Genomic DNA, 57,671 nt, shown 5'->3' with positions numbered 1-57,671 from the left:
GGTGCTGCGGATTCGGGATCCGCAGCAGGTGTTTGGGCGGTATGACGCGGTTGGAAGATTCCTGTTTTCGGCTTGGCAGCTGTATGCCTTGCTGCATGGGGCCAGTTCGCTGTTAGTGGTTTTCCTGGTCTTTGAATTGGCTTGGGGCGTGGTTCAGGTGTTGCCAGTTCGGCAGCCATCGCTGGCAAGCCATGCTCCTACGGGCGCAGCGCCAAACCTGTAGGCGCCGAGCTTGCTCGCGAAGGGGCCGGCCGATTCAATCCTAATGCCCACCCTGCCACGGCTGCCCCAACGACACCGGCGCGTACAACCTTGTCCGCACGGCATCCCGCGACAACAACACCAACACCACAATCGTCGCGACATACGGCAGCATCGCCAGCAGGCTCGACGGAATCGCCAGCCCCAGCCCCTGCGCCACCAAATGCAGGATGCTGGCGAGCCCGAACAGGTACGCGCCCAGCAGCAAGCGCCACACTCGCCAACTGGCAAACACCACCAGCGCCAGCGCAATCCAGCCGCGCCCGGCGCTCATGTTCTCCGCCCACATCGGCGTGTACGCCAGGGACAGATACGCCCCGGCCAACCCGGCCATCGCACCGCCAAACAACACCGCCAGCGTGCGCACACCCAACACCGGCAAGCCCATCGCACTGGCGGCGTCCGGGTTTTCCCCAACCGCTTGAATGATCAACCCGACGCGGCTTTTCAAAATCACCCACGCCACCACTGCAAACAGCGCGAATGACAGGTACACCAACAGATCCTGCGCAAACAGCATCCGCCCGATCAGTGGAATCTCGCTCAAGTACGGAATCGCCACCGGCTCAAAACCGGCCAGCGGTTTACCGACCCACGCCGCCCCGACAAACGTCGACAGGCCCACGCCGAAAATCGTCAGCGCCAACCCGGTGGCCACTTGATTGGCGTTGAACACCAGCGCCACCAAGGCAAACAGCGACGACAACAGCATCCCGGCGAGCATCGCCAACAGCACACCGAGCCACAGGTTGCCGCTGCTCAGCGCGACGATAAAACCGATTACTGCACCAAACAGCATCATCCCTTCCTGACCGAGGTTGAGCACGCCGCTCTTCTCGCAGATCAATTCACCCAACGCCACCAACAGCAACGGCGTGCCGCAACGGACCATCGCGTAGAAAAGATTGCTCAGCAGATCGATATCCATCACAGCGCTCCTGCAGGTACGGTGGCTGGTGCGCGACGGGCCCAGCGCACGTTCAAGCGTGGTCGGTAGAGAATCAGCACGTCGCTGGCCAGCAGGAAAAACAGCATCATCCCCTGGAACAATTGGGTGATGGCTTGCGGCAGGTTCATGCTCATCTGCGCGCTCTCGCCGCCGATGTACAGCAGCGCCATCAGCAGGCTGGAAAACAGAATGCCGACGGGATTGAGTCGCCCGAGAAACGCCACCGTGATCGCCGCGTAGCCATAGCCCGGCGAGACCTGCGGCACCAATTGGCCGATCGGCCCGGTCACCTCACACACGCCGGCCAGCCCCGCCAAACCACCGCTGATCAACAGCGCCAGCCAGATCAGACGCTTCTCGCGAAACCCGACGAAACCCGCCGCGCGCTTGTCCAGCCCGAGCACTTTGATCTGGAAACCGATAAAGCTTTTCTGCAACAACACCCACACCGCAACCAACGCCAGCAAGGCGAAATACACCCCGGCGTGAACCCGGCCATCCTCCATCAGCAATGGCAATCGGCTGAAGTCACTGAACATCGCCGACTCCGGAAAATTGAACCCGGCCGGGTCCTTCAACGGCCCATGCACACAAAACAGCAGCAGGTTCAGGGCGATGTAATTGAGCATGATGCTGGTGAGGATTTCGTTGGCGTTGAAGCGCGTGCGCAACCACGCGGTCAGTCCGGCCCACGCCGCGCCGGCCAGGGTGCCGACCAGCAGAATCAACACCAGTGCCCAGCGACTTTGCAGGTCGATGATGTTCACCGCCAAGGCACTGCCGGCCAACGCGCCGAGCAGCAATTGACCTTCCGCGCCGATGTTCCAGATGCGCGCCTGATAGGCCACGGCCAGCCCCAATGCACAGAGCAAAATCGGCAACGCTTTGACCAACAGTTCCGAGACGCCATACCCGTCGCTGATCGGTGCGATCAACAAGGTGTGCAAGGTCAGCAACGGATCGTGGCCTAGCGCGATAAACAGTAATGAGCCACAGCCCAGCGTCAGGGCCGCCGCGAGCAACGGCGAGCACCAGAGCATCAGGCGTGATTGCTGGCCACGGGGTTCGAGAGAAAGCAGCATGGAAAACTCCGTTAAGCCGATGCGGGTGCAGGTGAGTGAGGGGCGTCGAACTGGCCGGCCATCCAGCCGCCGACGTCAATCAAGCGTGTGTCGACGGTCGCTTTCAGTGGCGACAGGCGACCGCCGCACAACGCGCCGAGGCGGTCGCTGATCTGGAACAATTCGTCGAGGTCTTCGGAGATCACCAGGATCGCCGCGCCGGCATCGCGCAAGGCAATCAGCGCACGGTGAATGGTCGCGGCGGCCCCGACGTCCACGCCCCAGGTCGGGTGTGCGGCGATCAGCAGTCTGGGTTGCTGGAGGATTTCCCGGCCGAGGATGAATTTCTGCAAGTTGCCGCCGGACAGGCTGCGGGCCGGTGTCTGGGCATCGGGTGTCTTGACCCCGAAGCGACGGATGATCTCTTCGGCCAACGCGTCGACCTTGCGACGCTGGATCAAGCCGTTGCTGACCAGTCCTTGTTGAAACGCCGTGAGCAACGCGTTGTCGGCGAGGCTCAATTCCGGCACGGCGCCGTGACCCAGTCGTTCCGCGGGGACGAAGGCCTGGCCGAGTTCGCGTCGTGCATCGGGTCGCAGGTGGGCGACCGCTTGCCCGGCGAAACGGATCGTTGCGCCGTTGTTTCGGGTCAGCCGTTCTTCGCCGCTGAGTAGCGCCAGCAATTCATCCTGACCATTACCCGCAACACCGGCGATGCCGACGATTTCACCCCTTTGCACTTCAAGATCTACATCCTTCAGCGAGCAGCCGAACGGATCGGGATTGAGCCAGGACAACTGAGTGACGCTGAGAAACACCCCGCCGCCTACCACCTTCGGATAGTCCGTAATTGTCTCGGCGACTTCGCCGACCATCAGCCGCGCCAGTTGCCGGTCCGAGCACTCGGCGGGTACGCAATGCCCGGCCACTCGACCGCCGCGCAACACGGTGGCGCTGTGGCACAGCGCCCGGACTTCACCGAGCTTGTGGCTGATAAACAGAATGCTGCAGCCCTCGGCCGCGAGTCGGCGCAAGGTGATGAACAGTTCTTCGGCTTCTTGCGGGGTCAGGACCGAGGTCGGTTCATCGAGGATCAACAGGCGGATGTCTTGCATCAGGCACCGAATGATTTCCACCCGTTGCCGCTCGCCAATCGACAGGCTGTGGACAAGTCGCTCGGGCTCCAGCGCCATGCCATAACGGCGGGACACTTCACGAATCTTCGGTTCCAACTGTTTTGGTGTGCCGGCCGCTGCGCCCATCGCCAGGGCAATGTTCTGCGCCACGCTCAATGTCTCAAACAGCGAGAAATGCTGGAACACCATGCCGATCCCAAGACCACGGGCCTGGGAAGGATTGCGTATGTTCACGCGTTGTCCTTGCCAGATCATTTCCCCGGAATCGGCCTGGGTGACGCCGTAGATGATCTTCATTAACGTGCTTTTGCCAGCACCGTTTTCCCCAAGCAAGGCATGGATTTCGCCAGGCGCAATGGTCAGGTCGATGGCGTCGTTGGCCAGGCATCCGGGGTAGCGTTTGCTGATGTGGCGCAATTGCAGGCGGGGTGTTTGATCGGGGATCGGCACGGGGTTGGGCATGACTGACTCGGGTCGATGGGCGTGATGCTTGTGGATAAAGCAATTTCCTGGCCATTGGGTCAGGAAAGCTGAAAATCCGCGCAAGCACAGGCCTCAGGGTCAGTGCATTGCGATCCATCGGCGCCGGGCCAGGCACCACTTGAGGGCGAAGCTGTTGATCAGGCTCCAGTTTTGCTCGCAGGGGATTGGTTAAAAAATGAACAGTAGCCCGCAAGCCATGCCGGACATGGGGCCGCGACGACCATGAACGGGTTATCCACAGATTGCTCCACAGTATTTGTGCGCAAGCTCAAACGTCGGGCATAAGTACCGTGCGGCTATCTTCTAAAGGTGATAACCCGCGCTAACTGTTTGTTTTTACGTGAATTTAACGTTGGTGGTGGGAAATTGGACGAAAAATGAACAAAGCCCGCAAACCCGCATGACAGAAGGGTTACAGGCACATGTGCTCAGGTTATCCACAGCCGGGTGCACAGTAGATGTGGGCAAAATCCCGACGTCGGCGGAATAAGGGTGAACGTTGTTGGTGCGTTCAGTGCTGCAACACAATGCGTCCGCGACTCAAGTCCGCCAGTTGTGTTTGCAGGGCAGGGATCTGTGCTTTTCCCATCGCCAATTGCAGTTCGACGCCGTTAGCGGTGAACGTTTCTTCCACGATCAGCCCGCCCAGTTCCGTCACGCGAAGTTTCACCAGCGCCAATTCACTGAAGGCACAGGCGCAACTGACGGGCACTCGGCTGATCAGCTCAACCTTGGGCGCCGCTTGCAGGCATTTGTTAGCACCGCCGCCATACGCCCGGGCGAGGCCGCCGGTGCCCAATTGAATGCCGCCGTACCAACGAATCACCAACACCGCGACCTGGTCGCAGTCCTGTGCTTCGATCGCCGCCAGAATCGGTCGGCCTGCGGTGCCGCCGGGCTCGCCATCGTCGTTGCTGCGGTACTGGTCGCCGAGTTTCCATGCCCAGCAATTGTGCGAAGCATTAAGGTCGCTGTGCTGTTCGAGGAACGCCTGGGCGTCAGCCGGGCTTGAGATCGGCGCAGCGAAGGTGATGAAGCGGCTTTTGCGAATCTCTTCGCGGTATTCGCAAAAACCGCTGAGGGTAAAAGGCATAGGTATCTTAATTAGACGGGGTCAGGCCGCAGCCTTTGAGAATGATGCGGATCAGGTTATTGCCGGCTTCTTCCATGTCTTGCTTGGTCAGCTTGGTACGCCCAGTGACTCGGCAGATCTGGGTCGCGAAGTCGGCGTAATGCTGAGTGCTGCCCCACAACAGGAAGATCAGGTTGACCGGATCGACCGGGTCCATTTTGCCGGCGTCGATCCACGCCTGGAACACCGCGGCCCGGCCCTGGAACCAGGCGCGGTAGTCCTGGTTGAAATACTCGGTCAGGCATTCGCCGCCGCTGATCACTTCCATGGCGAAGACTCGTGACGCTTGTGGCTGGCGCCGGGAAAATTCCATCTTGGCGCGGATGTAGCGGGTTAATGCCTCGGCCGGATCATCCTCCGCAGTCAATGTGTTGAAGGTGCTGTCCCACAACTCGATGATGTTGCTCAGCACCGCCACGTACAAACCGAGTTTGTTGGTGAAGTAGTAATGCAGGTTCGCCTTGGGCAACCCGGCATTCTGGGCAATGGTGTTCATGCTGGTGCCTTTGAACCCGTGACGGGCGAACTCGTCTTCGGCGGCTTTGATGATGGTCTCTTCGTTCTTCTGACGAATGCGGCTGGCAGGTTTACCGCCGTGAGCTGGGACTTCAAAGGTCATAGGCACTTCCAGACAGACAGGTAGGTGGGTGCAACCAGTGCGTTGATAGCGCACCCACGGGCTTCAGACAAGTCCCGGTTCACAGGATTCTTCGGTTGTTCAGCGCGTCGCAGCGAGGCTTTCCAGGAAACTCTCCAGTACCAGATGCGGGCGACGGCCCTTGCGCGTGACCGATGCAAGGCTCAGGTCATAGAAACGCGCCTTCGGTTTCAGCGCACGCAAGCGACCTTGTTGCACCCAGAGGCTGGCGTAATGATCCGGCAGGTAGCCGATGTAGCGCCCAGTGAGGATCAGGAACGCCATGCCCTCACGGTCCGAAGCACTGGCGGTGCAGTTGAGTGCCTGGTAATGGGCCTGGATCTCCGCTGGCAGTCGGAAGGTCGGCGCGATCGCGTCCTGGCTGTTGAGACGGTCATCGTCGAGTTGTTTGTCGTCGACGTAAAAAAGCGGATGGCCGACTGCGCAATACAGCAGCGAGCGCTCGCTATAGAGCGGCTGATATTCCAGCCCCGACAACGCACTGGCCTGCGGCACGACGCCGACGTGCAAGCGGCCATCGAGCACACCTTGCTCCACTTCATTGGGCGCGATCATGCGGATCTGAATCTGCACGTCCGGGCCGCGTTCCTTCAATTGTGCCAACGCGTGGGTGATGCGCATGTGGGGGAGGGTGACCAGGTTGTCGGTCAGGCCAATGGTCAATTCGCCACGCAAGTGCTGGTGCAGGCCATTGACCTCGGTGCGGAAACTTTCCAGCGCACTTAATAGCTGCAAGGCCGATTGGTACACCTCGCGACCTTCTTCGGTCAGGGAAAATCCGGCGCGACCGCGTTGGCATAACCGCAAGCCCAGGCGTTGTTCCAGATCGCTCATTTGCTGGCTGATGGCCGAGCGACCGATCCCCAGCACGCTTTCCGCCGCCGAGAAGCCGCCGCACTCGACCACGCTGCGAAAGATCCGCAACAAGCGGATATCAAAGTCGCTGACTTGCGCCAGTGGATCGGGACGACGCGTGCTCATAGTTTAGTAGTGGCCTGACTGAACGTTAGAAGAGTTGGATTTCACAGACTTTATCCCCGTGGCAATTTAGCTGCAAGAACGCTTTTGATCTCTATGCCGCTTATTGCCTGCGAGGTTTTGCCCATGAACTTGCCTGAAAACGCCCCGTCTTCCCTGGCCAGCCAGCTCAAGCTTGATGCTCACTGGATGCCCTATACCGCCAACCGTAACTTCCAGCGCGACCCGCGTCTGATCGTGGCGGCGCAAGGCAGCTGGCTGACCGACGACAAGGGCCGCAAAGTCTATGACTCGCTGTCCGGTCTGTGGACCTGCGGCGCCGGGCACACCCGCAAGGAAATCCAGGAAGCGGTCGCCAAGCAATTGGGCACGCTCGACTACTCGCCAGGCTTCCAGTATGGCCATCCGCTATCGTTCCAACTGGCCGAGAAAATCACCGACCTGACCCCGGGCAACCTGAATCACGTGTTTTTCACCGACTCGGGTTCCGAGTGTGCGGATACCGCAGTGAAAATGGTCCGCGCTTACTGGCGTCTGAAAGGTCAGGCGACCAAAACCAAAATGATCGGCCGTGCTCGCGGTTACCACGGCGTGAACATCGCCGGCACCAGCCTCGGCGGTGTGAACGGCAACCGCAAAATGTTCGGTCAGGCGATGATGGACGTCGATCACCTGCCGCACACGCTGCTGGCGAGCAATGCCTACTCCCGTGGCATGCCGGAGCTGGGTGGTATTGCTTTGGCCGATGAGCTGCTGAAGTTGATCGAGCTGCACGACGCGTCAAACATCGCCGCGGTATTCGTTGAGCCGATGGCCGGTTCTGCTGGCGTACTGGTTCCGCCACAGGGTTACCTCAAGCGTCTGCGCGAGATCTGCGATCAGCACAACATCCTGCTGGTGTTCGACGAAGTGATCACCGGTTTCGGCCGTACCGGCAAAATGTTCGGTGCCGATACCTTTGGCGTGACCCCGGACCTGATGTGCATCGCCAAGCAAGTCACAAACGGCGCAATCCCGATGGGCGCGGTGATTGCCAGCTCCGAGATCTACCAGACCTTCATGAACCAGGCGACGCCTGAGTACGCGGTTGAATTCCCGCACGGCTACACCTACTCCGCGCACCCGGTGGCTTGCGCTGCTGGCCTGGCAGCACTCGATCTGCTGCAAAAGGAAAACCTGGTGCAGAGCGTGGCCGAGGTGGCACCGCATTTCGAAAATGCGCTGCACGGTTTGAAAGGTTCGAAGAACATCATCGACATTCGTAACTTCGGCCTGGCCGGTGCGATTCAGATCGCGCCGCGTGATGGCGACGCGATCGTGCGTCCATTCGAAGCGGGTATGGCGCTGTGGAAAGCCGGATTCTATGTGCGCTTCGGCGGCGACACCCTGCAGTTCGGCCCAACCTTCAACAGCAAGCCGCAAGACCTTGATCGTCTGTTCGACGCGGTCGGCGAAGTGCTGAACAAGATCGACTGATTTTCTCTTCTATATAGAGGCGTCCTTATACGGGGCGCCTGTGGACAACTTTTCAGGAGCGTTACATGAGCCTTATCCCGCATTTGATCAATGGCGAACTGGTGACCGAAGACGGTCGCACGGCCGACGTGTTCAACCCGTCTACCGGCCAGGCGATCCACAAGCTGCCATTGGCCAGCCGTGAAACCATTCAAAAAGCCATCGACTCGGCCAAGGCTGCATTCCCGGCCTGGCGCAACACGCCGGCAGCCAAACGTGCCCAGGTGATGTTTCGCTTCAAGCAACTGCTGGAACAGAACGAAGCACGCATTGCTCAGCTGATCAGCGAAGAGCACGGCAAGACCCTGGAAGATGCGGCCGGCGAATTGAAGCGCGGTATCGAGAACGTCGAGTTCGCGTGCGCTGCGCCGGAAATCCTCAAGGGTGAATACAGTCGTAACGTCGGCCCGAACATTGATGCCTGGTCGGACTTCCAGCCGTTGGGCGTGGTGGCTGGTATTACCCCGTTCAACTTCCCGGCGATGGTGCCGCTGTGGATGTATCCGCTGGCCATCGTCTGCGGCAACTGCTTTATCCTCAAGCCGTCCGAGCGCGATCCGAGCTCCACGCTGTTGATCGCTCAACTGTTGCTGGAAGCCGGTCTGCCTAAAGGCGTGCTGAACGTCGTGCACGGTGACAAGGCGGCGGTGGACGCGCTGATCGAAGCGCCGGAAGTCAAAGCGCTGAGTTTTGTCGGTTCGACGCCGATTGCCGAATACATCTACGCCGAAGGCACCAAGCGCGGCAAACGCGTTCAGGCACTGGGCGGCGCGAAGAACCATGCGGTGCTGATGCCGGATGCGGACCTGGATAACGCGGTCAGCGCGTTGATGGGCGCTGCCTACGGTTCTTGCGGCGAGCGTTGCATGGCGATCTCGGTGGCAGTGTGCGTCGGTGACCAGGTGGCGGATGCGCTGGTGGAAAAACTGGTGCCGCAGATCAAGGCGCTGAAAATCGGCGCGGGGACTACGTGTGGTCTGGACATGGGGCCACTGGTCACCGGTCAGGCACGCGACAAGGTCAGCGGTTATGTCGAAGACGGCGTTTCTTCCGGCGCGACCCTGGTGGTCGACGGTCGTGGCTTGAGCGTGGCCGGTCATGAGGAAGGTTTCTTCCTGGGTGGCTGCCTGTTCGATAACGTCACGCCAGAGATGCGCATCTATAAAGAAGAAATCTTCGGGCCAGTGCTGTGCGTCGTTCGGGTCAACAGCCTGGAAGAGGCGATGCAGCTGATCAACGATCACGAGTATGGCAACGGCACCTGCATCTTTACCCGTGATGGTGAAGCGGCGCGGTTGTTCTGCGATGAGATCGAAGTGGGCATGGTCGGCGTTAACGTACCGTTGCCGGTGCCGGTGGCTTACCACAGCTTCGGTGGCTGGAAGCGTTCGCTGTTTGGCGACCTGCATGCTTATGGTCCGGACGGTGTGCGTTTCTACACTCGTCGCAAAGCCATCACCCAGCGCTGGCCGCAACGTGCGAGCCATGAGGCGTCGCAATTTGCGTTCCCTAGCTTGTAAGTAGAAGGGAAGAAGGCCGGCCCCTTGGGGCCGGCCTTTGTGTTTCCGGGCCTTTTTGCCTTATATGACAGAATTGTGAAATTAAAGGTTGACGGCAGATTCTGGATGTCTATAATTCGCCCCACTTCCGGCGCAGTCGAAACGGAAAACTCCTTGGTAAACAAAGAGTTACGCAGTTTTCGGCAGCAAGCGGCTTCAGGTCATCGAAGCGCGAAAGGAGTTGAAAAAGAGGTGTTGACAGCAGCGTGTAACGCTGTAGAATTCGCCTCCCGCTACCGAGTGATCGGAAGCGCAAGTGGTTGAAGTTGTTAGAGATTTCCAAACGAAACTTTGAAAACTTCTGAAAATAACCGCTTGACAGCAACAGAGGCTGCTGTAGAATGCGCGCCTCGGTTGAGACGAAAGATCTTAACCAACCGCTCTTTAACAACTGAATCAAGCAATTCGTGTGGGTGCTTGTGGAGTCAGACTGATAGTCAACAAGATTATCAGCATCACAAGTTACTCCGCGAGAAATCAAAGATGTAACCAACGATTGCTGAGCCAAGTTTAGGGTTTCTTAAAAACCCAAAGATGTTTGAACTGAAGAGTTTGATCATGGCTCAGATTGAACGCTGGCGGCAGGCCTAACACATGCAAGTCGAGCGGTAGAGAGAAGCTTGCTTCTCTTGAGAGCGGCGGACGGGTGAGTAATGCCTAGGAATCTGCCTGGTAGTGGGGGATAACGCTCGGAAACGGACGCTAATACCGCATACGTCCTACGGGAGAAAGCAGGGGACCTTCGGGCCTTGCGCTATCAGATGAGCCTAGGTCGGATTAGCTAGTTGGTGAGGTAATGGCTCACCAAGGCGACGATCCGTAACTGGTCTGAGAGGATGATCAGTCACACTGGAACTGAGACACGGTCCAGACTCCTACGGGAGGCAGCAGTGGGGAATATTGGACAATGGGCGAAAGCCTGATCCAGCCATGCCGCGTGTGTGAAGAAGGTCTTCGGATTGTAAAGCACTTTAAGTTGGGAGGAAGGGTTGTAACCTAATACGTTGCAATCTTGACGTTACCGACAGAATAAGCACCGGCTAACTCTGTGCCAGCAGCCGCGGTAATACAGAGGGTGCAAGCGTTAATCGGAATTACTGGGCGTAAAGCGCGCGTAGGTGGTTCGTTAAGTTGGATGTGAAATCCCCGGGCTCAACCTGGGAACTGCATTCAAAACTGACGAGCTAGAGTATGGTAGAGGGTGGTGGAATTTCCTGTGTAGCGGTGAAATGCGTAGATATAGGAAGGAACACCAGTGGCGAAGGCGACCACCTGGACTGATACTGACACTGAGGTGCGAAAGCGTGGGGAGCAAACAGGATTAGATACCCTGGTAGTCCACGCCGTAAACGATGTCAACTAGCCGTTGGGAGCCTTGAGCTCTTAGTGGCGCAGCTAACGCATTAAGTTGACCGCCTGGGGAGTACGGCCGCAAGGTTAAAACTCAAATGAATTGACGGGGGCCCGCACAAGCGGTGGAGCATGTGGTTTAATTCGAAGCAACGCGAAGAACCTTACCAGGCCTTGACATCCAATGAACTTTCCAGAGATGGATTGGTGCCTTCGGGAACATTGAGACAGGTGCTGCATGGCTGTCGTCAGCTCGTGTCGTGAGATGTTGGGTTAAGTCCCGTAACGAGCGCAACCCTTGTCCTTAGTTACCAGCACGTTATGGTGGGCACTCTAAGGAGACTGCCGGTGACAAACCGGAGGAAGGTGGGGATGACGTCAAGTCATCATGGCCCTTACGGCCTGGGCTACACACGTGCTACAATGGTCGGTACAGAGGGTTGCCAAGCCGCGAGGTGGAGCTAATCCCAGAAAACCGATCGTAGTCCGGATCGCAGTCTGCAACTCGACTGCGTGAAGTCGGAATCGCTAGTAATCGCGAATCAGAATGTCGCGGTGAATACGTTCCCGGGCCTTGTACACACCGCCCGTCACACCATGGGAGTGGGTTGCACCAGAAGTAGCTAGTCTAACCCTCGGGAGGACGGTTACCACGGTGTGATTCATGACTGGGGTGAAGTCGTAACAAGGTAGCCGTAGGGGAACCTGCGGCTGGATCACCTCCTTAATCGACGACATCAGCTGCTCCATAAGTTCCCACACGAATTGCTTGATTCATTGAAGAAGACGAAAGAAGCAGCCCGAAATTGGGTCTGTAGCTCAGTTGGTTAGAGCGCACCCCTGATAAGGGTGAGGTCGGCAGTTCGAATCTGCCCAGACCCACCAATTTTGTGTGGGAAACGCCTGTAGAAATACGGGGCCATAGCTCAGCTGGGAGAGCGCCTGCCTTGCACGCAGGAGGTCAACGGTTCGATCCCGTTTGGCTCCACCACTACTGCTTCTGTTAGTAAGAAAGCTTAGAAATGAGCATTCCATCGTTGAGATGGTGAATGTTGATTTCTAGTCTTTGACTAGTTCGTTCTTTAAAAATTTGGGTATGTGATAGAAAGATAGACTGAACGTTACTTTCACTGGTAACGGATCAGGCTAAGGTAAAATTTGTGAGTTGCTCTTAATTGAGTATTATCGAATTTTCGGCGAATGTCGTCTTCACAGTATAACCAGATTGCTTGGGGTTATATGGTCAAGTGAAGAAGCGCATACGGTGGATGCCTTGGCAGTCAGAGGCGATGAAAGACGTGGTAGCCTGCGAAAAGCTTCGGGGAGTCGGCAAACAGACTTTGATCCGGAGATGTCTGAATGGGGGAACCCAGCCATCATAAGATGGTTATCTTAAGCTGAATACATAGGCTTAAGAGGCGAACCAGGGGAACTGAAACATCTAAGTACCCTGAGGAAAAGAAATCAACCGAGATTCCCTTAGTAGTGGCGAGCGAACGGGGACTAGCCCTTAAGTGGCTTTGAGATTAGCGGAACGCTCTGGAAAGTGCGGCCATAGTGGGTGATAGCCCTGTACGCGAAAATCTCTTAGTCATGAAATCGAGTAGGACGGAGCACGAGAAACTTTGTCTGAATATGGGGGGACCATCCTCCAAGGCTAAATACTACTGACTGACCGATAGTGAACTAGTACCGTGAGGGAAAGGCGAAAAGAACCCCGGAGAGGGGAGTGAAATAGATCCTGAAACCGTATGCGTACAAGCAGTGGGAGCCCACTTGTTGGGTGACTGCGTACCTTTTGTATAATGGGTCAGCGACTTATTTTCAGTGGCGAGCTTAACCGAATAGGGGAGGCGTAGCGAAAGCGAGTCTTAATAGGGCGTCTAGTCGCTGGGAATAGACCCGAAACCGGGCGATCTATCCATGGGCAGGTTGAAGGTTGGGTAACACTAACTGGAGGACCGAACCGACTACCGTTGAAAAGTTAGCGGATGACCTGTGGATCGGAGTGAAAGGCTAATCAAGCTCGGAGATAGCTGGTTCTCCTCGAAAGCTATTTAGGTAGCGCCTCATGTATCACTGTAGGGGGTAGAGCACTGTTTCGGCTAGGGGGTCATCCCGACTTACCAAACCGATGCAAACTCCGAATACCTACAAGTGCCGAGCATGGGAGACACACGGCGGGTGCTAACGTCCGTCGTGAAAAGGGAAACAACCCAGACCGTCAGCTAAGGTCCCAAAGTTATGGTTAAGTGGGAAACGATGTGGGAAGGCTTAGACAGCTAGGAGGTTGGCTTAGAAGCAGCCACCCTTTAAAGAAAGCGTAATAGCTCACTAGTCGAGTCGGCCTGCGCGGAAGATGTAACGGGGCTCAAACCATACACCGAAGCTACGGGTATCACTTAGGTGATGCGGTAGAGGAGCGTTCTGTAAGCCTGTGAAGGTGAGTTGAGAAGCTTGCTGGAGGTATCAGAAGTGCGAATGCTGACATGAGTAACGACAATGGGTGTGAAAAACACCCACGCCGAAAGACCAAGGTTTCCTGCGCAACGTTAATCGACGCAGGGTTAGTCGGTCCCTAAGGCGAGGCTGAAAAGCGTAGTCGATGGAAAACAGGTTAATATTCCTGTACTTCTGGTTATTGCGATGGAGGGACGGAGAAGGCTAGGCCAGCTTGGCGTTGGTTGTCCAAGTTTAAGGTGGTAGGCTGGAATCTTAGGTAAATCCGGGATTCTAAGGCCGAGAGCTGATGACGAGTGTTCTTTTAGAACACGAAGTGGTTGATGCCATGCTTCCAAGAAAAGCTTCTAAGCTTCAGGTAACCAGGAACCGTACCCCAAACCGACACAGGTGGTTGGGTAGAGAATACCAAGGCGCTTGAGAGAACTCGGGTGAAGGAACTAGGCAAAATGGCACCGTAACTTCGGGAGAAGGTGCGCCGGTGAGGGTGAAGCATTTACTGCGTAAGCCCATGCCGGTCGAAGATACCAGGCCGCTGCGACTGTTTATTAAAAACACAGCACTCTGCAAACACGAAAGTGGACGTATAGGGTGTGACGCCTGCCCGGTGCCGGAAGGTTAATTGATGGGGTTAGCTAACGCGAAGCTCTTGATCGAAGCCCCGGTAAACGGCGGCCGTAACTATAACGGTCCTAAGGTAGCGAAATTCCTTGTCGGGTAAGTTCCGACCTGCACGAATGGCGTAACGATGGCGGCGCTGTCTCCACCCGAGACTCAGTGAAATTGAAATCGCTGTGAAGATGCAGTGTATCCGCGGCTAGACGGAAAGACCCCGTGAACCTTTACTATAGCTTTGCACTGGACTTTGAATTTGCTTGTGTAGGATAGGTGGGAGGCTTTGAAGCGTGGACGCCAGTTCGCGTGGAGCCAACCTTGAAATACCACCCTGGCAACTTTGAGGTTCTAACTCAGGTCCGTTATCCGGATCGAGGACAGTGTATGGTGGGTAGTTTGACTGGGGCGGTCTCCTCCTAAAGAGTAACGGAGGAGTACGAAGGTGCGCTCAGACCGGTCGGAAATCGGTCGTAGAGTATAAAGGCAAAAGCGCGCTTGACTGCGAGACAGACACGTCGAGCAGGTACGAAAGTAGGTCTTAGTGATCCGGTGGTTCTGTATGGAAGGGCCATCGCTCAACGGATAAAAGGTACTCCGGGGATAACAGGCTGATACCGCCCAAGAGTTCATATCGACGGCGGTGTTTGGCACCTCGATGTCGGCTCATCACATCCTGGGGCTGAAGCCGGTCCCAAGGGTATGGCTGTTCGCCATTTAAAGTGGTACGCGAGCTGGGTTTAGAACGTCGTGAGACAGTTCGGTCCCTATCTGCCGTGGACGTTTGAGATTTGAGAGGGGCTGCTCCTAGTACGAGAGGACCGGAGTGGACGAACCTCTGGTGTTCCGGTTGTCACGCCAGTGGCATTGCCGGGTAGCTATGTTCGGAATAGATAACCGCTGAAAGCATCTAAGCGGGAAACTAGCCTCAAGATGAGATCTCACTGGGACCTTGAGTCCCCTGAAGGGCCGTCGAAGACTACGACGTTGATAGGTTGGGTGTGTAAGCGCTGTGAGGCGTTGAGCTAACCAATACTAATTGCCCGTGAGGCTTGACCATATAACACCCAAGCAATTTGCGTCGAAAGGCCAGATTGCGGTGTGTGAAGACGATACAAAGTCGAAAATTCGAAACGAAACACACAAATCTATTACATACCCATTCGCTGGAGCGTGAACCGAAAGGTAAACGACCTGGCTACCGAATTTCTTGACGACCATAGAGCATTGGAACCACCTGATCCCATCCCGAACTCAGCAGTGAAACGATGCATCGCCGATGGTAGTGTGGGGTTTCCCCATGTGAGAGTAGGTCATCGTCAAGATTAAATTCCGAAACCCCTATCTGCGTATGCAGGTAGGGGTTTTGTTTTGCCCGCTGGAAAGTTCGTACAGCATTACCGGACAGCTCCCGGCTGTCACAGTCTCCCGACAATGCTAAGGTTCGGCCCTAGCGTTTGTATTTTCCCAAGGAAGCCTTTATGCCGGACGCCACGTCCCTCAATGCTGCTTTTATGGTGGTTCAAAGCAACAGTCTGAATGAACTGCGCAGCCTGGTGATCAGCGTAATGCGGCGTTATCCGCTGGCTCCCCTGGAAAATGAAATCGCCTTGGTACAGAGCAATGGCATCGCGCAGTGGCTCAAGCTGGCCCTTGCCGAAGATCCGGAAGAGGATGACATGGGCGGCTGCGGTATTGCCGCCGCCATCGACGTGCAGTTACCCGGTAGCTTCATGTGGCAGCTTTATCGCATGGTCCTTGGACGGGATGAAATCCCGGTCAAATCGTTGCTCGATAAAGCGCCCCTGACCTGGCGTTTGATGCGTCTGCTCCCGCAACTGATCAACCAGCCGCACTTTGAGCCACTGCAGCGCTTCCTGACCCATGACACCGATTTGCGTAAGCGCTACCAGTTAGCTGAGCGACTCGCCGACTTGTTCGACCAATACCAGGTCTACCGCGCCGACTGGCTCGAAGACTGGGCAGAAGGTCGTCACCAATTGCGCAACGGCAGAGGCGAAGCCAAGCCACTGGCCCCGGCCAACTGCTGGCAGGCCGAATTATGGCGAGCGCTGTTGCTGGATGTGGGTGAGGAAGGCATGGCGCAAAGCCGTGCCGGCGTTCATCAGCGGTTTATCGAACGCATCAACAGCCTCGACGTCGCCCCCAGCGGATTGCCTGCACGGGTGATCGTTTTCGGGATTTCTTCGCTGCCTGCTCAAGCACTCGAAGCACTCGCCGGACTGGCTCGTTTCAGTCAGGTTTTGCTGTGTGTGCATAACCCGTGTCGTTACCATTGGGCCGACATCGTCGCCGATAAAGACCTGCTCCGGCATCAATACAAGCGTCAGTCTCGCAAGAGTGGCATGCCCGTTGTGCTCGACCCGCAAACCCTCCACCAGCATGCTCATCCGCTGCTGGCTGCCTGGGGAAAGCAGGGTCGGGACTACATCAATCTTCTCGACAGCTATGACGATCCCAACAGCTATAGCGCTGCATTTCGTGACGGTCGCATCGACCTGTTCAGCGATAATCAGCCAAAGAACATGCTCAATCAATTGCAGGACGACATTCTCGAATTACGCCCACTGAGCGAAACACGGGAGTGCTGGCCCGCCGTCGATCTTGAGCAGGACGAGTCGATCCGTTTTCACATCGCTCACAGTGCCCAGCGTGAAGTAGAGATCCTTCATGATCAGCTCCTGGCACGCTTCAGCGCTGATCCCGATCTAAGGCCTCGCGACATCATTGTGATGGTCCCGGACATCGACAGTTACGCACCGCATATTCGCGCCGTATTCGGTCAGCTTGAACGTCAGGACCCTCGTTTCATTCCTTTCACGCTCGCGGATCAGGGCCAGCGTGGTCGCGATCCCCTGCTGATCGCGGTCGAACACCTGCTCAAACTTCCCGACAGCCGCTTCCCCGTCAGCGAGATCCTCGACCTGCTGGACGTTCCAGCATTACGAGCCCGCTTCGGCGTCGAGGAGCGTGACCTGCCAACGCTGCACCGGTGGATCGAAGGTGCGGGCATCCGCTGGGGCATGAATGCCGAGCAGCGTGCAGGTCTGGGGTTGCCTGAAGCACTGGAGCAAAACAGTTGGCGATTCGGCCTGCGCCGGATGCTGCTGGGTTATGCCGTGGGCAGTGCCCTTGCGTGCGAAGGCATCGAGCCTTACGACGAAATTGGTGGTCTGGAGGCCGCGCTGATCGGGCCTTTGGTGGCCCTGCTGGATGCGTTGGAAATCGCCCACCAGGAATTGACTCAACCGGCACCGCCCAAAGAGTGGGGCGTGCGCTTGCAAGCATTGGTGCAGCTGTTCTTCCTGGCCAGCAATGAGCACGATGACTACTTGCTCGCCCAGCTCGAAGAGTTGCGCGAAACCTGGCTCGACACCTGTGAGTCCGTAGGTTTACAGGACGATTTGCCGCTGACCGTGGTTCGGGAAGCATGGCTGGCCGGACTGGATCAGGGGCGCCTGTCCCAGCGCTTTCTGGCCGGTGCCGTCAATTTCTGCACCTTGATGCCGATGCGGGCGATCCCGTTTAAACGCGTCTGTCTGCTGGGCATGAACGATGGCGACTACCCTCGTGCGCAACCGCCACTGGATTTCGATCTCATGGGCAGTGACTACCGCCCAGGCGATCGCTCCCGTCGTGAAGATGACCGTTATCTTCTGTTGGAAGCGCTGTTGTCGGCACGAGATCAGCTCTACATCAGCTGGGTGGGCCGAAGCATCCGGGATAACAGCGAACGTCCGGCCTCCGTGCTGATTGGCCAACTGCGAGACCATCTCGCCAGTGGCTGGCGATTGCAGGATGAGGACAAGGACCTGCTGGAGGCCATGACTCAAGAGCACCCATTACAGCCCTTCAGCGCACGTTACTTCCATGAGGGTGACGCACTGTTCAGCTACGCCAATGAGTGGCAGGTACTTCATCAAATCACCCATCAGGTGGCAGAAGGCGAAGTACTTGAAGCTTACGTACAAGAGGAGCCACTAAGTCTCGGTCAACTGCAGGACTTCCTGCGCAATCCCGTGCGACATTTTTTCAGCCAGCGGCTCAAGGTGTTCTTCGAAGCGGCTGAAGTACCCTTGGCCGATGAAGAACCCTTTGTCCTCGATGCGCTGCAACGCTACAACCTCAGTGACAGTTTGCTTGCCGCGGCTATGGGACGCATTGATCACGCCGATCAGGCACTGGATGACCAGGCCAAACGCCTGCAAAACAGTGGGCTGCTGCCCATGGCCGGATTCGGCGAATGCCTCCAGCGTGAATTGATCGAACCGCTTCCGGATCTGCTGCAGCGTTATCAACAGCTCCTGGCGCTATGGCCGACTCCGCTGACCAGCGCTTTGCCTGTGAACCTCGAGTTGGAAGGCCTGCGCCTCGAAGGTTGGCTCAGTGGTTTGCACCAGTGTGCAGACGGTGGCTTGCTGTCGGTCACCACCATCCCCAACAGCATTGGCTCAATCAAAAACCGCAAATGGCACCGATTGACGCGGCCCTGGGTCAATCATCTGGTGGCCTGCGCCAGCGGCATACCGATGACCACCGCACTGGTGGCCAGCGACGATAGCCTGCTGCTGGAGCCGCTGGAGAAGGGTGTCGCACTGAAAACGCTCGGACACCTTCTGGAGGCCTGGCAGGCGGGCATGCGTCAACCCATGCCGGTTGCAGTAAAAACGGCCTTCGCCTGGCTTGGTCAGACCGATCCGCTGAAGGCCGAAGCCGCTGCCCGCAAAGCCTATGAAGGCGATGGCCAGACCACTGACGGAGAGCGCCGCGAAAGCCCCGCACTCACCCGACAATTTGCTGACTACGACGCGCTGCTCGCCGACGAAACGTTCCCCGACTGGTGCAACGCCTTGTACAAACCGATGCTTGAAGCCCTGTGGCGATCACTGACCAGCGAGGGGGCTCGTTCATGACCACAAAAATACCACTGGCGCTGGCCTTCCCCCTGCGCGGCAGCCAACTGATCGAAGCCAGCGCCGGGACCGGCAAGACCTTCACTATTTCCGCACTTTATCTGCGCCTTGTCCTGGGGCACGGCAGTGACGCGAGTGGTTTCGGGCGTGAACTGTTGCCGCCGCAAATCCTCGTTGTGACCTTCACCGATGCCGCCACCAAAGAGCTGCGTGAACGTATCCGTACACGCTTGGCGGAGGCCGCGCGATTCTTCCGTGATGAGACCCCGGCACCGGATGGCCTCATTGCCGAACTGCGTGATCAGTACCTGCCCGAACAATGGTCGGGCTGCGCTAACCGCCTGGACATCGCCGCGCAATGGATGGATGAGGCGGCTGTCTCGACCATCCACAGTTGGTGTCAGCGCATGCTGCGCGAGCACGCCTTCGACAGCGGCAGCCTGTTTACCCAGACCCTGGAAACCGATCACAGCGATTTGCTGGGCGAAGTCCTGCGCGATTACTGGCGGCTGTTTTGTTACCCGATGCAAGGCGATGCACTCAATTGGGTCCGCAGCAATTGGGGCGGTCCGGCGGCGTTGTTGCCGCGCGTGCGCGGTTTGTTTGCCAGTGAACGCGACAGTGTCGAAGGAAAAGAGCCGGCCGAACTGATCAGCGAATGTTTGCAGGAACGACGAAGCGCGTTGCTCGAACTCAAGATGCCTTGGCGCCAATGGGCGGACGAGCTGCTGGTGATTTGTCACCAGGGGGTTGCGAGCAAGAGCGTCGACGGTCGAAAAATGCAGGCACGCTACTTCGAGCCCTGGTTCGAAAAAATCAAAGCCTGGGCCGAAGATGAAGCGCTTGAACAACTGGACATCGGCACCGGTTTTACTCGTCTGACGCCGGACGGCATGGCCGAAGCCTGGAAAGGCGAAGTACCCCGTCATCCCGGATTGGACGCAATGCCCGGCCTCAAGGCCAGCCTCGACGGTCTGCCAACCCCAGACGCGGCCGTTCTGCGACACGCAGCCCACTGGGTGGGCGCGCGGTTCGAAGAAGAAAAGCGTCGCCGCGCGGAGATGGGCTTCGACGACATGCTGCTGCGCCTGGATGCCGCTTTGCAGTCCGAAGGCGGCGAGCGTCTGGCGACCCTGATTCGAGAGCAGTTCCCGGTCGCGTTGATCGACGAATTCCAGGACACCGACCCGGTGCAATACCGGATCTTCGAAAGCATCTATCGCATCGAAGACAACAATCCCGAGTGCGGCCTGTTCCTGATCGGCGACCCGAAGCAGGCGATCTACGCGTTCCGAGGTGCCGACATATACACCTACCTGCGTGCCCGTCAGGCCACGACCGGCCGACTGCATACGCTGGGCACCAACTTCCGCTCCAGCCACGGCATGGTCAATGCGGTTAACCATGTGTTCGAACGCGCCGAGTCTCGTGAGTCGGGGCGCGGCGCGTTTCTGTTTCGGGAAAAAAATGGCGACAACCCGGTGCCGTTTCTGCCCGTGGAGTCCCAAGGACGTAAAGAGGTTCTGCGCGTAGCGGGCCAAGTGGTTCCGTCCCTGAACATCTGGCATTTGTCCGCAGAACAACCCCTGTCCGGGGCGGTGTACCGGCAACAATTGGCCGCCGCCTGCGCCAGTGAAATCACTGCATTGCTTAATGGAGGGCAACAACGTCAGGCGGGTTTCGTCGAGGACGGAAAGGCTTTCAGAGGCCTGCTGCCAGCCGATATCGCGATCCTTGTCCGCGATGGTAAAGAAGCTCAAGCAGTGCGCGGCGAACTCTCGGCCCGAGGTGTGCGCAGCGTCTATCTGTCGGACAAGGATTCGGTGTTCGCCGCACAAGAAGCTCACGACGTGCTGACCTGGCTCAAAGCCTGTGCCGAGCCCGATGTCGAGCGTCCACTGCGGGCGGCGTTGGCCTGCATCACGCTTAATCTGTCGCTGGGTGAACTGGAGCGATTTAATCAGGACGAACTTGCCTGGGAAGCACGGGTCATGCAATTCCGTGGGTATCGCGAGCTCTGGCGCAAGCAGGGCGTGCTGCCGATGCTGCGACGTTTGCTGCATGACTTCCAGCTCCCGCAGGCATTAATCGCACGCAGCGACGGCGAGCGAGTTCTGACTAACCTGCTGCACCTGTCCGAATTGCTGCAGCAGGCAGCGGCCGAACTCGATGGCGAGCAGGCACTGATCCGTCACTTGTCCGAGCATCTGGCGTTGTCAGGCCAGGCGGGCGAAGAACAGATTCTGCGCCTGGAAAGCGATGAACAACTGGTCAAAGTCGTGACCATTCACAAGTCCAAGGGCCTTGAATATCCCCTGGTGTTCCTGCCCTTCATCTGTTCGGCGAAACCAGTGGATGGCAGTCGTTTGCCGCTGCATTACCACGACGAAAACGGTAAGGCTCAGGTGAGTTTGAAGCCGACTGCCGAGTTGATTGCCCTGGCCGACGATGAGCGTCTGGCCGAGGATCTGCGCTTGCTGTATGTCGCCCTGACTCGTGCGCAACATGCGTGCTGGCTCGGCGTGACGGATCTCAAGCGCGGCAATAACAACAGTTCGGTGCTGCACTTGTCGGCGTTGGGTTACTTGTTGGGCGGTGGTTTGCCATTGGCCGAGTCGGCAGGCCTGAAGCGCTGGCTGGAGGACTTGCAGCAGGACTGCCCGGCGCTGACTTACGCTGAAATGCCGCCAGCCACCGCCGAGCTTTACCATCCGCCGCAAAACCAGGCGAGTTTGCTTGCGCTGCGCATCCCGAAACGCAAGGCCAGTGAAAACTGGTGGATCGCTTCGTACAGCGCCTTGCGCATTGGCGACAGTATGAGCGTGGGCAGTGACGAAGCCCCGGAGAGCCCGCAAGCGCAAAAGCTCTTCGACGACGAACGCCTCGACCCGCAAGCACCACGAGAAGTGGCGGCCGGTGGCGGTGATATCCATCGATTCCCCCGAGGCCCCAATCCCGGCACCTTTCTTCATGGTTTGCTGGAGTGGGCCGGCGACGAAGGTTTTGCCGCCACTCCACAAGCGATCGAAGACGCGATCGCCCGGCGCTGCAACCGCCGTGGTTGGGAAGGCTGGATCACCACGCTGAGCGATTGGCTGCAACATTTGCTCAAATCCCCGCTGCACATTGGCGGTGGGCAGGCCCCAGTGATTTTCGAGCAACTGACTCAGTACCGGGTCGAGATGGAGTTCTGGTTCGCCAGCCATAAAGTCGACGTGCTGAAACTGGATGAGCTGGTGCGTCAGCACACCCACAACGGCGTTGCCCGAGTGGCGGCCGAACCGGTCTTGCTCAATGGCATGTTTAAGGGTTTTATCGACCTCACCTTCGAGCATGAGGGGCGTTATTACGTCGCCGATTACAAATCCAACTGGCTAGGCGTTGACGACGCGGCTTACACCGAACAGGCCATGGAACAGTCGATTCTCGATAACCGCTACGACCTGCAATACGTGCTGTACCTGTTGGCCTTGCACCGACAGCTCAAGGCGCGGCTGGTCGACTACGATTACGACCGGCATGTCGGTGGGGCGCTGTACCTGTTCTTGCGGGGTACGCGTGCCGCCTCCCAAGGTGTGTATTTCGCTCGTCCACCCAAAGCACTCATCGAGCGACTGGACCGAATGTTCCAGGGCAAGCCAGAACCCAAGGCCGAACCCGCATGGGAACAAGGAGTACTGCTATGAGCCGCACCTTCGCCGATTTGTTGCCCACACCTTTGGCAGCGGAAAGCCTGGCGGATCTCGAGCCATTGAGCCGTGCCGATGACCTGCTGCTGTTACTGACGCGCTGGGTTGAACGGGGCTGGTTGCGTGCGCTGGACAAGGCCTTCGTCGCCTTCCTCCACGAACTCGCGCCCGGTGATGATCCGTTGGTGCTGCTCGCGGCCGCGTTGACCAGTCACCAGCTGGGCCACGGCCATGTGTGTCTGGACCTGTTCGAGACCCTGAAAGAACCGGATTTCGCCCTGTCGCTGCCCCCTGAAGGTGATGTGCACAGCGGCGCGATGTTATTGCCGTCGCAATTGCTTGAAGCACTGGACGGTGCCCATTGGTGCAAGGTGCTGGCCTCGAGCAGTCTGGTGGCGCTGGCCGCAGACGGGCGTGAAGCGTCGCAATCGCGGCCCTTGGTTTTATCCGGAAAGCGCCTGTACCTGCGCCGCTACTGGGCGTACGAGCGACGCATCGACGATGCCCTGCGCCTGCGCTTGGCAGAACACGAATCGACGCCGGATGATTTATCCCAACGCCTGACCGGTTTGTTCGGTTCCGCCAAAACCGGTGAGGTGATCGACTGGCAAAAACTCGCCTGTGCCTTGGCGACCCGCAGTGCCTTCAGCATCGTCACCGGCGGCCCGGGCACCGGCAAAACCACCACCGTCGTGCGCTTGCTGGCATTGCTCCAGGCGCCCGCGGTGGAAGCTGGCAAACCGCTGCGTATCCGACTGGCCGCACCCACCGGCAAAGCGGCGGCCCGGCTCACGGAGTCGATCAGCCAACAAGTCCGGACCCTGCAAGTCGCCGAATCAGTTCGCGGCCAGATCCCGTCGGACGTCACCACCGTTCACCGCTTGCTGGGCAGTCGACCCGGTACGCGACATTTCCGTCATCACGCTGGTAACCGCTTGCCGCTGGATGTGTTGGTGGTCGACGAAGCGTCGATGATCGACCTGGAAATGATGGCCAATCTGCTGGATGCAATGCCGGCTCACGCTCGATTGGTGTTGTTGGGGGACAAGGATCAACTGGCCTCGGTAGAGGCCGGCGCTGTATTGGGCGACCTGTGCCGGGATGCCGAGGCGGGTTGGTACAACCCGCAGACTCGCCAGTGGCTGGAAGCGGTCAGTGGTGAAAACCTGGAGAACAGTGGTTTGCAGGCCGACACCCAAGGCACTCGTCCGCTGGCCCAACAAGTGGTGATGCTGCGCCACTCGCGGCGGTTCGGCGAGGGCAGCGGCATTGGTCAACTGGCGCGTTGGGTCAATCAGCAACAACCCGAACACGCCCGCCAACTGTTGGCCGCACGAAGTCATGACGACGTGTTTTCCCTGCCGCTCAAGGGGGAACAGGACCGGGCTTTGGAGCGTCTGTTGCTTGAAGGCCATGGCGAAGGACCGCAAGGTTATCGTCACTATTTAAGTCTTCTGCGCAATCAGCGGCCAGCGCTCGACAGCCCGCTCGACGATCCTCGCTGGACCGAATGGGCGCGTCAGGTGTTGCAAGCCTTCGACGCTTTCCAGTTGTTGTGCGCCGTGCGCAAGGGCCCCTGGGGCGTGGAAGGGTTGAACCAGCGAGTGAGCGCCGCGTTGCTCAAGGCCCGATTGATCGACAGCGATCAGCAGTGGTACGAAGGGCGGCCGGTGTTGATGACCCGCAACGACTATGGCCTGGGGTTGATGAACGGTGACATCGGCATTGCGCTCAAGCTGCCGGAGCGTGATGGGCCCGAAGCAGGCAAGCAGGTGCTGCGCGTGGCGTTTCCGCGTAATGATGGTCAGGGCGGCGTGCGGTTTGTGCTGCCGAGCCGGCTCAATGATGTCGAAACTGTCTACGCCATGACCGTGCACAAATCCCAAGGCTCGGAATTTGCCCATACGGCCCTGATTCTGCCGGACGCCCTGAACCCTGTGCTCACCAAGGAACTGATCTACACCGGGATCACCCGGGCCAAGCATTGGTTCACCTTGATCGAACCTCGCACCGGTGTATTTGAAGAGGCTGTTCGGCGCAAGGTCAAGCGCTTGAGCGGGTTGATGTTGGAGCTGGAAGAAGGGGTTACACCGAGCGATTGAGGCGCGAGTTTCCGGCGCCAAAAAACCGTTCAAAGCGCCGCAGTACGCGGCCTCGCGGGTGTTTCATCGCTATGCTATCGTGCGATATTATTTCGCTACGATCGAAGAGAATCACTGCATGAAGGTGGCTGCCTGGACGACAGGACGCGTCATTGGCGGCAAGCAAGTGTTGCTCGCTGGCCTGCTCTGCTGGCTGTCCGGCAGCGTTTTTGCGCAGTCGCAAACGCCGTCGAGCATGGCTGACCAGCGTGCCCAATCGGTCACTCAAGTGGTGCTCGGCATTCTCAGTTATGCCCGCTGGCCCGTTGAGCCTGCGCAACTGCGTTTGTGCGTGGTCGGCCCCACTGAATACACCGACGATCTGCTCAAAGGCAGCACTCAGGCCACTGGCCGGCCTGTCACCGTGCGGCGCCTGCTGGCCGACAACCCGTCGATTGTCGGTGAGTGCGATGCGGTGTACATCGGCAAACTGACCGGTGATGAACGCAGTCGGCTGTTCGCCTCGTTGACGGGACGCCCGGTGCTGAGCATCAGTGAAAGCGACGATCAATGCACCGTCGGCAGCCTGTTCTGCCTGCGGGTCGGCGATGAGCAGGTGTCCTTCGAGGTCAACCTCGATTCCGTCGCCCGCAGTGGCGTGCGCATTCACCCCAGTGTGTTGCAGTTGTCCCGCCGCAAGCCGGCGGCCACATGAGCCTGTTCAAGCCCGGTACTCGCCCGACCTTGCGCTCAGTCATCGGTCGTGGGCATCTGATCGTCGCGCTGGTTGCCGTGGCCATGGCCAGTGTGTCGCTGACCCTGCTGGGCGTTCTCGCGTTGCGGGTCTACGCCGACCACAACCTGCACCTGATTGCTCGCTCGATCAATTACACCGTTGAAGCAGCGGTGGTGTTCAACGACAAAGCCGCCGCCACCGAAGCGCTGGCGATGATCGCGTCCACCGAGGAAGTCGCCGACGCTCAGGTGCTGGACGCCAAAGGGCAGTTACTGGCGCGCTGGCAGCGTTCGGAAAGCGGATTGTTCTCCGATCTCGAATTGCAGATCGCCAAGACCTTTCTGGAAAAACCCATCGACCTGCCGATAGTTCATCAGGGCCGGGAGATCGGCAGCATCCACCTCACCGGACACGGCGGCAGTCTGATGCGCTTTCTGCTCAGTGGTCTGGTCGGCATTATCCTGTGTACGGCAATCAGTGCCTGGGTCGCACTGTATCTGGCGCGGCGCCAACTTCGCGGGATCACCGGCCCGCTGCGAAGCCTCGCCGCTGTGGCTCACGCCGCTCGCAGCGAGCGTGCATTCGACCGTCGCGTGCCGCCCGCCGACATCGCTGAACTGGACAATCTGGGCAACGACTTCAATGCCTTGCTCGATGAACTCGAATCCTGGCAGACCCACCTGCAAAGCGAGAACGAAACCCTGGCGCACCAGGCCAGCCATGACAGCCTCACCGGTTTGCCGAACCGGGCCTTTTTCGAAGGCCGGTTGATTCGCGCATTGCGCAACGCCAACAAGCTCAACGAACGCGTGGCTGTGCTGTTTCTCGACAGCGACCGCTTCAAGGAAATCAACGACAACTTCGGTCACGCGGCCGGTGATGCGGTGCTCGTGGCGGTCGCGACCCGCGTTCGGGCACAACTTCGCGAAGAGGACCTGGTGGCGCGTCTGGGCGGTGACGAGTTTGCCGTGCTGCTGTCACCGCTGCACAAAACCGAAGACGCCGAGCGGATTGCCGACAAGATCCTCGCCAGCATGGAAGCGCCGATCCCGTTGCCGGGCGGTAACCCTGTGTTGACCTCTCTCAGTATCGGCATCGCGGTGTACCCCGATCATGGCGTCACACCAGGCACTTTGCTCCACGCCGCCGACGCTGCCATGTACCAAGCCAAGCGCGTCTCTCGTGGCGCGCAGCGCACGGCAGGATCGGAACATCCTGTCACCCATGCTCAAACCAGGAGCTGATTGTTTTGTTTTCTATGACCCCGCGTTCCCTGCGATTTTTCGCGATCACCCTGTTCATGGCCTTGCTGGCATTGACCGGGTGCCAGACAGCACCGCAAAAGGGCCTGACCCCGGCGCAGATAACCGTGCTTAAACAGCAAGGTTTCGAACTGACCGATGAAGGCTGGGCCTTTGGCCTGTCCGGCAAAGTCCTGTTTGGCAGTGACGACGACAGCCTGAATCCGGCCAGTACCGAAATCGTCGAACGCATCGGCCAATCATTGCTCGGTGTAGGCATCGAGCGTGTGCGGGTCGATGGCCACACCGATGCCTCCGGCAAAGAGGCTTACAACCAACAACTGTCCCTGCGTCGTGCGAAAAGTGTCAGCAAAGTGCTGACCACCGTCGGCATGCAAGAACAGAACATCCAGTTGCGCGGTTTAGGCAGCAGCGAGCCGGTGGCGTCCAACACCACGGCAACGGGTCGTACCGAGAACCGCCGGGTGTCGATCGTCGTGAGCGCCGATTAATCGGCGAACAGCATCTCGCGCGTTTCACCCATTAACAGAGCCTGATTCTGCTCTGTGACCGAGCGGATGTAATCCCACAACAGGGTAATCCGCTTGAGCTTCCTCAAGTCCTCGCGGCAGTACATCCAGAACTGCCGCGTAATGTTGATCTCTTGCGGCAACACCGGCAGCAACCGTGGATCCTGAGCCGCCAGGAAGCACGGCAGAATCGCCAGCGACCGCCCTTGCTGCGCCGCCACGAACTGGGCGATCACGCTGGTGCTGCGCAAATTGGCACTGGCGCCGGGCAATACGTTCGCCAGGTACAACAGCTCTGAGCTGAACGCCAAATCGTCGACATAACTGATGAATGAATGCTTGCTCAGGTCAGCCGGGCGGCGGATCGGTGGGTGTTTGTCCAGATAGTCCTGGGTCGCGTACAGCTGCAAGCGGTAGTCGCAGAGTTTGCAGCACACGTACGGCCCGTGTTCCGGGCGCTCAAGGGCGATGACGATGTCGGCTTCGCGCTTGGACAGGCTGATGAAGTGCGGCAGCGGCAGGATGTCGACGGAGATGGCCGGGTAGGCGTCGACGAAGTGGCTCAGTTGCGGTGTGATGAAAAAGCTGCCGAAGCCTTCGGTGCAGCCCATGCGCACGTGGCCGGACAATGCCACCCCGGACCCCGACACCTGCTCGCAGGCCATGTGCAATGTGCTTTCAATCGACTCGGCATAACCGAGCAATCGCTGACCCTCAGCGGTCAGGACAAAGCCGCTGGTCCGGGATTTCTCGAACAACAAAGTCCCCAATGCCGCTTCCAGCGAACTGATGCGCCGCGACACGGTGGTGTAGTCCACCGCCAGGCGCTTGGCCGCGGTGCTGGCCTTGCGGGTGCGGGCGACTTCGAGGAAAAACTTGAGGTCATCCCAGTTCAGCGAGCCTAACGACGTGATGTTTTTTTGCATGATGGACCGGCTTTTATGTGCGTTCTTATTAGAAGTTTGCACATCTATACTCCAAAAACAGCGTCACAACCAATTCGCGGCACACGCCTCATCGCAAGGCGACTGTCTCGCCTTGGCTCCCAAGATAGCTCTAACTATAAAAAGCAAACATCCGGAGACCCACATGAACGCATCGCTCACGCCCGACCAAACCACTGTCCAAACGGTAAAGCTGTTGATCGACGGCCAATGGGTCGAGTCCAAGTCCACCGAATGGCACGACATCGTCAACCCGGCGACCCAGCAAGTGCTGGCCAAGGTGCCGTTTGCGACCTCCGAAGAAGTCGACGCCGCGATCAGTGCTGCCCATCGCGCCTTCCAGACCTGGAAGCTGACGCCGATCGGCGCGCGGATGCGCATCATGCTCAAGCTCCAGGCGCTGATTCGTGAACACTCCAAACGCATCGCCGTGGTCCTCAGCGCGGAGCAAGGTAAAACCATCGCCGACGCTGAAGGCGACATTTTCCGTGGACTGGAAGTGGTCGAGCACGCGTGCTCCATTGGCAGCCTGCAAATGGGTGAGTTCGCCGAGAACGTCGCGAGCGGTGTCGACACCTACACCCTGCGTCAGCCAATCGGCGTGTGCGCCGGCATCACCCCGTTCAACTTCCCGGCGATGATTCCACTGTGGATGTTCCCGATGGCCATCGCCTGCGGGAACACCTTCGTGCTCAAACCGTCCGAACAGGACCCGATGTCGACCATGCTCCTGGTGGAACTGGCCATCGAAGCTGGCGTTCCGGCGGGCGTGCTTAACGTCGTGCATGGCGGCAAGGATGTGGTGGATGCGCTGTGTACGCACAAAGACATCAAGGCGGTTTCCTTCGTCGGTTCGACCGCCGTCGGTACGCACGTCTACGACCTGGCTGGCAAGCACGGCAAGCGCGTGCAATCGATGATGGGCGCGAAGAACCACGCCGTGGTGCTGCCGGATGCCAATCGCGAGCAAGCGCTGAATGCCCTGGTCGGCGCCGGTTTTGGTGCGGCGGGTCAACGCTGCATGGCCACCTCCGTGGTGGTGTTGGTGGGCGCGGCCAAACAGTGGTTGCCGGACCTGAAAGCGCTGGCGCAGAAACTGACGGTGAATGCCGGCAGCGAGCCAGGCACTGACGTCGGCCCGGTGATCTCGAAAAAAGCCAAACAGCGCATTCTCGATCTGATCGAAAGCGGCATCAAGGAAGGCGCCAAACTGGAACTGGACGGCCGCGAGATCACGGTTCCAGGTTACGAGAAGGGCAACTTTGTCGGCCCGACCCTGTTCTCCGGCGTGACCACCGACATGCAGATCTACACCCAGGAAATCTTCGGCCCGGTGCTGGTGGTACTGGAAGTGAATACGCTCGACGAGGCCATTGCCTTGGTCAATGCCAACCCGTTCGGTAACGGCACAGGCCTGTTCACTCAGAGCGGTGCGGCAGCACGTAAATTCCAGAACGAAATCGACGTCGGCCAGGTCGGTATCAACATCCCGATTCCGGTACCGGTGCCGTTCTTCAGCTTCACCGGTTCGCGCGGTTCCAAGCTGGGCGACCTCGGCCCGTATGGCAAGCAAGTGGTGCAGTTCTACACTCAGACCAAGACCGTCACCAGTCGCTGGTTCGATGACGACAGCGTCAACGACGGTGTGAACACCACCATCAACTTGCGTTAAGGAGCCGGACATGAAAATCGCTTTTATCGGTCTCGGCAACATGGGCGCCCCGATGGCGCGCAACCTGATCAAGGCCGGCCACGCGCTGCGCCTGGTCGACCTGAACAAAACCGTGCTGGCGGAGCTGGAGCAACTGGGCGGCAGCATCAGCCCTTCCGCCCGTGAGGCGGCGCAAGGTGCAGAACTGGTGATCACCATGCTCCCGGCCGCTGTGCATGTGCGCAGCGTCTGGCTGGGCGAGGACGGCGTTCTCGCCGGGATCGGCCAAGGTGTACCGGCCGTGGATTGCAGCACCATTGATCCACAGACCGCACGCGATGTGGCCGCCGCCGCTGCCAAGCAAGGCGTGGCCATGGCCGATGCACCGGTGTCCGGCGGCACCGGTGGCGCCGCGGCCGGGACGCTGACCTTCATGGTCGGCGCCACTCCGGAACTGTTCGCTACCCTGCAACCGGTACTGGCGCAGATGGGCCGCAACATCGTCCATTGCGGCGAAGTCGGCACTGGGCAAATCGCCAAGATCTGCAACAACCTGCTGCTGGCGATCTCCATGGTCGGCGTCAGCGAAGCCATGGCGCTGGGCGATGCCCTGGGGATCGACACGACCGTGCTCGCCGGGATCATCAACAGTTCCACCGGACGTTGCTGGAGTTCGGAGATGTACAACCCGTGGCCAGGCATCGTCGAAACAGCGCCGGCCTCGCGCGGTTACACCGGCGGCTTTGGTGCAGAACTGATGCTCAAGGATTTGGGGCTGGCCACGGAAGCGGCCCGTCAGGCGCATCAACCGGTGGTGCTCGGCGCAGTGGCCCAGCAGTTGTATCAGGCGATGAGCCAGCGCGGGGAAGGTGGGAAAGACTTCTCGGCGATCATCAACAGCTATCGCAAACCGCAGTAAAAGAGCGGCTGCGATCAGAGGGGCTTGAAGTCGAAAACCTGTGGGAGCGAGCAAGCTCGCTCCCACAGTGATTGCATTTACATAAAGATATTTACCGGGAGATCACGTCGGGTGATCCCCCGGTTTTTTTGCATCAGGCAAACACGAAATACTTGCGCACGGTTTCAACCACTTCCCACGTGCCTTTCATTCCTGGCTCAATGACGAAAATATCACCGGCGCGCAGATGGATTGGCTCTTTGCCTTCCGGGGTGATGATGCAATACCCCTCACGGAAATCGCAGTATTCCCACTTCACGTATTCGACGTACCACTTGCCCGGCGTGCAGATCCAGGTGCCCATGATCTTGCTGCCGTCTTCGCTGGTGTAGGCGTTGAGGTTGACGGTGTGCGGGTCACCTTCGAGTTTTTCCCATTTGCAGGCGTCAAGCACCGGCAGTGGATGAGTATCGCGAAGGACGGTAATCGGTGCGGTCATGATGACTCCGGGCAGTGGCTTCAAGAACTGAAGTGGCACCCTATAGCCCCGATGTACCGGTCAGTTGTCTGAACTCGACATCCAGGTGTCCAGAAACGCGCAACGCCTCAAAGACTTTCCAAAGGGCAATCGGCCCGGGATTGTTCCAGGCTGGCTTCGAACTCAATCAATTGGGCGTGCTGGCGCGACAGTACGGTCATTCGCTCGCTGATCTCGCGCTTCTTGGCATCGATGGCCTGATGCGCCAGTGCCCACGGCATTGCCTGACCCTGATGGCCGGCGAAGATCGCCTGCAACTCCTTGAGCCTGAAACCCAGTTGCTGGGCGCACTTGATGAAAATCAGCAGGTCGACACTTTGCTGGTCATAGACGCGGTATTTCCCCAAGCGCTGGGCCGCAGGCAGCAGGCCGATCGACTCGTAATGACGGATGCTTTTGATCGTGGTGCCGGAGCGTTGCGCGGCTTGGCCGATGTACATGAAAAGTCCTTTTTACCGTGGTACAGCCCCGCGCATTATCGGCAGACTCAGCGGCTGGCGATAGCCTGGGCTTGCAGCAACCAGGCTTCACGCTGATCATCGCTGGCGCCGAGAATCGGGCCGAACGTGAGTGTGCGCCTGGGTTTGATGCCGCAGAAGGCGAGAGTGGTTTCGCGGACCTGATGCAGTCCGGGCATGTGATACACCCAGCGGTAATACCAGGGTGGCGTGTCCATGGTCACCAATAAATGCGCGCTGCGACCGCGCAACAATTTATCGGGAAAGGCTTTGCCCTCACGGTATTTAAAAGCGAAATCGGGCAAGAACACGCGATCAAAAAAGCCCTTGAGCAAGGCTGGAATCCCGCCCCACCAGATCGGATACACCAGCGTCAGATGCTCGGCCCACAGGATGTCGGCCTGTGCCTGACGCAAGTCGGCTTCCAGAGGTTGAACCTGTTGATAGCCTTCACGCAGCACCGGATCGAAGTCCATCCTGCCGAGAAACAATTGGCGGACTTGATGCCCGGCGCGCAACGCCGACTGTGCATAGCGCTCGGCGAGTGCTGCGCAGAAGCTGTTGCTGGAAGGATGACCGAGAATCACCAGAATTCGCTTGCCCATCGACTCTGTCCTTGAAGATCAAACCTCAAGGGTAAAGTCTGCCCCTCAGGGGAGAGTCAAGGCTTGCAGCAGGGCTCTGGCATAACCGGGCAGCGCGGCAAAGTCCCGGGCACAGAGCAGGAGTTTGCGTTGGGCCCAGGGTTCTTGCAGCGCGATGCTCTGGAACGATGGTTCGCCGGTCCAGCGCTGGACAGCCGCCTGCGGCACGATCGCCAACCCCGCGCCCCGGGCGACCATGCGCATGACGCCATCAAAACCGTCGGCGCGGATGCGGATTTTCAGGCGTGAACCGATGTGCAGCGCCTGTTCTTCGAGGTACACGGCCAGGGCGCTGCTGGCGTTCAGGCCGACATAATCGTGGTGCAAGGTGTCGCTGAAACTCAGGGATTCGGTGTCGGCCAGCGGATGATCGCGGGGCAGGATCAACACCAGGGGATCGTCACGAAAGGCGCGGGTCTGCAGGTCATCGGTGTCTACAGCGTCAGACACGATGCCCAGGTCTGCCGCACCTTGGCGCAAGGCGTGGGTGATGCGTGCGCTGGGCAATTCCTGAAGGTCGATGTCGAGATTCGGATGCTCACGCAGGAAGTCGGCGAGCAACTCCGGCAGGTACTCGGTGATTGCCGTGGTGTTGCACAGTAGGCGCACCTGACCTTTGACGCCTTTTGCGTATTCGGCCAGGTCCTGTTGCATGCGCTCGGCTTGTTGCAGCAGGGATCGGGCGTGTTTTGCCAAGGCTTTGCCGGCCGGAGTCGGCGTGACGCCGCGACGCCCGCGTTCCAGAAATTCGATGCCGAGCGAAGCCTCCATGGCGCGGATTCTCGCGCTCGCCGCCGCCAGGGACAAATGACTGCGCGCGGCGCCGGCGGTGATGTTGCCGCTGTCGAGGATGTTCAGGTAGAGGCGCAGGTCGGTCAGGTCGTAGTGCATTGGCAATCTCTGGATGTGTGTTGTCTGGAAAGCCGCCATCGCGAGCAAACTCGCTCCCACAGTGGACCGCGTCGGTGCGAACAACGCGGTCACCTGGAGTGAGCCTGCTCGCGATAGCGCTTTGCAACACGACGAAACTTTCAGCCTTTTGCTAAACAAGAGGCATCCTCAGTATATGGCAGATTTTCACGCGGCAAATCCAGGCTCAGGATAACCCCATGAATACACTCGCCGCGTTCTATCAAAACCTCGGATTGGCCTTGTCCTTACTGCTCATCGCCACCTTCCTCCTGGCCGGCATGATCAAAGGCATCATCGGTCTGGGCTTGCCAACCATCGCCATGGGCCTGCTCGGTCTGGCTATGGCCCCGTCGCAGGCAGCCGCGCTATTGATCATCCCCGCAACGCTCACCAATGTCTGGCAACTGGCATTCGGTGGGCACCTGCGCGGCTTGATCAAGCGGTTATGGCCGATGCTGCTGGCGATCTTCCTTGGCACGGGCGCCGGCACATTGTGGATTGGCATGGCGGGAGGGCATTGGGTCGTGCGGGCGTTGGGTGCGGCGTTGTTGTTCTACGCATTGAGCGGGTTGTTCCTGCCGGCCTTGCGTGTCGGCGGTCACGCTGAGCGTTGGGTCGGTCCGCTGTGCGGCGTGCTGACGGGCATCATCACCTCGGCCACCGGCGTCTTCGTGATTCCGGCGGTGCCTTATCTGCAAGCGCTCGGTTTGAGCAAGGACGAACTCGTGCAGGCGCTGGGCTTGTCGTTCACCGTGTCGACCTTGGCGCTGGCGGCTGGCTTGTGGTGGCGCGACGCGCTGGGCGGTGGCGAATTGAGCGCGTCATTGCTGGCGCTGATCCCCGCGGTGCTCGGCTTGTTACTCGGCCAATGGTTGCGTCAGCGGATCAGCGCGGTGCTGTTCAAGCGAGTGTTCTTCATCGGCCTCGGCGTGCTAGGCGGCCATTTGCTGATCAGCGGGTAGCGGACGACGGGCTGAGCATGTCGATGTCACGGATCTCGAAATCCCGTTCCAGGAATTCATCGCGGTGCTCAAGGAACTGCTTCATGTGCGGCAGGTTCGAGTGCACGTCCAGGTGAGCCTGGGATTGCCAGATCTCGTAGAAGATAAACAGCGTCGGGTCCTGTTTGTCGCGCAGCATGTGATATTCGATGCAGCCGGGCTCGGCGCGACTGGCTTCCACATAGCCGCGGAAAAACGCTTCAAAGGCATCGGATTTTTCCGGGCGGGTCTTGGCGTGCAGGATGAAGCCTTGCATTTCACTCATCAGAAATTCCCTCAAGTTAAGAATCGGCGCAAGTCTATGGCAACAATCGCCTACTGATTCGTGCGTATTGGTCAAAAGGGTTTTGTGCATTCGGGGCTTATTCCGCGCGAGCCTCTCGCCGCTAACCTGCCGCCATCCAATTTCTGACCTTCCGAGATTTCTCATGAAAAAAGTCCTGTTGCTCAATGGCGGAAAAAAATTCGCCCACTCTGATGGCCGCTACAACACCACCCTGCATGAAACGGCGCTGAGCGTGCTGGATCGTGGCGGCGTGGACGTGAAAGCCACCTTCATCGACGAGGGCTACGACGTCGCCGAAGAAGTCGCCAAATTTCTCTGGGCCGACGTGATCATTTATCAAATGCCAGGCTGGTGGATGGGCGCGCCGTGGACCGTGAAAAAGTACATCGATGAAGTCTTCACCGAAGGCCATGGCAGTCTCTACGCCAGTGATGGCCGCACCCGTTCCGATGCGTCGCAGAAGTACGGAAGCGGCGGTTTGGTGCAGGGCAAGCAATACATGCTGTCGTTGACCTGGAATGCACCGCAGCAAGCCTTTGACGACCCGACCGACTTCTTTGAAGCCAAGGGCGTGGACGCGGTGTACTTCCCGTTTCACAAGGCCAACGAGTTCCTCGGCATGACCGGCCTGCCGACCTTCCTGTGCGTCGACGTGATGAAACGCCCGAACATCGAAGCTGATGTCGCACGCTATGAACAGCATTTGACCGAGGTGTTTGGCCTCAAGGCTTGAGGTTCCTTTTGCCCCGCATCCAGCTACTATCAAGCCAGTTTTGAATGAGGGGCCTTTGTGAAAGCCAGATCCGATGAATTGCAGATTTTCGTCTGCGTGATTGAATGCGGGTCGATTTCCGCTGCCGCCGAACAGGTCGGGCAAACGCCTTCGGCGGTCAGTCGCACGCTGTCGCGGCTGGAGGCCAAACTCGATACCACGCTGATCAACCGCACCACACGACGCATGGACCTGACCGAAGAGGGCAAGTACTTCTTCGAGCACGCCAAGCGGATTCTCGATCAGATGGACGAGCTCGAAGAACGCCTCAACTCACGCCAGCAAACCCCGTCCGGGCGGCTGAGGATTAACGCGGCGTCACCGTTCATGCTGCACGCCATCGTGCCGTACATCGACGAATTCCGCCGTCTCTACCCGGACATCCAGCTCGAACTCAACAGCAACGATCTGATCATCGACCTGCTCGAGCAAAGCACCGACATCGCGATCCGCATCGGCACGTTGGCCGACTCGACCTTGCACGCTCGCTCGCTGGGGTGCAGTCCACTGCACATCGTCGCCAGCCCGGCCTACCTCGAGCAACACGGCGCGCCGCAGGCAGTGGCGGACTTGAGTAAGCATGCGTTGTTGGGGTTTACCCAGAACGAAGGTCTCAACCAATGGCCGTTGCGTTACGTGCATGGAGATCGCTGGCCAATTGAGGCGTCGATCAGTGCCTCCAGCGGCGAGACGATCCGCCACCTGGCGCTGGAAGGCCAGGGCATTGCCTGCCTGTCGCACTACATGACCATCGAAGATATTCGCGCCGGCCGTTTGCAGGTACTGCTGGCGGACTTCAACAGCGGCTATCGCCAGCCAATCAACGCGGTGTACTACCGCAACTCGCAACTGGCCCTGCGCATTCAGTGCTTCCTCGACTTTATTCAGGGCAAGTTGGCGTTGTATGCGAACTCGGATTTCAAAGGCTGATTCGTGATTCCTGCGCAAGAGTGAATTGGGTCAGAGGGGATTTTTCATCAGAGATCACTCCTCGATACTCGTCGCATCACTTATTCACGCAGGGAGTTTCTCCATGAACGTATTCGTCACCGGCGCTGCAGGTTTCATCGGCGGCTCCATCGCCACCGGTCTGATCCGCGCGGGCCACAAGGTCACCGGCCTGGTGCGTAGCGAAGCCCAAGCCAATGAGTTGAGCGCGCTGGGCATCACCCCGGTGATCGGCACGCTGGACGACAGCGCACTGCTCGCCGAACAGGCCCGTGCGGCCGACGCCGTGATCAACGCCGCCAGCAGCGACCATCGCGGCGCGGTGCAAGCGTTGCTCGACGCCTTGCGCGGCTCCAACAAAGTATTCCTGCACACCAGCGGTTCGAGCATCGTCGGCGATGCCTCGGGCGGTCACGCCAGCGACGTCATCTACGTCGAAGACAAACTGCCGGAACCGACCGTCGACAAGGCCGCCCGCGTGGCCATCGACAACCTGATCCTCGCCGCCGCGAACGATGGCGTGAACTCGGCGGTGATCTGCAACACGCTGATTTATGGCCATAGCCTGGGCGTCAATCGTGACAGCGTGCAATTGCCGCGCTTGCTCAAGCAGGCGCGTAAAAGTGGCGTGGTCCGGCATGTCGGCCCGGGTCAGAACATCTGGTCCAACGTGCACATCGAAGACGTGGTGTCCCTGTACCTGCTGGCACTGACCAAAAATGTGCCGGGCACGTTCTACTTCGTTGAAAGCGGTGAAGCGTCGTTCTTCGACATGACCACCGCGATTGCCCACGCGCTGGAGCTGGGCGCGCCGCAAGACTGGCCGCTGAAAGACGCCGAGGCCGAGTGGGGGTATGAAATGGCCAACTATGGCTTGGGTTCCAACAGCCGGGTGCGCGGGAAAAAGGCGCGTGAGTTGCTGGGCTGGGCGCCGAAGCGGGTGTCGGTGATCGAGTGGATTCGGGACGAGATGGTTTGAGTTCGCTCTAAATCGTGTCGCGGCCATCGCGGGCAAGCCATGCTCCCACAGGGGATTTGTGAACGACGCAAATCCCCTGTAGGAGCATGGCTTGCCCGCGATGGCATTTGCGAAGGCCCAACAACTGGCCGGGCTGCCCGCAATTCCGTACCATCCGCGCACTTTCTTCTCGTCACTCCCTGCGTGCGATTCCCTCATGAAACCAAAACGTCTACGCGCCGATGTCCTGGCCGGGCTCACGACCTCTTTCGCCCTGCTGCCCGAATGCATCGCCTTCGCGCTGGTGGCTCACCTCAATCCGCTGATGGGTCTTTACGGGGCGTTCATCATTTGCACCCTGACCGCGCTGTTCGGCGGTCGGCCGGGCATGGTGTCCGGGGCTGCAGGTTCGATGGCGGTAGTGATCGTCGCGCTGGTGGTGCAGCACGGTGTGCAGTATTTGCTGGCCACCGTGTTGCTCGGCGGGTTGATCATGCTGGCGTTCGGGTTGCTGAAACTGGGCAAACTGGTGCGCATGGTCCCGCACCCGGTGATGCTCGGTTTCGTCAACGGCCTGGCGATCATCATCGCCCTGGCGCAGTTGGAGCATTTCAAAAACGGTGACACCTGGCTCAGTGGTACGCCGCTGTACATGATGACGGGGCTGGTGGCCGTGACCATGGCCATCGTTTACCTGCTGCCGCGCCTCACGCGTGCGGTGCCGCCGGCACTGGTGGCGATTCTCGGTGTGGGGCTGGCGGTGTATCTGCTGGGCTTGCCGACCCGTACGCTGGGTGACATGGCGCACATTGCCGGGGGCTTGCCGACCTTTGCGTTGCCAGACATTCCCTGGAGTCTGGACACCCTGCGCATCATCGCGCCCTACGCGATTTTGATGGCGCTGGTCGGCCTGCTGGAAACCCTGCTGACCTTGAACCTGACCGACGAAATTACCGAGAGCCGCGGCTTCCCGGATCGTGAGTGCGTGGCGCTGGGCGCGGCCAACATGGTCTCTGGCGTGTTCGGTGGCATGGGCGGTTGCGCGATGATCGGCCAGACCGTGATCAACCTCAGTTCCGGCGGTCGCGGTCGACTGTCCGGGGTGGTTGCCGGGGTGCTGATCCTGCTGTTCATTCTGTTTCTGTCGCCGCTGATCGAGCGCATTCCGCTGGCGGCGCTGGTCGGGGTGATGTTTGTGGTGTCACAGCAAACGTTCGCCTGGGCCTCGTTGCGGGTGGTGAACAAAGTGCCGTTGAACGACGTCCTGGTGATCATCGCGGTGACGGTGATTACGGTGTTCACCGATCTGGCCACCGCCGTGTTGTGCGGGATCATCATCGCCGCGCTCAACTTTGCCTGGCAGCAGGCCCGGCAGCTGTACGCCGACAGTCATCTGGAAAACGACGGCAGCAAACTCTACCGGGTGCATGGCACGCTGTTCTTTGCCTCGACCACCCCCTTCCTCAATCAATTCGACCCGGCCAATGATCCTGCCCACGTCACGCTGGATTGCCGGCATTTGAGCTTCGTCGATTACTCGGCCATCTCTGCGCTGGATACGTTGCGCGAACGCTACACCAAGGCCGGCAAGCACCTGCGCGTGCTGCACCTGTCGGAGCGTTGCAAGAAACTGCTGAAACGCGCCCGGGTGAATCACGACTGAGACTTCCTCGAGATCATTCCCACGCGGCGCGTGGGAACGATCAGCATGAAAATTCGCCTGTCGGATTTTCATATTCACCGACCTCGCATATCTCTCAGCGACAACCCTTACCCCTGTACGAAAATAACTTTCACCTCGTTTGAAAATCACCTCTCGAAATGTTTTAAGAGTTTCACAATCCATTCGACGTGACCCTTTCGAGGAGTACCGCATGACCCTGTCCTTCGGCTATTGGCTGCTGGTGTATGCCGCCATCGCCATCATTGCGCTGATCGTGCTGATCGCCCGTTACCGACTCAATCCCTTCATCGTCATCACCCTGGTGTCCATCGGCCTGGCCTTGCTGGCCGGGATGCCGGCGTCCGGCGTGGTCGGCGCTTACGAGGCGGGCGTCGGCAAAACCCTGGGGCATATCGCGCTGGTGGTGGCGCTGGGCACCATGCTCGGCAAGATGATGGCCGAGTCCGGCGGTGCCGAGCAGGTGGCGCGGACGCTGATCGACCGATTCGGCGAAAAGAACGCGCATTGGGCGATGGTCTGCATCGCGTTCCTGGTCGGGTTGCCGCTGTTTTTCGAAGTCGGTTTTGTGTTGCTGGTGCCGATTGCCTTTACCGTGGCGCGGCGTGTCGGGGTGTCGATCCTGATGGTCGGTTTGCCGATGGTCGCCGGTCTCTCCGTGGTTCACGCCTTGGTGCCACCGCACCCCGCAGCGATGCTGGCGGTGCAGGTGTATGGGGCGTCGGTCGGGCAGACCTTGATGTACGCGATTTTGATCGGCATTCCGACGGCGATCATTGCTGGGCCGCTGTACGCCAAGTTCATCGTGCCACGCATTCAATTGCCGGCGGAAAACCCGCTGGAGCGCCAGTTCCTCGACCGCGAACCGCGCGACAGCCTGCCGGGCTTCGGCATCACCATGGCGACTATTTTGCTGCCGGTGGTGTTGATGCTGATCGGTGGCTGGGCCAACCTGATTTCCACGCCGGGCAGCGGCTTCAACCAGTTCTTGCTGTTCATCGGCAACTCGGTGATCGCCCTGTTGCTGGCGACCTTGCTGAGCTTCTGGACCCTGGGTATTGCCCAAGGCTTCAGCCGTGAATCGATTCTAAAATTCACCAATGAATGCCTGGCACCCACGGCGAGCATCACCTTGCTGGTCGGCGCCGGCGGCGGCCTGAACCGGATTCTGGTGGACGCCGGCGTCACCGACCAGATCGTCAGCCTGGCCCACGAGTTTCACTTGTCGCCGCTGATCATGGGCTGGCTGTTCGCCGCGTTGATGCGCATTGCCACCGGTTCCGCGACGGTGGCGATGACCACGGCTTCGGGGATTGTTGCGCCGGTGGCGATTGGGCTGGGTTATCCGCACCCGGAATTGCTGGTGCTGGCGACCGGTGCCGGCTCGGTGATTTTTTCCCACGTCAACGACGGCGGCTTCTGGTTGATCAAGGAATACTTCAACATGACCGTGGCCCAGACCTTCAAGACCTGGACGGTGCTGGAGACCATTATTTCCGTGGTCGCTTTCGGCCTGACCGTGGGCCTTTCCTACCTGATTTAACCGGAGTCGCCTGCCATGGACATCCTTTATCAGATCCGCGCCCGCCAGGATTCCTTCAGCGCCGGTGAAGGGCGCATCGCTCGCCTGATGCTCGACGACGTAGGGTTTGCCTCCGCTGCCAGCCTCGATGAGCTGGCGCTGAGGGCGGAAGTCAGTACCGCCACGCTGTCGCGGTTCGCCCGCACGGTGGGCTGCCGCGACTTGCGTGACTTGCGCCTGCAACTGGCCCAGGCCAGCGGTGTCGGCAGCCGCTTTCTCGACCCGGCGGGCACCCCCGATCAGTCGGCGTTTTACGGGCAGATCGTCGGTGATATCGAGTCGACCTTGCGCCAGCATCTGTCGGCGTTCGACGAGTCGCGCTTCGCCGATGCGGTGAAGCTGCTGGGCAAGGCGCGAATGATTCACGCGTTCGGCATGGGCGGCTGCTCCACTTTGTGCAGCGATGAACTGCAGGTGCGGCTGGTGCGATTCGGCTACCCGATTGCGGTGTGCCACGACCCGGTGATGATGCGCGTCACCGCCGCCAGCCTCGATGCCGGCCGGGCCGTGATTGCCTGTTCGTTGACCGGCATTACGCCCGAACTCATTGAAGCCGTCGAACTGGCCCGCAGTTACGGCGCCCGCATTGTCGCCATCACCCGGGCCGACTCGCCGCTGGCGCAATTGGCCGACGTGCTGTTGCCGCTGCAAGGCGTCGAAACCTCGTTTATTTACAAACCCACGGCGGCGCGCTACGGCATGCTGCTGGCCATCGACGTGCTTGCCACCGAGCTGGCGCTGGCCAATCCTGAAGACAATCAAGAACGTCTGCGGCGGATCAAACTCGCCCTCGACGATTACCGCGGCGGCGACGATCACTTGCCGCTGGGAGACTGACATGCAGTACGACACGCTGATTCGCAACGCCCTGATCATCGACGGCAGCAATGCCCCCGGTTATCCCGCCGACGTGGCAATCCTGAACGGCCGCATCGAGCGCATCGGCGACTTGCACGACGCCACTGCCAGCGAAGAAATCGACGCTGCCGGTCGCGTGCTGGCGCCGGGTTTCATCGACGTCCACACCCATGACGACACGGTGGTGATCCGCCAGCCAGAGATGCTGCCCAAACTCAGCCAGGGCGTGACCACGGTGATCGTCGGCAACTGCGGAATCAGCGCTTCGCCGGTGAGTTTGAAGGGCAATCCGCCGGACCCGATGAACCTGCTCGGCACGGCCGCAGCATTTGTTTATCCGACCTTCAGCGACTACCGCGCGGCGGTCGAAGCGGCGAACACCACGCTGAACGTCGCCGCACTGGTCGGTCACACGGCGCTGCGCAGCAATCACCTCGACGACCTGTTTCGTACCGCCACGCCAGACGAAATCAGTGCGATGCGCGAGCAACTGCGCGAAAGCCTGGAGGCCGGAGCATTGGGCTTATCCACAGGCCTGGCGTACGCCAGCGCCTTTTCGGCCTCCACCGAAGAAGTGATGCAACTGACCGAAGAGCTGACGGCATTCGGTGCGGTGTACACCACCCATTTGCGCAGTGAGTTCGAACCGGTGCTAGAGGCCATGGACGAGGCGTTCCAGATCGGCCGACATGCGAAATCCCCGGTGATCATTTCCCACCTCAAATGCGCGGGCGCCGGAAACTGGGGGCGCAGTCCGCAATTGCTGGCCTCCCTCGAACACGCGGCGAAAACCCATCCGGTGGGCTGCGACTGTTACCCCTATGCGGCGAGTTCTTCGACGCTGGACCTCAAACAAGTCACCGATGCCCATCGCATCACCATCACCTGGTCCACCCCGCACCCTGAAATGGGCGGTCGCGACCTGATGGACATCGCCGCCGAGTGGAACTTGTCATTGCTCGACGCCGCCCGCCAATTGCAACCGGCGGGCGCGGTGTACTACGGAATGGATGAATCAGACGTACGAAGAATCCTCGCGCATCCGCTATCGATGGTCGGCTCTGACGGATTGCCGGAAGACCCGTTCCCGCATCCACGCTTGTGGGGCGCATTCCCACGGGTTCTGGGACATTTCAGTCGCGATGTCGGGTTGTTTCCGCTGCACACCGCGGTACACAAAATGACCGGGCTGTCGGCGGCGCGGTTTGGCTTGAAGGCGCGCGGAGAAATCCGTGAGGGGCATTGGGCGGATCTGGTGTTGTTCAATCCGCTGACCATTCGCGACGTGGCGGACTTCAACGATCCGCAACGAGCGGCAGAAGGGATTGACGGCGTGTGGGTCAACGGCGTGTTGAGTTACAGCGACGGGCAGGCGAACGGTAAAAGGGAAGGGCGGTTTCTGGCGCGGGAAGGGGATTTGCGAGGCGGGTTTCAGTAAGCATTTTTTGCGGTCCGTCGTACTGATGGCACATTGCGATTAAAGAAAGCCACTCCCAAGCCGAAGCGCTGACATTCAGTGGATTTTGGCGTGCGTCGCCCAGGGAGTTTCATGTACCGCATTTGTTTGTTCGTTGCCGTTACGTTATTGGCGGGTTGTGTCAGCCCACAGGCACGCCGGGCGGCGGAAGCCGAGACGTTGTTCAACGGCGTTCTGTCGAAGCCTCTGGTCAGTGATTCGATCATGCGTGAAGGCGATGTCCTGAGTTTCCAGATCAGCCATTCCGGCAATGCCCAGGCGGCGGCAGGGCTGGTATTTCAAATGGAAGCTTCCTGTACATCTGATCGGGCCACCTTGCTCTATCTGGGCGGTGGCGGCCGGATGTATCCAGGTCTAAATGCTCACCAGTATTCGACGGGCAGAGCGGTTCCGGCCAACGTGCTCGGGGTGCTGAAAAGCAACCCGGATTTCATCAAGGCGTGTGCCAGTACTCCAGCCTCGGATTGGCGTGTCGTCAAAGGCAGCGGCGAGGATCAATGGGTATTGATTGATCGCAACAGCCTCAAGAAGGACGGTGCCGAACTGAGATTCTGGGCGGCCTACGATAATCCTTTGATTGGTTTTGATGCGCCCTACGACGCGCCCTATGCCCAGAAACGCGAGCGGTATGCGGTCGATTGTGGCAAGCAGACGTATCGCGTGGTGGCGGGATACGATCTGGACGCCAACAACACCGTTACAGATGGCCAGGATGCCGTTGCACTGACGGCCACGGCGATTAGCGGCAGCAACGACGACTATAACCAGCTGTTCAAATTGGCCTGCGATAAACCGGAGTCGGCAGCGCAACTTCCGAAGTTCGTTGCCCGTGCGAAGAAAACCGCGCCAGTGACCCTGGCGCCGCTTTCCCCTGCTGTCGCATCGGCCATCAAAAACCTGAACATGCCGGTTGCCGTTAAACCGCTCAGCTATGTGGAAGTGGCAGGGCAGTCGACTTACAAGGCCAAGACCACGGACATGCGTGAAGAGCGTTTTATCGGTATCGATAGCGCTTCGCAGCAGATGACCCTGCGTTTGTCAGGGACCCATTACGAGAGCGATGCAGTGTCCTTTCACGGACTGTTCGATCTGGCGAAATTGAGTCGATTCGGCGTCTCGAAGGGCCCTTCGATGAAAGACAGTTCCAGTGTCATCAACTTGAGTTTCACCGGCGACTGGCAGCATATGCCGATCAACGAGCGGTTGAACTACAACGCGACGGTCCGCAGCACCAACACACTGTTCGGCAAAGTCGAGGAGCGTCAAGACAGTAACGATTGCACCGTCATTCGCGAGCTGCCGGCCAGCGAACTCAATGTCACATTAAGCGGTTCAGCCAAAGAGTTGACCTGCAGTAAAAAAGACGATGAGTACAAACGGCTCAATACCTACTATTACTTGTCGGATTATGGTTACTTCTTCTTTGCGCGCACTGGCAAGAACAGCTTCTACTACAGTGATCTCGCGCTCAAGACGCTGCGTTGATCCGATCATTTGAACCAGACACATGGCCTGCTGAACACGGGCCCTTCCCACTGGCGAGAACACTCCTATGAGCTTCGGCAAAACCACCCCGATCCTGCGGATTTTCGATGAACGCAAAGCGATAGAGTTCTACGTCGACTTCCTCGGCTTCAAGATCGACTGGCAGCACCGTTTCGAAGCGAACTTCCCGTTGTACTTGCAGGTGTCTCGCGGCGAATGCGTGTTGCACCTGTCCGAACACCACGGCGATGCGACGCCGGGTTCGGCCTTGCGGATCGAGACGGATGAGCTTGAGGTGTTCCAGCAGCAGTTGATTGCCAAGGAATACACGTTTTCGCACCCGCAGATTCAGGCCATGCCGTGGGGCAGCCAGGACATGACCATTGCCGACCCGTTCGGTAACCGGTTGGTGTTCACCAACGCGATCAGCCTCTGAGCGCAAACGTTGTAAGCGGAACAAAGAAGCCCGCTGCCGAACCCTTTTGGTTTGGCAGCGGGCTTTTTTCGTTCGTGGAAGCAGTGATCAGTCAGTGGGCACTAATTTATCCAGCACTTGATTGACCGCCATTTCCGCCACCATCACCACTTGGGCGATACCTTGCGCGGTTTTGCGGTGCGAGCCTTCGAGCAACGCGGCGAAGTCGTTGAGCATGACGGTGGCTGAGCCCAGGGTTTCACAGGCATCGGTCAGCAAGGGTTCGGTGCCGGACGCCGGGTTGGCCATGTAGAGGCGATTGGGTTGGTAGGGCTTTGTCATGACGTGGGAGGCCGGAGGGCCCAAATAGTGATTGAGTGCGCGCTCGGCGGCTTCGTGGAGTTTCTTTGATTCCGGTGTTTCGTAGGGGGATGCCGGATCGGTGTCCGGTGGGTTTGGCGTAACTTTGAACATGGGCGCGTACCTTGTAAGGCCGCATCCATTTCGCCGCTAAGCGAAAGGGAGGCAGCTGTGCGCAAGTTAGCGGACCGGTCGCATCCCATCCCGGCGCACCCGAAGGTGCCATGCGCACAGCCACCATCAAGCTCAGGCCAATGCCTGACTGGATGATACTTGTGCAACCAGGAGCGAATGTAGCCGAGCCGCTAAGCTCGATCACTGGGAATCAGTGACGCGATCCACGTTACCGAGCAGCCCCCAAGCGCACAAGCCGGCGGATTCTGGCGCAGTCGTAGGCAGCGGCGCAAGGATCTGTGGGTGTTGTCGCGTAACGCCGAGTGTCTTTAAACAGGTGCAATGAAAGACGTTTACTGCGCTGTTGCGACTGACGCTTTCGCGAGCAGTCACACCCGGTAAGTCTGGCGAAACTCGCCGGGCGGCATCCCGCGCCGGCTCTTGAACGTACGGTGAAACGAGCGCGGTTCGGTGAAACCCAGGTACTGAGCGATGTCCTGAATCGGCAGCGTGCTGTTGAGCAGGTAATGCTCGGCCAGTTCCTGGCGCAGGTCATCGAGGATTTGCTGGTACGAGGTGCCGGCCTGATGCAACTGGCGTTGTAGCGTGCGCACCGACACGGCGAGATGCTCGGCCACTTGCTCCTTGCGTGGCAGGCCTTCCTTGAGCAACTGACGCAGGATGCTTTTGACCCGCTGCTCCAGCGACGCGTCCTCCAGTGTGGCCATCAACCCCTGCGCATGTTCTTCCAGGGTGCGCAGCAATTGCGCATCGGCCTGGCGCAACGGCAACTGCAAATACGGCAACGGCACTATCAGCGCCGAATAAGGTTGGTCGAACAGCACCGGGCAATCGAAGAACTGCTCGTATTGCGCCAGCGTCGCCTCGGCCGGGAGTGCATGTTCCAGCCAGACGGCGGCCGGTGACATCTGTGTATCCGCGATCCAGCGCGCGTATTGCAACCAGGAACCGAGCACGTTTTCGACCAGGTGCCGGCGAATGCGCGGGCGTTGATAGCGGCAGGTCCAGATCAGGTGCACGTTGCTGTCCTGCACTTCGGCGCGGCTGACGCCCATGTCGCCCACCAGTTTCTCGAACGGCATGATGCGGCTCATGGCATCACCCAGGGTCGCGCAGTTCATGGTGATGTAACCCAGCACGCTCCAGGAGTTGGGCAACACAAAATGCGCGGCGTTGAGACCGAACAGCGGATCGCCCGAGTGTTCGCAGAAATAATCGAGCAAGCGTTCATGGGCCTCACCCGGCAACCGCAGGCTGTTGTCACTCAACTGCTGCGCCTGCAACCCGGCCGCCGCCAACGCAGGCTCGATGGCCATGCCCAGCTGTTCGGCATGACGCAGGTATTTGAGCAGCGGCGGAACGGAAGTGAAGCCCAGGGATTGCATGATCGTATTCCTTTGATCAAGGCCCGCGTGCGCGGATGAATGCGCTGAAAGGTAATTTGAAACCACGGCTAAAGTAAATGGCTGACACTTGCGCGACGTTTGACTCAATTGGCTACTCGAACTGGCCGGATGCGACCGTGACACTTTCGGGCAGCTGACTAGTATGGGGGCCTGAAATATCACCAATAAGAACCGCAAAAGGACACACGCATGCGACGCTGGAACGGCTGGGGAGATGCAACCACGGTGGTCGAACTGCCGGCACAAGGCGCGAGTTTTCTCGCCGAGCGGCTGGGAGACGGTCGAGCGCTGCCCGATGCCACGCTGGAGGCGGCATTGGCCCGTGTGCCCGCCTCGCGGTTGCAGGAACACGCCTTATACAGCGTGCAATCGCACGATCGTTTGCTGCATGCCCGGGGGCAGAGCCTGCCGGACTGGCTGGCGTTGCGTGAAGGCGCGCTGGGGAATTATCCCGACGCCGTGGCCTTTCCCGAGACGGCCGAACAGATCCGCCAATTGCTCGCGCTCGCTCATGAACAGGACGTGTGCCTGATTCCTTATGGCGGCGGCACTTCGGTGGCCGGGCATATCAATCCACCGGATTCCGCACGGCCCGTGGTCACGGTGTCCCTGGCCCGGATGAATCGCCTGCTGGACCTCGACGAACAGAGCTTGCTGGCCACCTTCGGCCCTGGCGCCAGTGGGCCGCAGGTGGAAAGTCAGTTGCGCGCCCGGGGGTATACGCTGGGGCATTTTCCGCAGTCGTGGGAGCTGTCGACCCTGGGTGGTTGGGTCGCCAGTCGCTCCAGTGGCCAACAATCGTTGCGCTACGGGCGTATCGAGCAACTGTTCGCCGGGGGGACTCTGGAAACCTTTGCCGGGCCGTTGGAAATCCCCACGTTCCCGGCCTCGGCCGCCGGGCCCGATCTGCGCGAAGTGGTGTTGGGTTGCGAGGGCCGATTCGGGATTATTTCCGAGGTCAAGGTTCGGGTCAGCGCATTGCCCGCCGATGAACGTTTCTACGGTGTGTTTCTGCCCAGCTGGACCAAGGCGCTGCAAGCCATCCGCCAGTTGGCCCAGGCGCGGGTTCCGCTGTCGATGCTGCGCTTGTCCAACGCGGTGGAAACCGAAACCCAACTGGCGTTGGCCGGTCATCCGCAGCAGATCGCCTGGCTGGAAAAATACCTGTCGCTGCGCGGTGCCGGTGAAGGCAAATGCCTGCTGACGTTCGGCGTGACCGGTAATCGCCGGCAAAATGCGCTGTCCCTGAGCCAGGCCCGCCAGCACCTCAAGGCATTCGGCGGGGTGTTTACCGGCACCTTGCTCGGCAAGAAGTGGGCGCAGAACCGTTTTCGTTTTCCCTACCTGCGCGAGAACTTGTGGAACGCCGGTTATGTGGTCGACACACTCGAAACGGCCACCGACTGGAGCAACGTCGACAACCTCCTGACCCTGATTGAAGCCAGCCTGCGCGACGCCTTGGCGGCTGAAGGTGAACGGGTGCACGTGTTCACTCACCTGTCCCACGTCTACGGTGAAGGCTCGAGCATCTACACCACCTATGTGTTTCGCCCGGCGGCGGACTATCCCGCGACCCTGGCCCGCTGGCAGGCGCTCAAGCACGCGGCCAGTCAGACCATCGTCGACAACCATGGCACCATCAGTCATCAGCACGGCGTGGGCAAGGACCACGCGCCGTACCTGCTGCGCGAGAAGGGCGTGCTGGCGATGGACACCCTGCAGGCGCTGAGCCGGCATTTTGATCCGGCCGGGCGCCTGAACCCCGGCACGTTGTTGCCGGAGTGACGGCCATGAGCCCGAACTGGAACGCCGCGTGGCGCCAGCAAATGCTGCCGACGCTGGCGGAGGAAACCTGGGACCTGATCGTCATCGGCGGCGGCATCAGCGGCGCCGGTATCCTGCGCGAAGCCGCGCGTCGTGGCTGGCGGTGCCTGCTGCTGGAGCAACGCGATTTTGCCTGGGGCACCTCCAGCCGATCCTCGAAAATGGTCCATGGCGGTTTGCGGTACATCGCCAAGGGTCAGTGGCGCCTGACCCGCGATTCGGTCCGCGAGCGCCAGCGCCTGCTCGACGAAGCGCCGGGGCTGGTGGAGCCGATGAGTTTCATGATGCCGCATTACCGTGGCGGCTTTCCCGGACCGCGAGTGCTGGGAGGGTTGTTGTCGATCTATGACGCGCTGGCGGGACGGCGTAGCCATCGCTTCCATGACGCGCAACAACTGCGTTATCTGGCGCCGGGGGTAAAGGAACATGACCTGCTGGGCGGCACCTGTTTTGTCGATGCGCTGACCGATGACGCCCGTTTGGTGATGCGCGTATTGGGGGAGGCCCGGGCCGATGGCGCCGTGGTGCTTAACGGCGTGCGCGTGCAGCAATTGCTGCGTAAGGAAGGACGCGTTTGCGGGGTCCAGGTGGAAGACTGCGAAGGTGGCGCGTCACTGCAATTGCGTTGTGGTGTGCTGGCCGTGGCCACCGGTGCCTGGGCTGAACGCTTGCGCCTGCCTGATGCCCCGCGTCAGTTGCGCCCGTTGCGTGGCAGCCATTTATTGCTGCCGGGCTGGCGCCTGCCGGTGGCGCAAGCCTTCACTTTTCTGCACGAGCGCGACCGTCGCCCGGTGTTCGTTTTCCCGTGGGAGGGCGCGACGGTCGTCGGCACCACGGACCTCGATCATCAGGGCGATCTGGACCAGAGTGCGAGTATCAGTGCCGAAGAACTCGACTATCTGCTGGCGGCCTGCACTCAACAATTTCCCCAAGCCGAAGTAGTCGCCGCGGATGTGCTGTCGACCTGGTCCGGGGTGCGCCCGGTGGTGGGCAGCCCTGCAGGTGAACCTCAAGGCAAACCCTCGAATGAAACCCGCGAGCATGTACTGTGGCAGGAGCCGGGTTGCGTGACCCTGGCCGGCGGCAAGCTGACCACTTTTCGTCCGCAGGCCATCGAAGTGCTCAAGGCCTGCGCGAGCATGCTCGACCGTCCCTTCAATGATGACGCCGCGCCGGTGTTTGCCGTGGTGCCGCCGCTGGCGATTCCAGGGCTCTGTGGCAACCAGTGGCGGCGCCTGGCCGGGCGACATGGCCGTGACCTGCCGAGGCTGGCGACACTGATCGCGGAATTGGGTCATGACAGCGTGGGCGCCACGGACACCTTGTGGGCGGAACTGGCGTTTGCCTGTGAGACGGAAATGGTGCTGCACCTGGATGACTTACTGCTGCGTCGAACCCGTCTGGGCCTGTTGCTGCCGCGCGGTGGCGAGGAATACTTTGCGGCCATCCGCCAACTCTGCCAGCCACGACTCGGTTGGGATGATGAGCGTTGGCAGCAGGAGTTGCAGCGCTATCAGGCGTTATGGCAACGCCACCACGGTTTACCCGGCAGTCGCGTTGAGCACCCGTAACCCTGTAGCAGCTGGCGAGCGCAACGAGGCTGCGTTCGGCGGCAAAGCCGTCGCAAAACCACCACCCTGGTGTTTCAGAAAAACTTCGGGGGGCAGGGATTGCGAGAACGTTGTTCTCGAACGCAGCCTCGCTGCGCTCGACAGCTGCTACAGGGCTACGGGCTACGGAAAATAAGAATTCAGGAATGTGCGCGACCCATGCCCATTGAAGAGAGCTCCATGGATAACCACCCGAACAAGCGTTACCTGTTGGCCATCGACAATGGCACCCAGAGCGTGCGCGCGTTGCTCTTCGACCTGCAGGGTAATTTGCTGGGCAAAGGCAAGGTCGAGTTGCAGGCCTATTATTCGTCTCAACCCGGTTGGGCCGAGCAGGACCCGGAGTATTACTGGGCGAAACTGGGCGAGGCCTGTCAGCAGGTGTGGCAGCAAACCGGTATCGATCGCTCACAGATTGCCGGCGTCTCGCTGACCACCCAGCGCGGCACGGTGATCAACGTCGATGCCCAAGGCAAGCCGCTGCGCCCGGCGATTCTGTGGCTCGATCAACGCCAGAGCGAAGTCGAAGGCGGGATCAAGGGGCCGTGGGGCTGGCTGTTCAAACTGGTCGGCGCGCAAGCCACCGTGGATTATTTTCGCGCCCAGGCCGAGGCCAACTGGATCGCCCGCCACCAGCCTGAAGTCTGGGCGGCGACCGACAAGTTTTTGCTGCTCTCGGGGTTTCTGACTCATCGCCTGTGCGGGCGTTTTGTCGATTCCGTGGGCTGTTGCGTTGGCTACTTGCCGTTCGATTTCAAACGTCTGAAATGGGCCGCGCCCAGCGACTGGAAATGGCAGGCGCTGGTGGTGCGGCCCGAGCAGTTGCCGAGCCTGCACAAACCCGGTGAAACCCTGGGTTTCATCACCGCTGAAGCCAGCCGTCACACGGGCATTCCCGAGGGGATTGCGCTGATCGCGGCGGGTGCCGACAAGGCCTGCGAAGTCGTCGGTTCTGGCGTCGTTGATGCAGACACGGTGTGCCTGTCCTATGGCACCACGGCGACGATCACCAGCACCCGGTCGCGCTACCTGGAAATCGTCCCGTTGATTCCGCCTTACCCGTCCGCATTGCCGGATCAATACAACTGCGAGGTGATGATTTATCGCGGCTACTGGATGGTCAGCTGGTTCAAGAACGAGTTCGGCCTGCGGGAAATGCAGCAGGCCAAAGCGCAGGGCATCGAACCCGAGCAACTCTTCGATGCGCTGGTCGACGCTGTGCCGCCGGGGTCGATGGGGTTGATGCTGCAGCCCTACTGGTCGCCGGGTATCCGTGAGCCGGGAGTGGAGGCCAAGGGCGCGATGATCGGCTTCGGCGACGTGCATACCCGCGCGCACATTTACCGGGCGATCCTCGAGGGGCTGGCGTATGCCTTGCGCCAGGGCATGGAGAAGATCGAGAAACGTTCGAACATCTCGGTCAAGCGTTTGCGCGTTGCCGGTGGTGGTTCCCAGAGTGATGCGGCGATGCAGCTCACGGCGAACATTTTTGGCCTGCCGGCCGAGCGTCCGCATGTCTATGAGGCGTCCGGTCTGGGCGCGGCAATTTGCTGCGCGGTGGGGTTGGGTCTGCACGCGGATTTTCCCACGGCGATCGCGGCCATGACTCGGGTGGGGGCAGTGTTCATGCCGCAACCCGAGGCGCAGCAGATTTATGAGCGACTGTACAAAGAGGTTTACCTGCGCATGTACCGCCAGCTCAAGCCGTTGTACCAGAGCATCCGCAAAATCACGGGTTACCCCGCTTAGCCGACCACCTCAAATCCCTGTGGGAGCGAGTTTGCTCGCGATAGCGGCGCGTCAGTCACCATCGATGTTGACTGTCACACCCGCATCGCGAGCAAGCTCGCTCCCACAATGATCTTCGGTGTTTTCTGCACCGGGGCGTGGCGCTATCGGAGAACTTTTCTGGTGAGATTGGACAGTGTCAGGGGCAGGGTCGGTTGTTAGGCTCAACCCCACTGCTCATCCAATAAGAACCAAAAGCAATGAAGCTGACATTCCTCCTGTTGCTGCTTTGTGGAACGGCACCGATGGCGTGGGGCTGGTCCAACCATACGGTCGGCAGCTACCTGGCGTTGCAGGATCTGCCGGCCTTGCGCGATGCCCCGCAGGTCGAGGTTGAGCCGTTGGAGCAGTTTCTCGCGCATCAATACCCGGCCGTTTCTGCGCTGCTGGACGAACAGGAACGCTTCGCCCGTGAGCACTTCGCCCACTACCCGCCGCGCCCCGACAACCTGAAATTACCCGCCATGCCTGGGGACAATCTGCGCCATGACTTCCTCACCGCGCTGCGGATCAATCCGCGGATTCATCTGGCGATGGTTATCCAGCCGATGCCCGGCAAGGACCTGCCCGAGCGAGAACACCTGAAGGCCGAGCAGGTCATGGTTGAACAGACCCTGTCGCCGTGGAATCGCCAGCGTTTCATCCGCGTGGCGGACGGAGAAAAAGTTGCGCCCCTGGCCGTGTTGGCCAGCGCCGCCGAGGAGCCTGATTACGGCCACGACATCAACCTGTTCAACGACAACCCAGGCGAGGTGGGCGCCTTGTACGGCTTCGGCCCGCAGCCTTTCGGCGATGCGCGGTTTCCGTACAGTTCCCAGGCGCCGTTTCATATGGGGTTCTTCCATGAAAGTGCGGTGGTGTATGCCGCGGCCGGATTTCTTCAGCGCAGCTGGCCGGACTGGCGCGCCTACCAATACATGGGGTTGGCGCGACTGGCGTTTGCCAGCGGCCATCCTTACTGGGGTTATCGTTTTCTCGGCTGGGGCCTGCACCACGTTCAGGACCTGACCCAGCCTTATCACGCCAAAGCACTGCCCGGCGTCGAGCTCGCGAGTCTGCTGTTGCTGGAAAGCAAGGCGCTGGCCGGCTTCGATGCCGACAAGCATGCCGCCATTGAACGGGTCGCCACCCGGCACACGGAAGTGGAAAAGTATCAGTCGACCTGGCTTCGGCGCCTGCTGCGCGCCGGCCAGGCACATCCGATGCTCGACGCTTACACGGACTCTGCACAGGACGCCGGTTACCCACCGTACTCGGTCGACTACCTGCGCGAAGTGGTGAGCGCCGAGTCCGCCGACGAATCCGCAGCGTTTGATGAAGCCATCGGGCAGTGGCTGGAGACCGCCCCGATCACCCGCGATTTCAGCGCCGGTAACCAGGTGCAGCGCGAAGACTTCGACCATCCGGCTCTGAACCAACAGCTGTTCAAACTGCTGGGGCATTTCGGTGCGCACAGCCGGATATATGTCGATGCGGGATTGGCGCCATAGCCATCGCGGCAACGTCGCCTACTCACACAGGCAGCATAAAAACAATAAAACCAGGGAAGAGGAACAGATCATGAGAACCCGATTTCGCCTGTCTGGCGCGGCGCTCCCCGGCGTCGGCCTGGCAGGGCTGCTGCAACTGTGCGCAGTCGACGGCGTGCAGGCCGAGGAATTCAGTGTGCTGGACAATCAGGTCACCGGCTCGTTCGACAGCACGTTGTCCTATGGCCGCTTGTGGCGGGTCCAGGGCCGGGACAAGAACAACGACGACGTCAACACCAACGACGGCAATCGCAACTTCGACACCGGGCTGGTTTCCGAGGTGTACAAGATCACCTCGGAGCTTGAGGCCAACTATCAGAACTACGGGATGTTCATGCGCGGCACCGCGTTCTATGACACCCAACTGATGGACAAGCGCAACGATTACTACCGCAACAACAACCCCTCACAACCGAGTCAGAGTTACCCGCAGGACGACCACTTCACTGGCCAGACCCGCGATATCGCCGGCAGCCGGGTGGAGATGCTCGACGCTTACCTCTATGGAAACTGGGACGTCGCGCAGATGCCGGTCACGGCCCGTATCGGCCGTCAGGTGTTCAACTGGGGCGAGGGGATTTTCTACCGTGGCGGGATTAACACCACCAATCCGGTGGACGCCGCCAAGTACCGTTTGCCCGGCGCTGAAGTCAAGGAAGTGCTGGTGCCGGTGGAAGCGCTGAGCTTCAACATCGGCCTGACCGACACCCTGACCATGGAAAGTTTTTACCAGACCAACTGGAAGGAAACCCGCATCGACCCGGTCGGTACGTTCTACTCGCAGACGGACCTGTTCGCCGATGGCGGCAACACCGGCTACAACAACTTTACCGATACCGCGCTGGACACTCCGGTGCCCGGTTTCGGCAACGTGATCGGTTTGTACAGCGCGCTGGGCAACAACCCGTTGCTCAATCAGACCCTGAGCACCACCGGCCTCTACGCCAACGGGGTCACGCCGACCTTCGGCAATACCGTCAAAGTGGCCTCGGTCGGCAAGGATTACAACGCGCGCAATGACGGCCAGTTCGGGTTCGCGTTTCGCTACATCGCCGAACAACTCAACAGCACCGAGTTCGGCGTGTACATGGTCAATTACCACGCCAAGGAACCGACCATTTCCGCCGATCTGGGTGGGTACAAAGGCATCGACATGAATGCCCTGACCAACCTGTTGACCGGTGTCGCCGGCAGTCAGGCGGGGCAACTGGCCAACGGCCTGGCGACCGTGGATGTGCTGGGCAATATCCAGGCGCATCGCCGTTACGCCGAAGACATCCGCATGTACGGCTTCAGTTTCAACACCACCCTGGGCCAGGCATCGGTGTTCGGTGAAGTGGCCTATCGGCCGAACCTGCCCATCGGCGTTGCGGCCACCAACGACCTGATCGGCGACCTGGCCAACGGCGCTGCCGCCGCAGCAGCCGGTCAGACCATCAACATTGGCGGTCAGCAGGTCACGCTCGCCAGCCAGATCAATAACGCCGAGCGAGTGGAAGCGTTCAACACCTCCCTGGGCACCATTTACAACTTTGGCCCGAGCTTGTCGTTCGACTCGATGTTCGGGGTGTTCGAACTGGCGTCCGAGCACCTGCGCGGCAGCAGCCTGCATTACACCGCTTATGACGGCAGCACGCGTTACTACGCGGGCACCGGCAACTTTTCCTATGTGTCCGGCGGTGATCGTGCCGACCAGGTCAACCGCGACTCCTACAGCTACACCGCGATGATCAACGGCACCTGGAACGACGTGTATGTCGGGGTCAACGTCTCGCCTTACGTCGTCTACAAGGACGACTTCCAGGGCAACAGTTATCAGGCGGGCAACACCATCGAGGGCCGCAAGGCCTACACCCTGGGGATCAAGGCCAACTACCAGAACAAGCTGGAGGCCGAGCTGCAATACACCGAGTTCTACGGCGGCGGGCAGGACAACGGCCTGCGTGACCGCGACAACGTCGGCTTCAACCTCAAGTACTTCTTGTAAGCGCCATACACAAAACCCCTGTGGGAGCGAGCTAGCTCGCGATGAGTGCGTCACAGCCAATACAGATGTCGTCTGGCAGGCCGCTATTGCGAGCAAGCTCGCTCCACAGGGATCTGCTGTGTTTTGCAGACCTGCTGGATTTTTCGGAGAACGATGATGTTTCACACTTCACGACTGACCCAAACCACACTGGCGCTAATCCTGAGCCTGGCCGCCGGCAGCACGCTGGCCGCCATCTCGCCCCAGCAAGCCGAACAACTGAAAACCACCCTGACCCCGCTGGGCGCCGAGCGTGCCGGCAACGCCGCCGGGACCATTCCGGCGTGGGCCGGCGGTATCACTCAGGCGCCGGCCGGCTACAAACCCGGTCAACACCACCCGGACCCGTACGCGGCGGACAAGCCGCTGTTCACCATCACCAAAGCCAACCTTGATCAGTACAAGACCCACCTCAGCCCGGGTCAGGTCGCCCTGTTCAACAGCTACCCCGACACCTTCCAGATGCCGGTTTATCCCTCGCGCCGGTCGGGCTCGGCGCCACAATGGCTGTATGACAACACCTTCAAGAATGCGACCTCGGCCAAGCTGCTCGAAGGCGGCAGCGGGTTTGCCGATGCCTATGGCGGTGTGCCGTTCCCGGTGCCCAAGGACGGGATCGAAGTGCTGTGGAACCACATCACCCGTTATCGCGGTATCTATGTGGTGCGGCGTGCTTCCGAAGCGCCGGTGCAGCGCAACGGCAGCTTCGCGCTGGTGACCTCGCAGCAGGAAGGGCTCTTCAACTATTACCGCCCGGGCGGACAGTTTGCCGACCTGAAAAACATCCTGTTTTACTACCTGGCGTTCGTGAAGAGCCCGGCCCGGCTGGCCGGTGGTGCGGCGTTGATCCACGAGACCCTGGACCAACTCAAGGACCCGCGTCAGGCCTGGGTCTACGACGCCGGCCAACGTCGTGTGCGCCGTGCGCCTAACCTGGCGTATGACACGCCGATCGCCTCATCCGACGGCCTGCGCACGGCGGACGATACTGACCTGTTCAACGGCTCGCCGGACCGCTACGACTGGAAGCTCAAGGGCAAGCAAGAGGTCTACATTCCGTACAACAACTACAAAGTCGGCAGCCCTGATGTGAAGTACGCGCAGTTGCTCACACCGGGCCACCTCAACCCGCAATTCACCCGTTATGAGCTGCATCGGGTCTGGGTGGTCGAAGGCACGCTCAAGCCGGGCTCGCGGCATATCTATTCCAAACGTGTGCTGTTTCTCGACGAGGACAGTTGGGGCGCCGCACTGGTGGATCAATATGACGGGCGAGGGGAGTTGTGGCGGGTGTCGATGGCCTACCTGAAAAATTTCTACGACCTGCCCACCACCTGGAGTGCGCTGGACGTTTTCCATGACTTGCAGGCGCGCCGTTACTACGTGCAGAACCTGGACAACGAAGAACCGGCCACCGTGGACTTCGCCCAACCAGTGCCGGAAGACGCGTATTTCATGCCATCGGCATTGCGTCAGCGCGGGACTCGGTGAGTGGCGACATTTGATCATGCCCACGCTCTGCGTGGGCATGCAGCCCGTGACGCTCTGCGTCACATTTAGAAGCAGACGCGGAGCGTCCGTTGCGGCATTCCCACGCGGAGCGTGGGAATGATCAAGACGGCGACTTAAACGCGGAAGTGGCTGACCATCTGCTGCAATTGACCACCCAACCGCGCCAGTTCAACGCTCGACGCAGCGGTTTCATCGCTGGCGGCGGCGGTCTGTTCGGACACGTCGCGCACGTTGATGATGCTGCGGCTGATCTCTTCGGCCACGGCGCTTTGCTGTTCGGCAGCGGCGGCGATTTGTTGGTTCATCGACTGGATGTTGGACACCGTGCGGGTGATGTTTTCCAGCGACACACCGGCCTTGCGGGTCAGCGCGACGCTGCTGTCGGTGAGGGCGCGGCTGTTGTTCATGACCGCCGACACTTGTTGCGTGCCATTTTGCAGGGCGGCCACCAGGCCTTCGATTTCTTCGGTGGACTTCTGCGTGCGCTGGGCCAGGCCCCGCACTTCATCGGCCACTACCGCAAAACCACGACCGGCTTCACCGGCGCGCGCGGCTTCAATCGCGGCGTTGAGCGCCAGCAGGTTGGTCTGTTCGGCGACGGCCTTGAT

The 57,671-nt window shown here is 59.7% G+C and carries 41 protein-coding genes, 2 tRNA genes, 3 rRNA genes and 1 pseudogene (2 of these 47 cut by a window edge); 32 read left to right on the top strand and 15 right to left on the bottom strand.

Going from position 1 to position 57,671, the window contains the following annotated elements:
- Nucleotides 1-223: the 3' portion of a hypothetical protein gene (locus tag AB4N43_RS13220; RefSeq protein WP_460154131.1), read on the top strand. The gene continues 218 nt to the left of window position 1, outside the view; 223 of the gene's 441 nt are visible here — the last part of the coding sequence; the start codon falls outside the window, past its left edge; it ends in the stop codon at nt 221-223.
- Nucleotides 224-262: 39 nt separating this feature from the next.
- Here the strand turns inward: AB4N43_RS13220 and AB4N43_RS13215 are convergent, their stop codons facing one another.
- From AB4N43_RS13215 to AB4N43_RS13190, 6 genes are all read right to left on the bottom strand, one after another.
- Nucleotides 263-1,189 carry an ABC transporter permease gene (locus tag AB4N43_RS13215; protein WP_460154130.1) on the bottom strand — a complete coding sequence of 309 codons (927 nt, stop codon included), beginning with the start codon at nt 1,187-1,189 and terminating at the stop codon, nt 263-265.
- Entirely contained in the window at nt 1,189-2,292 is a 1,104-nt protein-coding gene (locus tag AB4N43_RS13210; protein WP_410921836.1) for an ABC transporter permease, read from the bottom strand. The genes AB4N43_RS13215 and AB4N43_RS13210 overlap by 1 nt, the downstream gene beginning before the upstream one ends.
- Before the next feature lie 11 nt (nt 2,293-2,303).
- A complete protein-coding gene (locus AB4N43_RS13205) occupies nt 2,304-3,869 on the bottom strand; it encodes an ABC transporter ATP-binding protein (protein WP_460154129.1) in 1,566 nt (521 codons plus the stop codon).
- A 532-nt stretch (nt 3,870-4,401) separates the two neighbouring features.
- Nucleotides 4,402-4,983 carry an IMPACT family protein gene (locus tag AB4N43_RS13200; protein ID WP_027921838.1) on the bottom strand — a complete coding sequence of 194 codons (582 nt, stop codon included), beginning with the start codon at nt 4,981-4,983 and terminating at the stop codon, nt 4,402-4,404.
- 7 nt (nt 4,984-4,990) lie between these two features.
- Nucleotides 4,991-5,641 carry a TetR/AcrR family transcriptional regulator gene (locus tag AB4N43_RS13195; RefSeq protein ID WP_027921837.1) on the bottom strand — a complete coding sequence of 217 codons (651 nt, stop codon included), beginning with the start codon at nt 5,639-5,641 and terminating at the stop codon, nt 4,991-4,993.
- 99 nt (nt 5,642-5,740) lie between these two features.
- Complete coding sequence (locus AB4N43_RS13190) at nt 5,741-6,661, bottom strand: LysR family transcriptional regulator (protein ID WP_027921836.1); 921 nt, start codon at nt 6,659-6,661, stop codon at nt 5,741-5,743.
- Nucleotides 6,662-6,784: 123 nt separating this feature from the next.
- Here AB4N43_RS13190 and aptA point away from each other — a divergent pair, with 123 nt between their 5' ends.
- The 13 genes from aptA to AB4N43_RS13125 all read left to right on the top strand — a co-directional run bounded on the left by aptA (nt 6,785) and on the right by AB4N43_RS13125 (nt 27,347).
- Nucleotides 6,785-8,134 (top strand): omega-aminotransferase AptA, encoded by a 1,350-nt coding sequence (aptA, locus tag AB4N43_RS13185; protein WP_027921835.1) that lies wholly within the window; start codon nt 6,785-6,787, stop codon nt 8,132-8,134.
- A 65-nt stretch (nt 8,135-8,199) separates the two neighbouring features.
- Nucleotides 8,200-9,693, top strand: coding sequence for a CoA-acylating methylmalonate-semialdehyde dehydrogenase (locus AB4N43_RS13180; protein WP_027921834.1), 1,494 nt, complete (start codon nt 8,200-8,202; stop codon nt 9,691-9,693).
- A gap of 579 nt (nt 9,694-10,272) precedes the next feature.
- A 16S ribosomal RNA gene (locus AB4N43_RS13175) occupies nt 10,273-11,809 on the top strand.
- 81 nt (nt 11,810-11,890) lie between these two features.
- Nucleotides 11,891-11,967: transfer RNA gene (locus tag AB4N43_RS13170), tRNA-Ile, on the top strand.
- Between the two features lie 30 nt (nt 11,968-11,997).
- Nucleotides 11,998-12,073 (top strand) — tRNA-Ala (locus tag AB4N43_RS13165).
- A gap of 250 nt (nt 12,074-12,323) precedes the next feature.
- Nucleotides 12,324-15,214, top strand: a 23S ribosomal RNA gene (locus AB4N43_RS13160).
- Between the two features lie 149 nt (nt 15,215-15,363).
- Nucleotides 15,364-15,479: ribosomal RNA gene (gene rrf / locus AB4N43_RS13155) — 5S ribosomal RNA — on the top strand.
- Together the 16S, 23S and 5S rRNA genes with 2 tRNA genes alongside form the textbook arrangement of a ribosomal RNA operon.
- Nucleotides 15,480-15,635: 156 nt before the next feature.
- Nucleotides 15,636-19,088: an exodeoxyribonuclease V subunit gamma gene (recC, locus tag AB4N43_RS13150; protein WP_460154128.1), complete on the top strand. Its 3,453-nt coding sequence runs from the start codon at nt 15,636-15,638 to the stop codon at nt 19,086-19,088.
- A complete protein-coding gene (gene recB / locus AB4N43_RS13145) occupies nt 19,085-22,774 on the top strand; it encodes an exodeoxyribonuclease V subunit beta (protein ID WP_460154127.1) in 3,690 nt (1,229 codons plus the stop codon). The genes recC and recB overlap by 4 nt, the downstream gene beginning before the upstream one ends.
- Complete coding sequence (recD, locus tag AB4N43_RS13140) at nt 22,771-24,879, top strand: exodeoxyribonuclease V subunit alpha (protein WP_460154126.1); 2,109 nt, start codon at nt 22,771-22,773, stop codon at nt 24,877-24,879. The genes recB and recD overlap by 4 nt, the downstream gene beginning before the upstream one ends.
- 118 nt (nt 24,880-24,997) lie before the next feature.
- Nucleotides 24,998-25,573 carry a YfiR family protein gene (locus tag AB4N43_RS13135; protein ID WP_027924385.1) on the top strand — a complete coding sequence of 192 codons (576 nt, stop codon included), beginning with the start codon at nt 24,998-25,000 and terminating at the stop codon, nt 25,571-25,573.
- Nucleotides 25,570-26,838, top strand: coding sequence for a diguanylate cyclase domain-containing protein (locus AB4N43_RS13130; RefSeq protein ID WP_410922606.1), 1,269 nt, complete (start codon nt 25,570-25,572; stop codon nt 26,836-26,838). Before AB4N43_RS13135 ends, AB4N43_RS13130 begins: the two co-directional genes overlap by 4 nt.
- A 5-nt stretch (nt 26,839-26,843) precedes the next feature.
- Nucleotides 26,844-27,347 carry an OmpA family protein gene (locus tag AB4N43_RS13125; protein WP_027924387.1) on the top strand — a complete coding sequence of 168 codons (504 nt, stop codon included), beginning with the start codon at nt 26,844-26,846 and terminating at the stop codon, nt 27,345-27,347.
- Here the strand turns inward: AB4N43_RS13125 and AB4N43_RS13120 are convergent.
- Nucleotides 27,344-28,291, bottom strand: a complete 948-nt coding sequence (locus AB4N43_RS13120) for a LysR family transcriptional regulator (RefSeq protein WP_027924388.1) — start codon at nt 28,289-28,291, stop codon at nt 27,344-27,346. The two genes, AB4N43_RS13125 and AB4N43_RS13120, sit on opposite strands and share 4 nt — an antisense overlap.
- A 163-nt stretch (nt 28,292-28,454) precedes the next feature.
- Here AB4N43_RS13120 and AB4N43_RS13115 point away from each other — a divergent pair, with 163 nt between their 5' ends.
- Together AB4N43_RS13115 and mmsB are read left to right on the top strand one after the other, a co-directional pair.
- Complete coding sequence (locus tag AB4N43_RS13115; RefSeq protein ID WP_027924389.1) at nt 28,455-29,981, top strand: CoA-acylating methylmalonate-semialdehyde dehydrogenase; 1,527 nt, start codon at nt 28,455-28,457, stop codon at nt 29,979-29,981.
- Between the two features lie 10 nt (nt 29,982-29,991).
- A complete protein-coding gene (gene mmsB / locus AB4N43_RS13110) occupies nt 29,992-30,879 on the top strand; it encodes a 3-hydroxyisobutyrate dehydrogenase (protein WP_027924390.1) in 888 nt (295 codons plus the stop codon).
- A 133-nt stretch (nt 30,880-31,012) separates the two neighbouring features.
- Here mmsB and AB4N43_RS13105 read toward each other — a convergent pair whose 3' ends face one another.
- The 4 genes from AB4N43_RS13105 to AB4N43_RS13090 all read right to left on the bottom strand — a co-directional run bounded on the left by AB4N43_RS13105 (nt 31,013) and on the right by AB4N43_RS13090 (nt 33,389).
- A complete protein-coding gene (locus AB4N43_RS13105; RefSeq protein ID WP_007946320.1) occupies nt 31,013-31,357 on the bottom strand; it encodes a cupin domain-containing protein in 345 nt (114 codons plus the stop codon).
- A gap of 107 nt (nt 31,358-31,464) precedes the next feature.
- Nucleotides 31,465-31,836 (bottom strand): MerR family transcriptional regulator, encoded by a 372-nt coding sequence (locus AB4N43_RS13100; RefSeq protein WP_027924391.1) that lies wholly within the window; start codon nt 31,834-31,836, stop codon nt 31,465-31,467.
- A gap of 47 nt (nt 31,837-31,883) precedes the next feature.
- A complete protein-coding gene (locus AB4N43_RS13095; RefSeq protein WP_460154125.1) occupies nt 31,884-32,459 on the bottom strand; it encodes an NAD(P)H-dependent oxidoreductase in 576 nt (191 codons plus the stop codon).
- Nucleotides 32,460-32,504: 45 nt separating this feature from the next.
- Nucleotides 32,505-33,389, bottom strand: coding sequence for a LysR substrate-binding domain-containing protein (locus AB4N43_RS13090; protein WP_027924393.1), 885 nt, complete (start codon nt 33,387-33,389; stop codon nt 32,505-32,507).
- A gap of 218 nt (nt 33,390-33,607) precedes the next feature.
- On the opposite strand from AB4N43_RS13090, the gene AB4N43_RS13085 reads away from it, so the two are divergent.
- On the top strand, nt 33,608-34,372 hold the full coding sequence (locus tag AB4N43_RS13085) for a sulfite exporter TauE/SafE family protein (protein WP_460154124.1): 765 nt from the start codon (nt 33,608-33,610) through the stop codon (nt 34,370-34,372).
- Here the strand turns inward: AB4N43_RS13085 and AB4N43_RS13080 are convergent.
- Nucleotides 34,362-34,676: a putative quinol monooxygenase gene (locus tag AB4N43_RS13080; RefSeq protein WP_027924395.1), complete on the bottom strand. Its 315-nt coding sequence runs from the start codon at nt 34,674-34,676 to the stop codon at nt 34,362-34,364. The two genes, AB4N43_RS13085 and AB4N43_RS13080, sit on opposite strands and share 11 nt — an antisense overlap.
- A gap of 163 nt (nt 34,677-34,839) precedes the next feature.
- Between AB4N43_RS13080 and AB4N43_RS13075 the strand changes: the two genes are divergently transcribed.
- The 9 genes from AB4N43_RS13075 (at nt 34,840) to AB4N43_RS13035 (ending at nt 44,894) form a co-directional block, all read left to right on the top strand.
- Nucleotides 34,840-35,430, top strand: coding sequence for an NADPH:quinone oxidoreductase MdaB (locus AB4N43_RS13075; RefSeq protein WP_027924396.1), 591 nt, complete (start codon nt 34,840-34,842; stop codon nt 35,428-35,430).
- 57 nt (nt 35,431-35,487) lie between these two features.
- Nucleotides 35,488-36,399: a LysR family transcriptional regulator gene (locus AB4N43_RS13070; protein ID WP_027924397.1), complete on the top strand. Its 912-nt coding sequence runs from the start codon at nt 35,488-35,490 to the stop codon at nt 36,397-36,399.
- A gap of 103 nt (nt 36,400-36,502) precedes the next feature.
- Entirely contained in the window at nt 36,503-37,396 is an 894-nt protein-coding gene (locus AB4N43_RS13065) for an NAD-dependent epimerase/dehydratase family protein (protein ID WP_059181662.1), read from the top strand.
- A 196-nt stretch (nt 37,397-37,592) separates the two neighbouring features.
- A complete protein-coding gene (locus AB4N43_RS13060; protein WP_194940853.1) occupies nt 37,593-39,038 on the top strand; it encodes a SulP family inorganic anion transporter in 1,446 nt (481 codons plus the stop codon).
- A 211-nt stretch (nt 39,039-39,249) separates the two neighbouring features.
- On the top strand, nt 39,250-40,599 hold the full coding sequence (locus AB4N43_RS13055) for a GntT/GntP/DsdX family permease (RefSeq protein WP_027925460.1): 1,350 nt from the start codon (nt 39,250-39,252) through the stop codon (nt 40,597-40,599).
- A gap of 15 nt (nt 40,600-40,614) precedes the next feature.
- A complete protein-coding gene (locus tag AB4N43_RS13050) occupies nt 40,615-41,475 on the top strand; it encodes a MurR/RpiR family transcriptional regulator (protein WP_027924401.1) in 861 nt (286 codons plus the stop codon).
- Nucleotide 41,476: 1 nt separating this feature from the next.
- Nucleotides 41,477-42,934 carry a D-aminoacylase gene (locus AB4N43_RS13045; RefSeq protein WP_059181661.1) on the top strand — a complete coding sequence of 486 codons (1,458 nt, stop codon included), beginning with the start codon at nt 41,477-41,479 and terminating at the stop codon, nt 42,932-42,934.
- Between the two features lie 243 nt (nt 42,935-43,177).
- A complete protein-coding gene (locus tag AB4N43_RS13040) occupies nt 43,178-44,458 on the top strand; it encodes a hypothetical protein (protein WP_410922609.1) in 1,281 nt (426 codons plus the stop codon).
- A 67-nt stretch (nt 44,459-44,525) separates the two neighbouring features.
- Nucleotides 44,526-44,894, top strand: coding sequence for a glyoxalase superfamily protein (locus AB4N43_RS13035; RefSeq protein ID WP_027924404.1), 369 nt, complete (start codon nt 44,526-44,528; stop codon nt 44,892-44,894).
- A gap of 87 nt (nt 44,895-44,981) precedes the next feature.
- Here the strand turns inward: AB4N43_RS13035 and AB4N43_RS13030 are convergent, their stop codons facing one another.
- The gene (locus AB4N43_RS13030; RefSeq protein ID WP_310271581.1) at nt 44,982-45,347 is read right to left on the bottom strand and encodes a DUF6124 family protein; all 366 of its coding nucleotides are present in this window, start codon (nt 45,345-45,347) and stop codon (nt 44,982-44,984) included.
- A gap of 389 nt (nt 45,348-45,736) precedes the next feature.
- Nucleotides 45,737-46,753, bottom strand: a complete 1,017-nt coding sequence (gene gliR, locus AB4N43_RS13025) for an AraC family transcriptional regulator GliR (RefSeq protein ID WP_027924406.1) — start codon at nt 46,751-46,753, stop codon at nt 45,737-45,739.
- Between the two features lie 210 nt (nt 46,754-46,963).
- On the opposite strand from gliR, the gene AB4N43_RS13020 reads away from it, so the two are divergent.
- The 6 genes from AB4N43_RS13020 (at nt 46,964) to AB4N43_RS12995 (ending at nt 57,042) form a co-directional block, all read left to right on the top strand.
- Entirely contained in the window at nt 46,964-48,559 is a 1,596-nt protein-coding gene (locus AB4N43_RS13020) for an FAD-binding oxidoreductase (RefSeq protein WP_027924407.1), read from the top strand.
- A gap of 5 nt (nt 48,560-48,564) precedes the next feature.
- Nucleotides 48,565-50,169: a glycerol-3-phosphate dehydrogenase/oxidase gene (locus AB4N43_RS13015; protein ID WP_460154123.1), complete on the top strand. Its 1,605-nt coding sequence runs from the start codon at nt 48,565-48,567 to the stop codon at nt 50,167-50,169.
- Nucleotides 50,170-50,388: 219 nt separating this feature from the next.
- Nucleotides 50,389-51,957, top strand: a complete 1,569-nt coding sequence (locus tag AB4N43_RS13010; RefSeq protein ID WP_460154209.1) for an FGGY-family carbohydrate kinase — start codon at nt 50,389-50,391, stop codon at nt 51,955-51,957.
- 239 nt (nt 51,958-52,196) lie between these two features.
- Nucleotides 52,197-53,486: a phospholipase gene (locus tag AB4N43_RS13005; RefSeq protein ID WP_194940849.1), complete on the top strand. Its 1,290-nt coding sequence runs from the start codon at nt 52,197-52,199 to the stop codon at nt 53,484-53,486.
- Between the two features lie 70 nt (nt 53,487-53,556).
- Complete coding sequence (locus tag AB4N43_RS13000) at nt 53,557-55,512, top strand: DUF1302 domain-containing protein (RefSeq protein ID WP_460154122.1); 1,956 nt, start codon at nt 53,557-53,559, stop codon at nt 55,510-55,512.
- 156 nt (nt 55,513-55,668) lie between these two features.
- Nucleotides 55,669-57,042 carry a DUF1329 domain-containing protein gene (locus AB4N43_RS12995; RefSeq protein WP_194940847.1) on the top strand — a complete coding sequence of 458 codons (1,374 nt, stop codon included), beginning with the start codon at nt 55,669-55,671 and terminating at the stop codon, nt 57,040-57,042.
- Between the two features lie 134 nt (nt 57,043-57,176).
- Here the strand turns inward: AB4N43_RS12995 and AB4N43_RS12990 are convergent.
- Nucleotides 57,177-57,671: pseudogene (locus AB4N43_RS12990) on the bottom strand (methyl-accepting chemotaxis protein) (its annotated part continues 102 nt past the right edge of the window); the annotation flags it as partial.

It is taken from the genome of Pseudomonas sp. S2_B07 (assembly GCF_054668435.1).
Note: the sequence above shows the minus strand (reverse complement) of the source record. Positions and strands in the feature narration are given on the sequence as shown.

Excerpts from the sequence above, each read along its gene's own strand:
- AB4N43_RS13050 (WP_027924401.1), top strand. The coding sequence starts at position 40,615 with ATGGACATCCTTTATCAGATCCGCGCCCGCCAGGATTCCTTCAGCGCC.
- AB4N43_RS13100 (WP_027924391.1), bottom strand. The coding sequence starts at position 31,836 with ATGTACATCGGCCAAGCCGCGCAACGCTCCGGCACCACGATCAAAAGC.
- AB4N43_RS13205 (WP_460154129.1), bottom strand. The coding sequence starts at position 3,869 with ATGCCCAACCCCGTGCCGATCCCCGATCAAACACCCCGCCTGCAATTG.
- AB4N43_RS13195 (WP_027921837.1), bottom strand. The coding sequence starts at position 5,641 with ATGACCTTTGAAGTCCCAGCTCACGGCGGTAAACCTGCCAGCCGCATT.
- AB4N43_RS13065 (WP_059181662.1), top strand. The coding sequence starts at position 36,503 with ATGAACGTATTCGTCACCGGCGCTGCAGGTTTCATCGGCGGCTCCATC.
- AB4N43_RS13005 (WP_194940849.1), top strand. The coding sequence starts at position 52,197 with ATGAAGCTGACATTCCTCCTGTTGCTGCTTTGTGGAACGGCACCGATG.
- AB4N43_RS13135 (WP_027924385.1), top strand. The coding sequence starts at position 24,998 with ATGAAGGTGGCTGCCTGGACGACAGGACGCGTCATTGGCGGCAAGCAA.
- AB4N43_RS13055 (WP_027925460.1), top strand. The coding sequence starts at position 39,250 with ATGACCCTGTCCTTCGGCTATTGGCTGCTGGTGTATGCCGCCATCGCC.
- mmsB (WP_027924390.1), top strand. The coding sequence starts at position 29,992 with ATGAAAATCGCTTTTATCGGTCTCGGCAACATGGGCGCCCCGATGGCG.
- AB4N43_RS13120 (WP_027924388.1), bottom strand. The coding sequence starts at position 28,291 with ATGCAAAAAAACATCACGTCGTTAGGCTCGCTGAACTGGGATGACCTC.
- recD (WP_460154126.1), top strand. The coding sequence starts at position 22,771 with ATGAGCCGCACCTTCGCCGATTTGTTGCCCACACCTTTGGCAGCGGAA.
- AB4N43_RS13215 (WP_460154130.1), bottom strand. The coding sequence starts at position 1,189 with ATGGATATCGATCTGCTGAGCAATCTTTTCTACGCGATGGTCCGTTGC.
- AB4N43_RS13015 (WP_460154123.1), top strand. The coding sequence starts at position 48,565 with ATGAGCCCGAACTGGAACGCCGCGTGGCGCCAGCAAATGCTGCCGACG.
- AB4N43_RS13180 (WP_027921834.1), top strand. The coding sequence starts at position 8,200 with ATGAGCCTTATCCCGCATTTGATCAATGGCGAACTGGTGACCGAAGAC.
- AB4N43_RS13075 (WP_027924396.1), top strand. The coding sequence starts at position 34,840 with ATGAAAAAAGTCCTGTTGCTCAATGGCGGAAAAAAATTCGCCCACTCT.
- AB4N43_RS13030 (WP_310271581.1), bottom strand. The coding sequence starts at position 45,347 with ATGTTCAAAGTTACGCCAAACCCACCGGACACCGATCCGGCATCCCCC.
- gliR (WP_027924406.1), bottom strand. The coding sequence starts at position 46,753 with ATGCAATCCCTGGGCTTCACTTCCGTTCCGCCGCTGCTCAAATACCTG.
- AB4N43_RS13115 (WP_027924389.1), top strand. The coding sequence starts at position 28,455 with ATGAACGCATCGCTCACGCCCGACCAAACCACTGTCCAAACGGTAAAG.
- AB4N43_RS13010 (WP_460154209.1), top strand. The coding sequence starts at position 50,389 with ATGGATAACCACCCGAACAAGCGTTACCTGTTGGCCATCGACAATGGC.
- AB4N43_RS13035 (WP_027924404.1), top strand. The coding sequence starts at position 44,526 with ATGAGCTTCGGCAAAACCACCCCGATCCTGCGGATTTTCGATGAACGC.
- AB4N43_RS13080 (WP_027924395.1), bottom strand. The coding sequence starts at position 34,676 with ATGAGTGAAATGCAAGGCTTCATCCTGCACGCCAAGACCCGCCCGGAA.
- recB (WP_460154127.1), top strand. The coding sequence starts at position 19,085 with ATGACCACAAAAATACCACTGGCGCTGGCCTTCCCCCTGCGCGGCAGC.
- AB4N43_RS13105 (WP_007946320.1), bottom strand. The coding sequence starts at position 31,357 with ATGACCGCACCGATTACCGTCCTTCGCGATACTCATCCACTGCCGGTG.
- AB4N43_RS13090 (WP_027924393.1), bottom strand. The coding sequence starts at position 33,389 with ATGCACTACGACCTGACCGACCTGCGCCTCTACCTGAACATCCTCGAC.
- AB4N43_RS13210 (WP_410921836.1), bottom strand. The coding sequence starts at position 2,292 with ATGCTGCTTTCTCTCGAACCCCGTGGCCAGCAATCACGCCTGATGCTC.
- AB4N43_RS13130 (WP_410922606.1), top strand. The coding sequence starts at position 25,570 with ATGAGCCTGTTCAAGCCCGGTACTCGCCCGACCTTGCGCTCAGTCATC.
- AB4N43_RS13095 (WP_460154125.1), bottom strand. The coding sequence starts at position 32,459 with ATGGGCAAGCGAATTCTGGTGATTCTCGGTCATCCTTCCAGCAACAGC.
- AB4N43_RS13040 (WP_410922609.1), top strand. The coding sequence starts at position 43,178 with ATGCGTGAAGGCGATGTCCTGAGTTTCCAGATCAGCCATTCCGGCAAT.
- AB4N43_RS12995 (WP_194940847.1), top strand. The coding sequence starts at position 55,669 with ATGTTTCACACTTCACGACTGACCCAAACCACACTGGCGCTAATCCTG.
- aptA (WP_027921835.1), top strand. The coding sequence starts at position 6,785 with ATGAACTTGCCTGAAAACGCCCCGTCTTCCCTGGCCAGCCAGCTCAAG.
- AB4N43_RS13020 (WP_027924407.1), top strand. The coding sequence starts at position 46,964 with ATGCGACGCTGGAACGGCTGGGGAGATGCAACCACGGTGGTCGAACTG.
- AB4N43_RS13045 (WP_059181661.1), top strand. The coding sequence starts at position 41,477 with ATGCAGTACGACACGCTGATTCGCAACGCCCTGATCATCGACGGCAGC.
- AB4N43_RS13190 (WP_027921836.1), bottom strand. The coding sequence starts at position 6,661 with ATGAGCACGCGTCGTCCCGATCCACTGGCGCAAGTCAGCGACTTTGAT.
- recC (WP_460154128.1), top strand. The coding sequence starts at position 15,636 with ATGCCGGACGCCACGTCCCTCAATGCTGCTTTTATGGTGGTTCAAAGC.
- AB4N43_RS13060 (WP_194940853.1), top strand. The coding sequence starts at position 37,593 with ATGAAACCAAAACGTCTACGCGCCGATGTCCTGGCCGGGCTCACGACC.
- AB4N43_RS13200 (WP_027921838.1), bottom strand. The coding sequence starts at position 4,983 with ATGCCTTTTACCCTCAGCGGTTTTTGCGAATACCGCGAAGAGATTCGC.
- AB4N43_RS13085 (WP_460154124.1), top strand. The coding sequence starts at position 33,608 with ATGAATACACTCGCCGCGTTCTATCAAAACCTCGGATTGGCCTTGTCC.
- AB4N43_RS13000 (WP_460154122.1), top strand. The coding sequence starts at position 53,557 with ATGAGAACCCGATTTCGCCTGTCTGGCGCGGCGCTCCCCGGCGTCGGC.